This is a genomic window from Metamycoplasma neophronis, assembly GCF_006491995.1.
Lineage (GTDB): Bacteria > Bacillota_I > Bacilli_A > Mycoplasmatales > Metamycoplasmataceae > Metamycoplasma > Metamycoplasma neophronis.
In genome coordinates this window covers 1-57,671 of sequence record NZ_VHHP01000001.1, presented here as the reverse complement: position 1 = coordinate 57,671, position 57,671 = coordinate 1, and the positions used below count along the sequence as shown (strand labels likewise).

The 57,671-nt window shown below is 29.3% G+C and carries 42 protein-coding genes and 2 tRNA genes (1 of these 44 running past the window's edge); 30 read left to right on the top strand and 14 right to left on the bottom strand.

Features of this window, described 5'->3' with window-relative positions:
- The 10 genes from FJR74_RS00220 to FJR74_RS07005 form a co-directional block, all read left to right on the top strand.
- On the top strand, positions 1-1,028 hold the 3' portion of the coding sequence (locus tag FJR74_RS00220) for a phosphoglucose isomerase-related protein (protein ID WP_140914538.1). The gene continues 298 nt to the left of window position 1, outside the view; 1,028 of the gene's 1,326 nt are visible here — the last part of the coding sequence; the start codon falls outside the window, past its left edge; the stop codon is at positions 1,026-1,028.
- The gene (locus tag FJR74_RS07030) at positions 1,021-1,986 is read left to right on the top strand and encodes a lactate/malate family dehydrogenase (RefSeq protein WP_140914537.1); all 966 of its coding nucleotides are present in this window, start codon (positions 1,021-1,023) and stop codon (positions 1,984-1,986) included. Before FJR74_RS00220 ends, FJR74_RS07030 begins: the two co-directional genes overlap by 8 nt.
- A gap of 121 nt (positions 1,987-2,107) precedes the next feature.
- Entirely contained in the window at positions 2,108-2,854 is a 747-nt protein-coding gene (locus FJR74_RS07025) for a phosphonate ABC transporter ATP-binding protein (RefSeq protein ID WP_140914536.1), read from the top strand.
- Positions 2,855-3,060: 206 nt separating this feature from the next.
- Positions 3,061-3,873, top strand: coding sequence for a hypothetical protein (locus tag FJR74_RS07020; RefSeq protein WP_170178321.1), 813 nt, complete (start codon positions 3,061-3,063; stop codon positions 3,871-3,873).
- A gap of 264 nt (positions 3,874-4,137) precedes the next feature.
- Positions 4,138-6,957 carry a magnesium-translocating P-type ATPase gene (gene mgtA, locus FJR74_RS07015; RefSeq protein ID WP_140914534.1) on the top strand — a complete coding sequence of 940 codons (2,820 nt, stop codon included), beginning with the start codon at positions 4,138-4,140 and terminating at the stop codon, positions 6,955-6,957.
- Between the two features lie 195 nt (positions 6,958-7,152).
- Positions 7,153-8,121, top strand: coding sequence for a ribose-phosphate pyrophosphokinase (locus FJR74_RS00195; protein WP_140914533.1), 969 nt, complete (start codon positions 7,153-7,155; stop codon positions 8,119-8,121).
- Positions 8,096-8,809 carry a 16S rRNA (guanine(527)-N(7))-methyltransferase RsmG gene (gene rsmG, locus FJR74_RS00190; protein WP_306766855.1) on the top strand — a complete coding sequence of 238 codons (714 nt, stop codon included), beginning with the start codon at positions 8,096-8,098 and terminating at the stop codon, positions 8,807-8,809. Before FJR74_RS00195 ends, rsmG begins: the two co-directional genes overlap by 26 nt.
- 211 nt (positions 8,810-9,020) lie before the next feature.
- Positions 9,021-17,408: an ABC transporter permease gene (locus FJR74_RS07010; protein WP_140914532.1), complete on the top strand. Its 8,388-nt coding sequence runs from the start codon at positions 9,021-9,023 to the stop codon at positions 17,406-17,408.
- Entirely contained in the window at positions 17,408-18,355 is a 948-nt protein-coding gene (locus tag FJR74_RS00180) for an ABC transporter ATP-binding protein (protein WP_140914531.1), read from the top strand. Before FJR74_RS07010 ends, FJR74_RS00180 begins: the two co-directional genes overlap by 1 nt.
- Before the next feature lie 228 nt (positions 18,356-18,583).
- Positions 18,584-18,847 (top strand): hypothetical protein, encoded by a 264-nt coding sequence (locus FJR74_RS07005; protein WP_140914530.1) that lies wholly within the window; start codon positions 18,584-18,586, stop codon positions 18,845-18,847.
- A 47-nt stretch (positions 18,848-18,894) separates the two neighbouring features.
- On the opposite strand, the gene FJR74_RS07000 is transcribed toward FJR74_RS07005, so the two are convergent.
- Positions 18,895-19,677 carry a hypothetical protein gene (locus tag FJR74_RS07000; RefSeq protein ID WP_140914529.1) on the bottom strand — a complete coding sequence of 261 codons (783 nt, stop codon included), beginning with the start codon at positions 19,675-19,677 and terminating at the stop codon, positions 18,895-18,897.
- Between the two features lie 93 nt (positions 19,678-19,770).
- Between FJR74_RS07000 and FJR74_RS06995 the strand changes: the two genes are divergently transcribed.
- The 6 genes from FJR74_RS06995 to FJR74_RS00140 all read left to right on the top strand — a co-directional run bounded on the left by FJR74_RS06995 (position 19,771) and on the right by FJR74_RS00140 (position 25,879).
- On the top strand, positions 19,771-21,918 hold the full coding sequence (locus tag FJR74_RS06995) for a HinT-interacting membrane complex protein P80 (RefSeq protein ID WP_140914528.1): 2,148 nt from the start codon (positions 19,771-19,773) through the stop codon (positions 21,916-21,918).
- Between the two features lie 11 nt (positions 21,919-21,929).
- Positions 21,930-23,678, top strand: coding sequence for a HinT-interacting membrane complex lipoprotein P60 (locus FJR74_RS06990; protein WP_140914527.1), 1,749 nt, complete (start codon positions 21,930-21,932; stop codon positions 23,676-23,678).
- 2 nt (positions 23,679-23,680) lie between these two features.
- Entirely contained in the window at positions 23,681-24,007 is a 327-nt protein-coding gene (hinT, locus tag FJR74_RS00155) for a histidine triad protein HinT (RefSeq protein ID WP_140914526.1), read from the top strand.
- 78 nt (positions 24,008-24,085) lie between these two features.
- Positions 24,086-24,745 (top strand): DNA repair protein RecO, encoded by a 660-nt coding sequence (gene recO / locus FJR74_RS06985; RefSeq protein ID WP_140914525.1) that lies wholly within the window; start codon positions 24,086-24,088, stop codon positions 24,743-24,745.
- A gap of 11 nt (positions 24,746-24,756) precedes the next feature.
- Complete coding sequence (locus tag FJR74_RS00145; protein ID WP_140914524.1) at positions 24,757-25,170, top strand: hypothetical protein; 414 nt, start codon at positions 24,757-24,759, stop codon at positions 25,168-25,170.
- Positions 25,157-25,879 carry a hypothetical protein gene (locus tag FJR74_RS00140; RefSeq protein ID WP_140914523.1) on the top strand — a complete coding sequence of 241 codons (723 nt, stop codon included), beginning with the start codon at positions 25,157-25,159 and terminating at the stop codon, positions 25,877-25,879. Before FJR74_RS00145 ends, FJR74_RS00140 begins: the two co-directional genes overlap by 14 nt.
- A gap of 45 nt (positions 25,880-25,924) precedes the next feature.
- Here FJR74_RS00140 and FJR74_RS06980 read toward each other — a convergent pair whose 3' ends face one another.
- Together FJR74_RS06980 and FJR74_RS06975 are read right to left on the bottom strand one after the other, a co-directional pair.
- Positions 25,925-27,043 carry an HAD family acid phosphatase gene (locus tag FJR74_RS06980; protein ID WP_140914522.1) on the bottom strand — a complete coding sequence of 373 codons (1,119 nt, stop codon included), beginning with the start codon at positions 27,041-27,043 and terminating at the stop codon, positions 25,925-25,927.
- A gap of 72 nt (positions 27,044-27,115) precedes the next feature.
- Positions 27,116-29,044 (bottom strand): ribonuclease J, encoded by a 1,929-nt coding sequence (locus FJR74_RS06975; protein WP_140914521.1) that lies wholly within the window; start codon positions 29,042-29,044, stop codon positions 27,116-27,118.
- 285 nt (positions 29,045-29,329) lie between these two features.
- On the opposite strand from FJR74_RS06975, the gene FJR74_RS06970 reads away from it, so the two are divergent.
- The 3 genes from FJR74_RS06970 (at position 29,330) to arcC (ending at position 32,092) form a co-directional block, all read left to right on the top strand.
- Entirely contained in the window at positions 29,330-29,842 is a 513-nt protein-coding gene (locus FJR74_RS06970; protein WP_140914520.1) for a large conductance mechanosensitive channel protein MscL, read from the top strand.
- Between the two features lie 268 nt (positions 29,843-30,110).
- The gene (gene argF, locus FJR74_RS06965) at positions 30,111-31,154 is read left to right on the top strand and encodes an ornithine carbamoyltransferase (RefSeq protein WP_140914519.1); all 1,044 of its coding nucleotides are present in this window, start codon (positions 30,111-30,113) and stop codon (positions 31,152-31,154) included.
- 2 nt (positions 31,155-31,156) lie between these two features.
- Positions 31,157-32,092 (top strand): carbamate kinase, encoded by a 936-nt coding sequence (arcC, locus tag FJR74_RS00115; RefSeq protein WP_140914518.1) that lies wholly within the window; start codon positions 31,157-31,159, stop codon positions 32,090-32,092.
- A gap of 142 nt (positions 32,093-32,234) precedes the next feature.
- Here arcC and rlmB read toward each other — a convergent pair whose 3' ends face one another.
- Complete coding sequence (gene rlmB / locus FJR74_RS00110) at positions 32,235-32,921, bottom strand: 23S rRNA (guanosine(2251)-2'-O)-methyltransferase RlmB (RefSeq protein WP_140914517.1); 687 nt, start codon at positions 32,919-32,921, stop codon at positions 32,235-32,237.
- Positions 32,918-34,123, bottom strand: a complete 1,206-nt coding sequence (gene cysS, locus FJR74_RS00105) for a cysteine--tRNA ligase (RefSeq protein ID WP_140914516.1) — start codon at positions 34,121-34,123, stop codon at positions 32,918-32,920. Before cysS ends, rlmB begins: the two co-directional genes overlap by 4 nt.
- Before the next feature lie 86 nt (positions 34,124-34,209).
- Between cysS and argS the strand changes: the two genes are divergently transcribed.
- Positions 34,210-35,832, top strand: a complete 1,623-nt coding sequence (gene argS, locus FJR74_RS06960; protein ID WP_140914515.1) for an arginine--tRNA ligase — start codon at positions 34,210-34,212, stop codon at positions 35,830-35,832.
- A gap of 41 nt (positions 35,833-35,873) precedes the next feature.
- On the opposite strand, the gene FJR74_RS06955 is transcribed toward argS, so the two are convergent.
- The 5 genes from FJR74_RS06955 to rpoE all read right to left on the bottom strand — a co-directional run bounded on the left by FJR74_RS06955 (position 35,874) and on the right by rpoE (position 43,841).
- Positions 35,874-41,270, bottom strand: a complete 5,397-nt coding sequence (locus FJR74_RS06955; protein WP_170178320.1) for a leucine-rich repeat protein — start codon at positions 41,268-41,270, stop codon at positions 35,874-35,876.
- 256 nt (positions 41,271-41,526) lie between these two features.
- Positions 41,527-41,619, bottom strand: a tRNA-Ser gene (locus tag FJR74_RS00090).
- Positions 41,620-41,685: 66 nt separating this feature from the next.
- Entirely contained in the window at positions 41,686-42,669 is a 984-nt protein-coding gene (locus tag FJR74_RS00085; RefSeq protein ID WP_140914513.1) for a thermonuclease family protein, read from the bottom strand.
- 1 nt (position 42,670) lies between these two features.
- The gene (locus FJR74_RS00080; RefSeq protein WP_140914512.1) at positions 42,671-43,525 is read right to left on the bottom strand and encodes a class II fructose-bisphosphate aldolase; all 855 of its coding nucleotides are present in this window, start codon (positions 43,523-43,525) and stop codon (positions 42,671-42,673) included.
- A 58-nt stretch (positions 43,526-43,583) separates the two neighbouring features.
- The gene (gene rpoE, locus FJR74_RS06950) at positions 43,584-43,841 is read right to left on the bottom strand and encodes a DNA-directed RNA polymerase subunit delta (RefSeq protein ID WP_140914511.1); all 258 of its coding nucleotides are present in this window, start codon (positions 43,839-43,841) and stop codon (positions 43,584-43,586) included.
- A 269-nt stretch (positions 43,842-44,110) separates the two neighbouring features.
- Here rpoE and arcA point away from each other — a divergent pair, with 269 nt between their 5' ends.
- Positions 44,111-45,346: an arginine deiminase gene (arcA, locus tag FJR74_RS06945; protein ID WP_140914510.1), complete on the top strand. Its 1,236-nt coding sequence runs from the start codon at positions 44,111-44,113 to the stop codon at positions 45,344-45,346.
- 79 nt (positions 45,347-45,425) lie between these two features.
- Here arcA and FJR74_RS06940 read toward each other — a convergent pair whose 3' ends face one another.
- The 3 genes from FJR74_RS06940 to FJR74_RS00055 all read right to left on the bottom strand — a co-directional run bounded on the left by FJR74_RS06940 (position 45,426) and on the right by FJR74_RS00055 (position 47,366).
- The gene (locus tag FJR74_RS06940) at positions 45,426-46,094 is read right to left on the bottom strand and encodes a chromate transporter (RefSeq protein ID WP_211333925.1); all 669 of its coding nucleotides are present in this window, start codon (positions 46,092-46,094) and stop codon (positions 45,426-45,428) included.
- 2 nt (positions 46,095-46,096) lie between these two features.
- Positions 46,097-46,807: a chromate transporter gene (locus tag FJR74_RS06935; protein ID WP_140914508.1), complete on the bottom strand. Its 711-nt coding sequence runs from the start codon at positions 46,805-46,807 to the stop codon at positions 46,097-46,099.
- A gap of 76 nt (positions 46,808-46,883) precedes the next feature.
- Positions 46,884-47,366: a dUTP diphosphatase gene (locus FJR74_RS00055; RefSeq protein WP_140914507.1), complete on the bottom strand. Its 483-nt coding sequence runs from the start codon at positions 47,364-47,366 to the stop codon at positions 46,884-46,886.
- Between the two features lie 73 nt (positions 47,367-47,439).
- Here FJR74_RS00055 and FJR74_RS00050 point away from each other — a divergent pair.
- Positions 47,440-47,523 (top strand) — tRNA-Leu (locus FJR74_RS00050).
- A gap of 202 nt (positions 47,524-47,725) precedes the next feature.
- Positions 47,726-48,532 carry a hypothetical protein gene (locus FJR74_RS00045; protein ID WP_140914506.1) on the top strand — a complete coding sequence of 269 codons (807 nt, stop codon included), beginning with the start codon at positions 47,726-47,728 and terminating at the stop codon, positions 48,530-48,532.
- 47 nt (positions 48,533-48,579) lie between these two features.
- Here the strand turns inward: FJR74_RS00045 and rnhB are convergent, their stop codons facing one another.
- Positions 48,580-49,176 (bottom strand): ribonuclease HII, encoded by a 597-nt coding sequence (rnhB, locus tag FJR74_RS00040; RefSeq protein ID WP_140914505.1) that lies wholly within the window; start codon positions 49,174-49,176, stop codon positions 48,580-48,582.
- A 287-nt stretch (positions 49,177-49,463) separates the two neighbouring features.
- Here rnhB and FJR74_RS06930 point away from each other — a divergent pair, with 287 nt between their 5' ends.
- The 7 genes from FJR74_RS06930 to FJR74_RS00005 form a co-directional block, all read left to right on the top strand.
- Positions 49,464-51,620, top strand: coding sequence for a P68 family surface lipoprotein (locus tag FJR74_RS06930; protein WP_140914504.1), 2,157 nt, complete (start codon positions 49,464-49,466; stop codon positions 51,618-51,620).
- A 24-nt stretch (positions 51,621-51,644) separates the two neighbouring features.
- Positions 51,645-52,691: a thermonuclease family protein gene (locus FJR74_RS06925; RefSeq protein WP_140914503.1), complete on the top strand. Its 1,047-nt coding sequence runs from the start codon at positions 51,645-51,647 to the stop codon at positions 52,689-52,691.
- A gap of 34 nt (positions 52,692-52,725) precedes the next feature.
- A complete protein-coding gene (locus FJR74_RS06920; protein WP_140914502.1) occupies positions 52,726-54,696 on the top strand; it encodes an ATP-binding cassette domain-containing protein in 1,971 nt (656 codons plus the stop codon).
- Positions 54,697-54,698: 2 nt separating this feature from the next.
- Positions 54,699-55,736 carry a carbohydrate ABC transporter permease gene (locus FJR74_RS06915; protein ID WP_140914501.1) on the top strand — a complete coding sequence of 346 codons (1,038 nt, stop codon included), beginning with the start codon at positions 54,699-54,701 and terminating at the stop codon, positions 55,734-55,736.
- Positions 55,678-56,649, top strand: a complete 972-nt coding sequence (locus tag FJR74_RS06910; RefSeq protein WP_140914500.1) for a carbohydrate ABC transporter permease — start codon at positions 55,678-55,680, stop codon at positions 56,647-56,649. The genes FJR74_RS06915 and FJR74_RS06910 overlap by 59 nt, the downstream gene beginning before the upstream one ends.
- 3 nt (positions 56,650-56,652) lie before the next feature.
- The gene (locus FJR74_RS00010; protein ID WP_140914499.1) at positions 56,653-56,832 is read left to right on the top strand and encodes a hypothetical protein; all 180 of its coding nucleotides are present in this window, start codon (positions 56,653-56,655) and stop codon (positions 56,830-56,832) included.
- Between the two features lie 105 nt (positions 56,833-56,937).
- Positions 56,938-57,671, top strand: a 734-nt coding sequence (locus FJR74_RS00005) for a hypothetical protein (protein WP_140914498.1), incomplete at its 3' end; no start/stop codon positions are given.

Below are 57,671 nucleotides of genomic sequence, written 5' to 3'. Positions count from 1 at the left end.
ATCCAGAAAATAATAACAAGAATTTAAACGTTATATTCGTTGATGAAACTATTAACGGACGTGACATTGCTCAATTAATTAGATATTTAGAATCAAAAAATTTTGCGATTAATGTAATAAGTCAAACTGGTGAAACTATTGAAACTTTATTAATTTTTAGAGAGTTAAAATTACTCTTACAAAAAGCGGTCGGAATTGTTAATGCTTCTAATTATATTTACGTAACCACTAACAATAATTATGGCAAGTTATTTAAAGAAGTTCAATTAAACAAATATAAGCACTTTGTTTTATTAGATAACTCTACAGAAAAATTTTTTAGTTTTTCACCAGCAATTTTAGTTCCTTTGGCATGTGCTGGTATAGATATTGAAGCTTATGTTAATGGAGCAGCAGAAGCCAATGAATATTATAAAAACGCGCCGCTAAAAGATAATTCGGCTTATATATATGCATTGTCAAGATTTATATTAGAAAAAAATAATTTTAAAATCGAAAATATTAATTATTATTCAAATGCAGAAAACAAATTAGCATCATTATTCAGAATGTATTTAACTGAAGCTTGTTTAAGAAAAACACACGGTATTTTAGTTTCGACGAATCGCCAAAGTGCCGACTTATGCACTTATTCTGAAAGTTTAATTAACGCACCTTTCAAATGTTTTGAAACTTCAATAATTTGTGATAATCCAAAATTTGATTATTCCATATCTTTATCGCAAGATAATGACGATGATTATTATAACTATTTATCAAAATTGACTTATAATACAATAGGAAAAACTATTAATCGCACAATAACAGAAAATCACGTAATAAACTATAAGATTCCTAATCTGAAAATAATTATTGAAAACTATGAAGAAACCACATTGGGTTGAATTGTTGTTTTCATTCAGCGTGCCGCTGTAATGTGCGCATATTTACAAAATATTAATCCATTTGATAATGTGGGTACTCGCTCATACTCTATTGAATTGATGAAAAATATAACCGAATTAACCGGAGGATCAAAAAATGACTAAAATCGGAATTATCGGAGTTGGTGCTGTAGGTAGTGCATATCTATACGCATCATTAAATAAACATATAGAAGCAGATTATATTTTAGTTGACGCTTTTGTTGATTATGCAAAAGCCCAAGCTAAAGATTTAAACGACGCATCATGTTCGATGAACGGATGCGGATCAACATTCATAACAGGTGATTACAAAGATTTATCAGACGCTGATATCATTGTTATCACTGCATCAACCAAACCTAAAGAAGGTGTTTTAAAAGACCGTTTAGAATTATTAACTGACAATGCTAAGCTAATTGCTGAAATTGGAAAAAAAGTTAAAGAATCGGGTTTTAAAGGCTTAACAATCATTGCGTCAAACCCAGTAGACATTATGGCTTCAATTTATCAACAAGTAACACAATTTGAAGCATGCAAAGTTATTTCTTCAGGAACAATTCTAGAAACAGCTAGAATGAAAAAATTTATTTCTGAAAAAATTAATATTAAAGCTTACTCAATCACCGGCTTTGTTATTGGTGAACATGGAGCACGTTGTTTAATTCCATTCTCAAAAATTAGAATTGGTCTAGGTTCATTAAAAGACTGATTAGCAAACGGAACTATTGACCAAGAATGACTTGAGAATTTGAATGAAAAAGTTAAAAATGAAGCTTTTGAAATTATTTCAGGTAAAGGTATTACTAACTTTGGTATTGGTGAAAATTTAGCTGAAATTACTCAAGCTATTATTGGCGATAGACAAGCAATTTATTCTCTAGGTGTTCAATTACCAAAAGAATATAAAAATTACGGAGTTTACTTCGGATTACCAGTAATTTTGGGACGTAATGGATATCGTCATTTACCTAAAGTTAGACTAGACGAAAAAGAACAAGAATTGTTTGATAATTACTCAGGCGAAATGAAACAAACTGTTATCGATGTTTTAGCCAATATGGGTATCGAAGCAAAATTTTAGTTATGAAAACAAATTAACGCAGATGCTTTTCTGCGTTTTTGTTTTTAAATTACTAAAAAAATGTCACAAAGACCATAAAAGATTGGCTTAGTTTTTAATTAATTTCTCTTATAATTTTTATATGACAAAAATTGAGTTTAAAAATTACACAGCTTCTTATAAGAAAAACAATGACATCGTTTTGGATAATTTGAATTTGACTATCGCAAAAGGAGAAATGGTGGCAATTATCGGTAAATCAGGGGCTGGAAAATCAACAATATTCAATGCATTATTAAATCAATTAAATATTGTAGCTGGAGAGTTAATTTTTAATGATAAATCTGTATTATCAATGAAAAAAAATGAATGAAAAAAACAGCTAAGAAAAATTGGCTTTTTAAGTCAAATGCCCAATTTAATTGATGATTTAAACGTGTATGATAACATCTTACATTTTTATACAAAATATAAAAATTTTTTATATAGCTGATTACACATTTTAACAAAAAAACAAAAAGAAGAAATTTATAAAACATTAGAACGTTTAGGTATATTTGATAAATCTTTTACCTTGGTTTCAGAATTAAGCGGGGGTCAAAAACAAAGAATTGAAATTGCAAAATTACTGTTGCAAAATGTGTCACTTATTTTAGCAGATGAACCAACATCTAATTTAGATATTGTAAATTCTGAAGAAGTTATGAGTATCTTAAAAAATATCAATGAAAATATGCATGTAACAGTTTTAGTGAATATTCATGATTTAACTTTAGTTAAGAAATTTTTCAAAAAATTTGTATACATAAAAAACGGAAAAATAGAAAAATCAGGATCAACATCCAATTTAACTGAATACGAACTAAAACAAATCTATCAAAATGATTAATCAACATGTGCTGCGGCGCATGTTTTTTATATAAAACGCAAAAAAATAACCTAAAATGGAAAAAAAATAACAAATTGAACGTTTAAAGGTATATAGAGCAAATTTTTATTTTTTTTAGGTATAGAATATAGAAAAAAATATTAAAAAAAGGAATAAGGGTTATGAATAAAAAACGTTTAATTTTAGGTTTGTCACTAGGCCTATCTTTGGCTGCAGTTGTGACAATAGGAACTGTTTGCGGTGTATTGTTAAACCGAGATGATGGGTTTGTTGGTTATGATGTATCAGCATGAAAAAGAGAAGACAAGCTATATAATGAACCAACTTTGTATAAAAAGCTTGAGTATGAACATCAAAATAATACAGGTAAATGAGTAACTGAATCTTTAGGAAAAAATCCAATGACTCAGCTGGTTTTTGATTCAACTGATAACAGATTAGAACAACTAAAAAAATTTGTGCTAAGCAATCAAAGAGAAAATTATACAATGTGTGCGTTGAATCTTTCTATTGTGTCAGATAGTAGTGAAAATGAGCAAAACATTAACTTATTAGAAAAAGATTTATACGATCCTTTAGTTAATAAAGTAATATTTTTCTATTTGCCAAATGATATGTTGGATAAGATGACTAAAAAAATGAATAAAACTGTTGACGAATTTTTTTACCAACCATTTAAGGATAAAAAAACAAAATTCGTTGTTTTGCGTACAGATACAAAAATACCTCATCCTAATTGAGAATTCAGCAAACCAAGCCCTTATTATCCAAAAGAAAATAATCGAGATCTAGATTATAGGTTCAGAAGCATGAGGAAAATTTCATGATATGGTGAACAAAATTACCCTGTCAATATTAATGGGGAAACAAAATTATATGCTTACCGATTTAATTTTGAATGACTAATAATTGCTCGCACCAGAGAAAGAGATAGCGAACATCGCTTATGTTTTTCAATAAAAAAACTTATCCTTCTAAAGAAGAACGCGAAACTTATTTCGAATCAATTTTTTCACTAAATTTGAATTTGGAAAAATAAATGAGTGTAAATTATTTCATAAAAAAAACAAATTCTAAAAAAGGTACAAATTAAGTATCTTTTTTAATTTTTCTATTAGAAAAAACACAATATTAGTATAAAATTAATCTAGAAACTAAAGGAAAGGATAGGTTCTATGGATATACCTAGCAGTGAGCGATATAACTTTTTTAAAAATAAGTTGCCTAGAACTTATTTATTTTAGTTATTTCTGCTCTCCTTAATATCAAAAGAAGGAGGAAATATGAAAAAAGCAATTAATAATACAGATAACAATGCTGTTAAAAATAATGTGGCGACCAAAAAAACAGCTAAGGCTCTAAAGCTCGAAAGAGAACACAAGCTAATTCGCGAGCGTTTAGTTGATGCTTCGGAATCAACCGGGGAACAATTATTTGCTAAATACAATACTTCAGTTAACGGCATTTTAGATGAAGATATTATTCACGAAAACCGTAGCGAATATGGTGTGAACAAAATCACCAAAAAAGGTGCTGATAACGTTTGAAAAAGATTATTCAGATCATTTTTCAATTTGTTTAATATCATATTATTTGTTTTAGCAATGGTTTCATTAGTAGTCGACGTTATTATTCCTATTGTTGAAAAAGACCCGAATAACAAGCCTAATTACATTACAATGATAATCATTTTGGTTATGGTTTTTGCAAGCAGCATAGTTCACTTTATACAGGAGCAAAAAAGTGCTTCATCAGCCAATAAATTAATTGAAATTATCGAAACTACTTGTTTAGTTGAACGGAATGGAATACTAAAAGAAATTCCAATGGATGAAATTGTCGTAGGTGATATTGTTCACTTTGCGGCAGGAGATATTATTCCCGGTGATGTTAGAATATTACAAGCAAAAGACTTGTTCGTTTCTCAGTCATCATTAACTGGCGAAAGTGAACCAATCGAAAAATATGCTGTTATAGATGAAAATAAAAAATATGACAATATTACTGACCGCCCTAACTTAGCTTTTATGGGCTCAAATATCATTTCAGGTTCAGCTCGTGCTATTGTGATTGTAACAGGCAACGATACTTATATTGGACAAGTTGCTTCTAAAGTTGGTGAAAAACAAGTTCAAACCAGCTTTGAAAAAGGCATTAAAAAGATTTCAGTAATGTTAACTATTATTATGGCAGTTATCATTCCAATCGTTTTCTTAATTATTGGTTTAACTAAGACAGATGAAACTGTGAGTCGTCGTTGAATTAATGCTTTATTATTCGGTATTTCTATTGCCGTTGGATTGACTCCAGAAATGCTTCCTATGATTGTTACTGCCTGTTTATCAAAAGGTGCAATCGCGATGGGTAAAGCAAAAACCATTGTTAAAAGTTTGAACTCTATTCAAAACTTCGGGGCTATGGATATTTTATGTACCGATAAAACTGGGACATTAACCCAAGATGAAGTTATTTTAGAACGTCACTTAGACGTAAATGGAAAAGAAGATGCTCATGTTCTAAAATATGCGTTCTTGAATTCATATTACCAAACTGGTCTTAAAAATTTACTTGATAAATCAATCATTAAAAAAACCCTAGATTTAGCCGATGAAGAAAAATCATTAGACAATCTTGAACTATACTATGAAAAAATTGATGAAGTGCCATTCGATTTCCAAAGAAAGAGAATGTCAGTACTTGTTAAATCACTTAAAAACGAAAAGGTTACTTTGATTACCAAGGGAGCCGTTGAAGAAATTATTAACGTTTGTTCAAAAATCTATTTAGATGGCAAAGTTGTACCACTAGATAAAAAAATTATTCGTAAAGTATTAAACCGTGTTGAAGAATTCGGAGAAGAAGGAATGCGGGTAATCGCTATCGCTTCTAAGAAATCTGACATCGATGCTGTTGGAAAAATTTCAGTAGCGGATGAAAGTAACATGACATTAATTGGTTATTTAACTTTCTTAGACCCTCCAAAAGATTCAGCGGAAGATGCAATTAGAAAACTTCATAATTTAGGTGTTGAAGTAAAAATCTTAACCGGAGATAATCCTTTAGTTACTAAAGCTGTTTGCGCCAAAGTGGGAATTCCATATGACAGAATTCTAATTGGTAAAGACATTATGGAAATGACTGACCAAGAATTAGAAATTGAGGTTGAAAAAACTCAAATATTTGCAAAACTAAGTCCTGATCAAAAGGCCCGTATTATTAGCGCCTTACGTAAAAATGGTCACGTAGTTGGATACATGGGGGATGGAATTAATGATGCCCCTGCAATGAAAGTTGCTGACGTTTCAATTTCAGTCGACACCGCAGTTGATATTGCAAAAGAATCTGCTAATATTATTTTATTAGAAAAAGATTTAAATGTTTTGGCTACTGGTATTGTTGAAGGTAGAAAGACACATGCTAACATTAATAAATACGTTAAAATGACTGTATCATCGAACTTTGGTAACGTATTAAGCGTTCTGATGGCTTCATTTATCTTGCCATTTATTCCAATGGCCCCTGTACAAATTATTTTCTTAAACTTAATTTATGATTTCTCGTGTGGAACATTACCTTGAGATAATGTTGATAAAGAGTTTATTCAAAAGCCGCGAAAATGAGAACATAAATCAATTTGGAAGTTCATGTTGTGATTTGGACCTACAAGTTCGATTGTTGACATTATGACATTTTTAGTACTATATTATGTATGTATTCCAAAAATGAATTTTACTGATGGAAGTGTGATGGGAACATTCAATACAATCACTGACCCAGTAAAACAAGCAATGTTCAAAAAAATGTTCTGAACTGGTTGACTAGTAACATCAATGTGAACACAAACATTTGTTATCCACTTCTTGAGAACAAATAAAATTCCATTTATTAAATCTAATGCTTCGACACCAGTGTTTATCATGACCTTATTAGGTGTCGGTATTGTGACAGCTATTCCATATATCAAACCAATTAATACTTGGTTGCAATTAGAACCATTGCCTGCAATATTCTATGCTTGATTGGCGCTATTTATGGGATCATACATCACTCTAGTTGAAATCACAAAGGCAATATACAGACGCTTACATCGCGAAATACTTTAATACAAAAAAGAGGCTGCGGCCTCTTTTATCTTGCCTTTTTTAAAATAAAAAGCCAATTACAATGTTTTTTATCGATATTGTTACCATAAAGCAAATAAAAAGTGCAAAAAAATAATATACTTTTATTTATAAGTTAAAAAAAGCAAATCGTGTGAACACGAAAATTTATATATGAAAAAACATGAAAGGAAAAAAATGAATAAAAAAGACGACAATGTAGTTATTTTTGGAATGGAAAATTCTAAAAAATTAGCTAATGAAATCGGTGAATACTTAGGTCGCGAAGTATTGCCAGTGCAAAAAATCACCTTTGCCGATGGAGAACAACTTTTATATTCAGATACAACTGTTAGAAACAAAACTGTTTTTATCATTTGCAATACCTCAAAACCTGTTAATGACAATTTAATGGGCCTATTAATTTTTATCGATTCTCTAAAGCGTGCTAGCGCCAAAAGAATCATTTGTGTAATGACATATTACGGATATGCACGTCAAGATAGAAAAGCAAGCGGACGTCAACCTATTACAGCTAAATTAGTAGCAGACTTATTAGAAGCATCAGGTGCTAACAAAGTCATCACTATTGATTTACACAACCCATCAATTCAAGGGTTCTTTGAAATCCCAGTTGATGATTTAAGAGGGCAATTTATTTTTTCAAGCGAATTAAGAAATCGTAAAGAAAATTTTGTTATAGTTTCACCAGACCACGGTGGAGCTGTTAGGGCAAGACAACTTTCAGAATTATTAAATACTGGCGAACAAATTGCTATTATTGACAAACGTAGAACTGCACCTAATGTTTCAGAAATCATGGGCGTTTTAGGAAATGTAAAAGGTAAAAATGTTGTTATATATGATGACATCATTGATACCGGTGGAACAATTATCCATGCGGCGGAAGCTTTAAAAGCTCAAGGAGCAATCAAAGTTATTATTGCTGCTACTCACGGGCTATTTTCAAAAGGTTTTGACATGTTTGAAAATAACCCAATCATTGACGAAGTTATTATTACCAATTCAATTGATCACAGTGAATTATCACATTATTCAAAATTAAAAGAATTATCAATGGCCCAATTTTTAGGAATGGTAATTCAAGCTAATATTAAAAACACTTCGATTACCGAAATTTATGATGCTTACAGCCAAGGAAACTAAAAACTTATTCAGTGAGTATTTGGGTGATGCATCAGAAGAAACACTGCAAAAACTTTATGAATATTATGCATTAATTGAGCAAGAAAATCAGAAATATAATCTAACTGGTTTTTATAATGAAAAACTAATTAAAGAAGGCTTGATTGAATCTATTTTAATTTTTAAGGCTATTGAAAAAGAAGTTTTGAATTTAGAAAATAAACAAGTATTGGACATAGGTAGCGGAGCCGGATTTCCAATTCTACCATTTTTCATTTACAACCCAAGTTTCACTTTAACCATTTATGAACCGCAACAAAAAAGAGTGACATTTTTGAATCTAGTTATTGAAAAATTAGGTTTAAAAAATATCGCTGTTAAAAAAATTAGAGCCGAGGAATCAAATGAAATTCAATACTTTGATTTTATCAGCGCCAGGGCGGTTAGCGAGCTAAAAAACTTAGCTGAAATTACTCATAAATTAGCTAAAATAAATGGTACTTTTTGCTTTTTAAAATCACATAATTATGAGGCTGAAATAGCAAATGCTTCATGAATAAAAAACAAATTAAATCTTAAATTTAAGACATTGAAATTAGGTTCATTTTTTTCAATAGAAAACGTTTTAGTTTACTATCAAAAGATTCAAAAAACACCGGAAGATATTCCCAGAAAATGAGCTCAAATTATTAAAAATAACCTGAAATAGCGAGGCTAAATGCCTTGCTTTTTTCAATTTAATAAGCAATTTAAGAATAAAATCATGTAAAAAAAATGAAAAAAATGATTAAAATGACACTTAAAGTCGGTTTTTTTGAATATTAAATTCTAAAAGTATATAATTTACCTTATTTATATGCAAAGTGTTATTTATTTATAAATAAAACAGAAAATTTTTATTTTTTTAAAAAGGAGTAACAATGCGAAGACTGTTTAAAGAGGTTTTTAAATCACTCTCTAAGAATAAAGTTACTTTAATTTGTTTGACTATTTTAATATTCTTAACAACATTTTTATTTACATTATTAAATGACGTTCAAACTAGCTATTCGACTACGATTAATGCATATGATAAAGTTTCTCGTTTGCATGATCTAACTGTCGACCTTGATGTTAACCCATCTGGAGTTGCCCCAAACTCTGGTTTTAGTCAAATTGGCTCAGACAATGTTAGTTTAGTAAAAGAACCGGTTAAATTTGAATCATCTAAGAATGGTACTGACATCTCTTATTCAATAAACTTAGCCGGGGATGAGCAAAACTATATTAAGTTAAAAAATACATTTGGAAACTGAGATATTGATAATGATTCATACTACATTAGCACCGAGGACTTCATGAGATTTTATTATGAAGGCAGCCACGGGATTTCTAGTGTAGATTTTGAAATTGCTAAACCAAATCCAGATGTAAATAAAATTCGTAACTTTACTTTTAGCGGCAAAAACCGCGAATTTAAACTTTATGTAAAACAAGGCAGCGATTTTATTCCTTTGACTAAATTAGTTTCAATTAATAAAAATCAAACTATTACATTTAATAAAGAAATTTCAATTTCAGATATAGCAAGTATTTCATTTGCACCACGTGGTTTTAATGGTGCTCAAACTGAAGTCGATTATTTATATAACCCATCACCATTATTTATTAATATAAAAACTTTAGAGGCTTCATTTTCAACATTAGATTTCGATAAATGAAATGCTGAAAATAATTTAGTTATTATTCAAGGGCCTGAGGTTCTAAAATTAATGGGATTCAAAACAAAAGAGAATAATCCTAACCAATATGTTTTAGATACCAATGCAATTAATTCATCTGATATTAAAATAGCACCAGGATATCAAAGTAATGATAAAACGATTACTCCAACTGATAAATTCCAATTAAGCTTTAATTTAAATTCTTATTTAGAAAATCATAAATTAGAAAAAGAAATTAATCAATATCAAATTTTGGAAGCTAATAAAACTTATTTAATTCCTGAAAACTGAGTAAGAAGCACCCAAACTTTAACAACCTATAATTGATACCGTTACATTTTAAATTGAAATGAAAAAACTGAAGAAGAAAATTCAAACTGAAAAGGTTCATATTTAAAATTCATTGAACAATTTAAATTGAACGATCCAGAAAACTATAAAAAGATTTCATATTTCTCATATTGAAATAAAACTTTAAGCACAACTTATAAAATTGGTAAAACAGCAAAACAAACCGTAAACCAAACATTGCCAATCGAAAAAGATGATGCGCTTGTGATTTTTAAAAACCCATGAACAGGTGGTAATCCTTCAAATAAGGTTCCCGAAGCAGCAAGTAATTTAGACCGCCGCTCGCTAAATAACATTAAACAAGTTGAATTTAATAGTTTTGGAGATGCTCCAATTACTGATGACGAATTCAAAAATATATCAAATTTAAATCAGTTAAAAGAACATCAAAACTTTATTCGTTCAAGGTCGGAAGAATTCGCTAAAACATCAATCATTAATGACATTCGTTCAGAAGTCGGCGAAGAGAATTTAGGAATTAGACAAAGTCTTACTGTTGAAACGGTTAACGAAGACACCGCTAAGAAAAATGTTTTCCATTTTGTTAATATGGGTGACAAAGAGCATAAACTACTTGGTATTACCCAAAATGTTGACAAACTATATAATGATACTTTAAATCCTTCAATATTAAATGGTTCAATTAGCAACACTAATGTTGAAAAATTTATTCTAAAACCTAAACCAAATTCTAATATTATTGAAAAAATTCCTGCTATATATTCATTGCCAATTATTAGCGCAATTTTTAAACAATATACTCCTGACATGAATTATTTCAACCCTGATATTAGATTTACAGAGTACTATGACTTTTTCCCTAAAACTCAAGTTCCATATTCAACTAATGGAAAAATTCTAGTAATTACTACTGGGGTGAATGAACCTGCTAATATCAAAGGTTCAACAGTTATTGGCGCAATAGCAATGCCAAAACCTGACAAATATATTGTTTTAAAATACTCACCTATTCCTAATTACACAACTAAAAAAGTTTGAAATAAAGTTGTGGTTGATGGAAAAGATTATTTAAGCTTAAATGAACTATATAAATTCATGGTTCAACAAGATTATACTGTTAGAGGCGAAATTGGTCCAAATGGTTGAGCTGCAATTAACCCGGTTTTCCAAAACTCAATTAGTTTACCAATTTCATTTGGAGCAATTTCTAATGAATTAACAAGTGAAATTGTGCAAAAGAAAACCATTAAAGGTTTAATGGAGAGAGCAAGAACTATTATTTTAGATTCCGATCTTTCAAAACTGTTTAAAAGAGATGATATCTATCGTGTATTTAATGCTATTGGAAAAAGTGTCGAAGCAAATGATTTCCATACTCTATTAGCAGTTGGTAAAACAAACAAATTCATTTTAGAAAAAGTTATTCTAGATGTTATTAAATATTTAAACGAACCAATAAATCACAGTAAAAATCAAAACCTAGAATTTGCAAATATGAATGCGAATACATTCATCAAAAACTTACTAGGCGGAGCGATTGATTATTTACAAGTACAATATGAAAAATCTGGCTCAACACAACAGGAACGTGACGAATATTTAGTTAAACAAATTACTAATTTAAGTTCATTAATTAATTTAAACGGAATTTATGTTATTCCACAACTTAGATTGTCTATTTATGATTTAATTGAATTAATTAAAGACAAATCAGTCGTATTTTCTTCTTTAAAACAAATTATTAACTCAATTGACTTTGTTAAGTTTTCAGCAATTATTCAAGACTGATATGATAAACATCCATACAAACCTTTTACTTCGCAAAAAGATACTTATTGAACTCTTTCTGAAGCAAGATTAATCATTAGTTTATTAAAATCAGTTGACGAATATCAAGTGAAAAAAGCATTGCAAAACTTGATTGCACAAGTTGATTTACAATCATTCTTAGACCCTGAATCACCATCTAGCTACTACCAAAGATGAATAATGGCTTATGATTTAGCCGGACAAAGCTTAAGCAATGAAAATAAAGAAAAAGTAAAGCAGTTATTTACTAAATTAAATGGGGCAAAAGAAAATGAGGCACCTTATTCAAATATTAATAACGGATTATTTGAGTTAATTAGTAATATTAATTTAAGTCGTTTTACTCAATCACTTGACAAACTAATTCAACACGTCAAATATCCAGTTACGGCAAACAACAAAATTTATAATGATTACAACACTGAATCTTTAACTAGCTCAGATTATTTAACTGCATTTCTAACCTCAGTTAACTCTTCATATGATGACGAAGTTAACGTGGGAAAAATTGCGCAGATTCAAGACGCTATTATTAAGATATTCAATCTATCAGGTAAAACTGATAAAGTAGTTAAAGAGTTAAATATTGCTATTCCTGCAAGTGATGATAAAAAGATTTCAATGCTTGATTTACAAACATTAATGTTATTAGGTTTCCCTACTTCTGTGGCAAATGTAGAAGCGCCTAACGCAACTAATTTACCAGTTGACCAATATAACCTAGATGATATTAATAAAATTATCATTAAAATTAATAAATCGTTAGAAAGCGGTAGCGCATTAAAATTAACTGAAAACGAATTTAAATTCTTGAAGAATTCTGTTTTAGCAACAAACTTCGATATTTCAGATTTACAAAAATTAAAAGATATAACTATTAAATATCGTGATTTAATTTCGAAATTATTTATTAAAAACTACATGCCAGAAAACGGCGTATACGATTTTTCAAATCAAAATCTATTAAATAAAGAAGTTGCAACATACGGTGATTTGGCATATCGTTCTGCATTAATTAATCCAAATGATCCATTGCACGAAAATGATAAAGAAATTTTACAAACACTACACAGCGTGCTTGCTAAAAACTTTGTTGGTGGAATGTTGGGTCAAGGACAAAAAGGCATTATTCAAAATCAATTGATTATGTATAGCTTGTGAATTAAGTTAGCATATCAATTGAATAGTTTAGCCATTGCCCATGAAAAGACATTTACCGACCCTAATACAGGTGATAAATACATTGATTATAATTATGAAAAATTCTTATCATACGATCAAATCAGAGCAATTTTATTAGAACTATTTAAAGCAGCAAATACTCCTGAAATTAAAAACATGATGGCAAACTATGATGCTGTTATTAATCCAATTCCAAGCATGGGAATTTTAGGAAGCGATGATAATTATCGTGCCACATTATTAAAAGTTGCCTATGCTAATGCCCGTACAACAGATGCTAACAGTGAATTAATTAAAGCAATTAATGAAAGCAAAACATTTAAAGCATTGTTTGAAAATTTAAAGAAATTAAACATCCCGGATAATGTTATTAGTCAAATTAAAGATGTGTTCTTAAAAAATTCAAATGAAATTTCATATAACTTTGGATACATTGCTTCAGCTGACCAAATGCCGACATTCTATTTACAATCATTAGAAGCATTTATCAGTTCATTTATGTTAACTGAACAAACAAGTCAATTACAACCTTTGATTACTTCTGATTATGAATTTAGAATTATTTATAAACAAGCACTAGAAGCCGCAAATTTACCTGAACTTTTATCATTAATAAATGTTCCTAGAAACTTATTAAACCCATTTACTTTTATGAGTTTCCCACAAATTCTTCTATATTATTTATTGTCGCCTAATCCAAATGAAGGTAATTTATCATATGTAGTGAAAAAGATTTTCAGTAATTTACAAGGCGCAAATATTGGAGAATTAAAAAATAAAATTATTGCTATTACTCAATCATTTAACTCATCGGTTAAACTAATTGAATCAAGAAACGATTCGGCGATTAACCTTGATGTTGCATACTTTAACTATTTATACAACCAAAAACTTAAAGCGCCAGATGGTACTGATTTAGTATTGTTCAATATGAATATTACAAAAACTATTAAAGAAGCGCTAACTTCAATTATTCAACCAATAGTTATTTATAATATGATTTCATATACTGATGCTGGTTCATATTTAGCAAAAGTAAATTATGGTTATTTAAATTCAAATAGTAAAGAAGTTTATAAAGGGGATATCTCAAAATATTTAAGTAATCCATATGAAATGCAATTATTCATAAGTTCATTAGATGATAAATACAAAGTGAAAGTTAATACTCAAGAATATTTAATTATTGGTGTTGATAGTACGTCTGACTATCTATATCCTGTTGTCAATGAAGAAAATATTCAAGTAGATACCAATAGTCAAGCTATCTTATTTGTTAACTCAAAAGGATTTGACAGAATTTACTCAGCTTATCCAACATTCGCAATTAAAACTTATGTGTTGGTCAAAGCTCCAACAAATGAAAAAGGCAAATTCTTGCCCGACAAAAGCCCTGAAGAGTTAAAAGCTAAATTTAATGTAATTGTTAATGAGATGGCTCCTGGTTCAACTAGAAAAGTTTATCTAAAAGATGAGCAAGATAGTATTAACCCTGAAAGATACATTCGGATCATTACTGTTAGATCAATTGTTTCTTCAATTAAAAATGCAACAATTTATTTAATTAGCATATTAACAGTCTTAGTAAGTTTTATTGTTTACTTCATTATTAAACGTTATATCGAAGCAAGAAACAAAGTTGTTGGTATTTTAAGAGCGCAAGGATACAAAACTTCTGAGATTGCCTTAGCATTCTGTGCCTTTGGATGAATTCCTGCGGCCGTGGGTGGAATTATGGGTTACATTTTAGGATTTGCCCTACAAAAACCTACAATGCGCGTCCTATCTTCATACTGAACGCTTGAAAATAATATTATTCCATTCAATGCACTCGCAATGTTGGCAACGATATTTGTTCCGTTAATATTTGTATCGATTTTAATTTACATCATCACACAACTTTCAGTAAGAAGAAAACCAACTGAATTGATGAGCGGGTTAACTGAGGTTTCGGTCGGAAATGTTGGTCAAAAAGTATCAGCTCTATTTAGAAGACTGCCAGTTAAAATGAGATTCATTGCCTCAATGGCATTGAATAACTTCTGAAAGATGTTTTCATTATTCTTAGCATTCTCAACCACTTCTTTAATTTCGATGTTCTTCTTATCATCTAATAACGTATTCAATAAAGCTATTTCTAAAACCTATAGCGATAGATTATATAGTTTTAAATTAGATTTAGAAAGTCCAAGTACAGAAGGTGGACCATTTGTAACTTATAATAAAAATAATATTAATGAGTTGCTATATGTTCCAAATGATCTAGCGGGCAATTCATCATCAAACGGAAGCCAGTTAGATTATGATAACCCTAACTTCTTAAGACCGGGTGGATCGTTCAATACTGATATTGTTAACCATCCATATAATCCAACGGTTATTACTAAGTCATCACTTGACATTTTAATGGATTTATCAGTTGAATTAAGTCCATGAGATATTACTTACGCGAACATGCCTGAAACCCAAAGAGCAAGGGTTGCCCAAATTTTCAGACGTGTATCATTGCAAATGCAAAATACTCAATATCTAATAGATAGAGAAAAATTAAAAGAACACAAAGATTTTAGAAACATTACAAGCACATCATTCAATAATTATATGGACATTTTTGCGGTTCGCGATATTAAGAAATTCTTGGCCGATTATGAAGCTAATAAGCCTGAAGATATGTCAAACCGTACAAGTTACTTCTTATTTACTAAACCAAACTATAATGAAGAACAAGTCGGCGATGGTAAAATTACTGAACAATTCAGATTTGTTGAATGAGACCCAGTAAATGAAGTATATCTAAGACCTAAAAAAGTAACTACTTCAAGTTATCGTCAAGAATATCGTAACTTTTTGGTTAATGCTTATCGTCAAATTAATGGTATTGATTTCTTTGTATCATTTGGCGGGGTATACTGAAATGACACTACAAACGAAAAATACACTTATGCTAAAACATTAATCAACGGCAAAGAAAATAAAATCTATGGTTACTATGACAACAGTAGATTCATTAGATTGCAAAATAGAAAAGGCGTTGATTTAACTAAAAAATTGCGTGAATATAATTATGAATTTGATTCGGATCAAGCTATTCCGGTTGTTATTAACCAAGTTGCTTCAAGAAAATACAAACTTGACGTTGGTTCAGAATTTGATGGAACTCTATTAAACCATGTTGATAGATTCAGCTATCAAGCCTTAATGCAACAAGCTCCGAAGACAAATTACAAGTTTGTTGTAATTGGTATATCCGAAACATTCATTAACGTTGAAATATCAACAAGAAAAGACATCTTAGATCACATCTTAGGATATGATACTTTATCAATGAGGTTGAAAAAAGCTCGTGAATGAGAATTAAACAATGCATTATATTTAAATCCAGATAAAGCAGAATTCTATAGAAAAGAATTTGACCGCAAATATGATGCATTCAATGGTATTTTATCTAACGACGTTACCCCAGTTCAAACAATTGATACCTTGACAACTTATTCGTCAACTGGATTCTGAGGTGCGGCTAGTTCATATGATGTTGCTGCCGCTAATGACCAAAGCGTATGAACATTCTTTAAACGCATCTTTATTTCTAACCCTGATTTAAATTATGTCTCCGTATACGAACACAACGTTAAAGCTTATAATGAAGCTCACCCTGAGGCTAATTTAGAATATAAAACTCAATTATTCAAACTGCTAAACATTAATGAAGATCAATTTAATGAAATTGTAAAATTAAATGATACTAATGAAAAATACAAAACTTTAGCACGTAATGTCTTAACCAAATTCTACGGAACTCAACCGGGATCAATTTATGGTAAAAATATTATGTATGGTGCTTCGTTTGATGTTAATAGTAAAGACATTGAGGCCGGATTTATTTCGGGTATCTCTGGAACTATTAACACCATATTAGTTGCTTTCATTATTATTTCATTAGTTATTTCAATCGTTATTTTGATTGTTATTACTAACATCATGATCGCTTCTAACCAAAGAGCAATTGCAACCTTCTCAGTTTTAGGTTATACTAATAATGAAAAGATCTTCTTATTCTTCTTTAATTTCGTACCCGCAATCATTCTTGCATGTATTTTAATGATTCCAGTTACTTTATCATTCATTGCACTATTTAATGCATTTATGATGGTAACGAGTCAGATTGTATTGCCACTGGTATTGCATATATCAACGATTATTTTAAGTACAGTAATTTGTTTATCTGTATTCATTGCAACTTCGGTTGCTACTTGAAAGAGTCTAAATAAAGTTAAGGCAGTTGATGCCTTGAAAGGAAAATAATGGCTAAAGATAAAAATAAATCAACTAAGAATAATAAAAAAACAGTTGATGAACAAACCTTACAAGATATTAATATTATTAACATCAATAAACACAAAGCTCCTTTTGAAGTAAAAGACGAAGGGATGACAATTAAGGTACTTGACAATGCTACTTTGAAGAAATTCAAAAAAGCCAATGACAAGCCAAGAAAAAAAGACAAAAATTTCAATCTGAAAAATACAGATGACAATGTCGTTGAAGTTATTGATGTTAAAAAGACCTATTTATCAGGTAACGTTGCAACCGATGTTTTAAAAGGTGTTACTTTTCAAATTAAACGTGGCGAAATTGCTATTTTATACGGTAAATCAGGTTCTGGTAAATCAACACTTTTAAATATTATTAGTGCATTAGACCGACCAACCTCAGGTGAAATTATCGTTAATAACGTTAATTTGCCTTACTTAAGTGACAGCAAACAGACTTTATTTAGACGTGATAATATATCATTCATTTTTCAAAACTATAACTTATTACAAAACTTAAACAGTTATGATAATGTTGAAACCGGAGCGTTTTTACAAAAGGATAAATCAAAACATTTGAATATCAAACAACTATTTAAAGACTTTGATTTAGAAGAGTGTATGTATAAATATCCATCACAAATGTCGGGTGGACAACAACAACGGGTGTCAATTTTACGGGCAATTGCTAAAAACTCTGAAATTTTAGTAGCTGATGAACCTACCGGTGCTTTGGATGAAAAAACTGGTTTAACAGTTTTGAAAATTCTTCAACAAATCAACCGTGATTATGGCACTACAATCATTGTTGTATCACACGACCCTGACGTTGCTAAAATGGCTGACAAAGTTATTTATTTAGAACTTGGTCACATCAAGGAAATTAAAAACCAAGAACGTGAATGATTGATTGAAAAATCTAAAAATCAGGAAGTTTAATTTTAAAAAAAATAATATAAAAGCTAACTCCTCCGGGGGTTAGCTTTTAATATTTTTTACTATGACAAAGATCCTCATTTTCGTATTATAATTCTTTTATTCTTAATAAAAATTTTAAAAATTTATATGAAGGAGTTTAAATTGTTTATAAGTATATTTTTCATATTATTCGGTTTTTTAGGTTTAGGTTATAACTGAATAATCACTGCGTTTTTATTTAAAAAACCCATGAACAAATGATATATTTTATTTGTATTAATAATTTTCGGTTTTCTATTTGGAGCAGTTGTTTATATAATTTATAAATTAAGTGTAATGCAACCATGAAGCGGCACTGATTCAGCTAAAAAAGTTAGAGAAATTGTATATTATATTTTTGGAATTTTATTATTAGTTGGAGCATTTTCAAATGCAGTAGTCTTTGCTGTAATTTACTCATTAAGAGTAAGGGGTTATACACTTAAGAAAGTTAAAAAAGAAACAAAAAAATAAAAAAAATAAAATTAAAAAGTACCTAAAATTAAGGTACTTTTTAATTATTATTGTTCGCTTGCTTCAAACTCTTCAATTACATCCATAGCAACAAATTTTTGCAAATCCACTGGATTAGTATGCATAGATCCATCACTTAATGTTTTAATATTTTTATAATCTTTTCCGTATATATTATTCAAATAATTGTCATATTCGTTGATTGAAGCAACCTCGATATCATTAATTTTTTCTTTATGAGTTCTGAAGCTTAAATTTGATATTCATTTGTTCAATGAACTCTTTTTAATTAAAGCTTCTGTAACAATAAAACCCTCATAAGCATCATCATATAAAACATTAACAATATCTTTATAAGTAATTAATTTTGTGACTGGTTTTAATAGCTTGGCAATATTGATTTTATTTTGAATTTTTGATATATTACTATGATTAAATGTTGAATAAAAATTTACAAAGCTTAAGTAACGATTTTTGATTTTAATGTAATTTTTAACCCTTTTAGTTTTAGTCGGCATAATTAAATTAATATTGATAAAAGGCTGTTCTTTATATATGTCCTCGTAGTCAATAACGAACTTATTTTGTAGCATAAAATATTCTGAATGTTTGCATGAATCAAGCACACGTGTCGGATATTTATTTTTTAATTTTTCATAAGCTTCAACAGTCATCATAACATCAAAATGATCCAATTCTTCAATTATATTTTCTTCGCTATATAAAGCTAAAAGACTGTGATTATCCATACTATATCAAAGCTCATTTTCATGACAAATTTCAGTAAATTCTTTTAAAATATTTAATTTTTCTTCAATAACTTTATTCATATCAAATAATTATAAATTATTACAATCAAAGTGAGTGTAATAAAATGCCGAAAAAATGGTAAAATTAATTTTAGTATATTTAGAAAGGGAAATATGTCAAGCGAAAACAAAAAAACACAAACTACTGAACAAAAAGCCAAAAGAAAAAAAATTCTTTGAGGCATTTTTTGAGGTACCGCAGTTTCTGCAGTTGTTGCTGCCGGAATTGGTATTCCTTTAGTACAAGCTAAAAAATCTTTACCTAAACCAACCCCATTGTTGAATAATGATTCAGTTATTATGACATTAACCGGCCCAAATGGTAAAGAAGTTAAAGTTACATGAGGCAACATTAACCAAGTTCATGAATTAGTAAATGCAAACAAAAACATTGCAACTGGTGTTGAACAACATTTAACCAAATATCTATACGAACAAGAATATAAAGGTTCTTTATGATACGAAGCTGTTTATAATGCGGACAAAGCTAAAAGTGATGAAAAATCTTTTGCATTGCCAACTATTGAAAAAGTACGTCAAGATGTTACTAAAGAGCTAGATGATGTTGAGAAAAAATACCAAGAACAATATGGTGTTGAGAAAAAATGAGAAGAAAAATTTTTAGAATATTTAGCCTCGCCACTATACGGTAATGCAAAATCAAAAACTGAAGCTATTGAATATAAAGTTACAGAAAAACTAAATAAAGATGCTTATCGTAGATATCAAACTCAAGTTAATACAGACTTCACTTATTCAGAATTAAAAAACGGAATCGTTGCTAATAAAGATGTTTTTTACACATATAAAGGCGAAAAAATTGAAATAGCTAAAAAAGGCGAAACAATTCGTCTAAGCTTTGCTAAAGAAAATCAAAACTATGTACTTCCAGCTGAAGACACTATCGAATTAAAAACAGATAGTAAAGATGAAGTTAAAGTTCCAATCTTTACAACCAAATCTTATGTAGAGGCATATATAAATGCTGATAGATTTATTGCGCCATGAATCGCTCGTAAACAATCAGTTGTATCGGGCATGACGTTGAGTGCACACCCTAACATGACCGATAGTTCTGCAGCATGAACCGTAACAAAAGCGGAAATGATTAAGCTATTAACTTTCAGTACTTATTTAGTAGATGACAATCAAGTTCAAGTTGCATTAGGAATTGACAAATTAGCAGATTTCACCGGTGTCAGCCCACTTTTAGAAAGTGCTAACATAACTTCGGCCGAAGAAATTGCTGCAAAAAATACTGAGAAAATTATTCAATATGTAGCTTCAAATAATAAAGATGCTGCTAAGTATGGCTCAGAAGGTTATAAAAATATTGTTGATCAAATTAACACTAATGACCCAGCGAAGTACATTCCTCTAATGTCAGTATTATTAGGTGATGCTACTGCTGATAGTGGTATTTATAAATATTCTGAAAAATCGACATTATTTTCAGATTTAAAAAATTCATTAGTGGCTATTTTTGGTGAAGATAAATTCAGTTATGATTCAAAAACTCAAAAAACATTTAAAGAAGTATTAAGCCAAGCAGCAGTTACTAAAAACAAAACTGATAACTATGTTGAAGAGTATGCTAAATACAATGAAGCCGTGTCTAAATACATTAACCAAATGAATGATAAAGATTTCCAAAACAAATTTGGCATGGCGTTCAGAGATGCATTTGGCGATGCTAATAACAGCTATAAAATTGGTTCATTAATTAAAGTTGGAAGTAATTTCTTGACTGTAAGTGATGCCGGAATTGCAATTAAAAACATTTATGTATTAAGCACTCCAGAAATTGTTCAAAGATTGATTGCTCACGATTTGGCTATTCAATCAAAAGCAAACTATACAAGCACGTTAACAACTCAATTGTTCAACCTAGACACGATTTTTAATGGTATTTTAACTAAAGACTTTATGGTAAATGACTTACTTTCGCAAGATGAATTTAAAACATATATCAAACAACAAGAATACACAAATTTAGACAATAAAACAGTTAAATTTACAGACGACGATATTGCAAAAGCATTAAAATACGAAAAATTACTTGATGAAACTCAAAAATACCAATTAATTCAAAATAAAGCTAATGAAATAAAAACATTTATTAAAGCTAAATTTGATAATGGTGTTTATGCTGACTTTAAATACAATCAAGCATCAAATCAATTTTACTTAGATCCACACGACACCCAAGATGTATTGCCATATTTATTCAATACCATTGTTAACTTTATCAAAGGAATTTAAAAAGGAGAAGTATGAAAAAAATTAAATTATTTGCGCCATTATTAGCTCCTTTAGCAATAATCCCAACTGTTGCTGTGGCAATTTCTTGTCAAAAAAATACCGACACTAATGGCAATGCTGGCAATCAAGAAAATGTATTAAAAGACACTTTAACCAAAAACCAAATTTTAACTACCATTACTAATACATATCTTTCAAGTTTTTATCAATCTGAATTCCAATTATTAGATGAAAATAGCAAAAAAAGTGACCCTATTCTAGCTTTATTAAATTTAAATAACTCAGAGTTATATAAAACTGCATGAAACATTTTTCAATTTTATGCTGCTAATAAATTACAAGAAAACTCACAATTTTTCTGAAATCTAAAATCAGCATATATTAATGCAAACATTGACACTTCAACATTTAATCCAGCGCCATTTACCATTCCATCTGAAAGTGATTTTAGATTTATGTTGCAAAACTCAAATCTAATTAGCAATAACATTCGTTTAGATATTCAAAAATTATTATTAGCCCAAATTTATTTACTAAAAAATCGTGACGACTATCGTGCTTTAGCCAACAATGACAAAGGTCAAGATAAATATCAATTATCATTGGCATCAAAAATGAATGATAAAGATACTCCATATTTACAAAAAGATATTTATGCATCACTTGATTTGGCTGACAATTCACTATATCTAATTAAATACTTAATTGATAACCCATTATTAGAATCATGATCATTTACTGATAATCGTGAAATGAATTTACGTTGAGGTAAAGCAAATATTTCGACATTCGAACAATTTAATTCATTGGCTTCATATAACCCTTCAGGTCGTCCACAATATGAATTAAACCCTAAGGCAACTTATCCAGAACAACTAATCGCAACCGGTGCTTCAGAAGGCGAACATGTACTTGAGAATTTATTGGCTTACAAAGGCTTAATTAAAAACTCGTATACAAGTGGTCTTCTATCGGGTTCATTATACGGAATCCAAGCCAACTTAGCTAGTGTATTTGGTTTTGTAGACCCTTCAAACAACCGAGTATATTCACAAGATAGTTTTAAATTTGCTGCAATTTTAGCTGCTGCTCAAAACCAACCTAAAGCATCTGCTTCTGCTTCATTAATTACTAAGGCTACCGAAAGCAAATTAGCTTCATTCTCGGCAAGTGATATTGACTTTGATGGCTTAACTCGTGATGCACAAAATGCTTCATTATTTACTAAACAATTAGAAGTTAATGGCCATTCATATGATTTACAATTCGAACAAAAAGGCATTATTAGTTTTGATGGGCAAATCTTAACAATTCCGATGCGTTTATCAGTAAAACAATTATCAGCTAATAATTACTATGACTTTAATGCAAAATTAAATTATGATAATAAAACTAAAACATTTAGCACCCCAAGCGAAGATATCGCATATAATTTAGATAAGTATGCAAAAGATGTTGATATGATTAAAGATAACCAAATCAATGCTCAATACGTAGTGAAAATTGCACCTCTATATCAAAACAAAAAAGTTTTAGATGCAACAGGTAATGAAGTAACTAAAAAAGTTTTAGCATTCGATAACACCCCTTGAGAATCATACGAACAAAAACAAATTATAGCTAATAACATTATTGTTCAAAATGCCGATGCTATTTTCAGAGAAGCAGTATCATATTTCAAAGAATTAGGTTTTGAATTTGATACAACCAAAATGAATAAATCAGTGTTAGATATGCTTAAACTAGAAGGATTAATTTAAACATGGAAAGAGATATATTTCAAAGAATTATAGACAGAGATATTCCAGCAACAATTATTTATGAAGACGCACGTGTAATTGCGTTTCTTGACATTGACCCAGAGAGCAAAGGACACTTTTTAGTAGTGCCTAAAAAATACTCAGAAAATTTATTTGACATTACTGATGAAGATTTGAGCAACTTAATTTTAACGGCTCGTAAACTAGCATTAGAACAAGTCGAAAAATTAAACGCCACCGGATTCAAATTGCAAATTAATAATAACGAATCTGCTGGGCAATCAGTGATGAGAACACATGTTCATATCATCCCATATTATGAAGATTAGTCTTTAAAAGTTAACCTTGATATAAAAAGGTTGACTTTTTTATTTTTAGATGCTAAAGCTAATTAGTATAATTATTTTATGGAATATGAAATTAGAGGCATTGTCTTGCATAAGCAAGATATAAACGAATTTGATGAGATTATCACCATAATTTCGGACAATGGCAAGGTTACTTTTTTTGCACCCGGCGTTAAAAAAGTAACATCAAAAAATAGGTCTGCTTTATTGCCACTTTGTTTGAGCAATTTTGAAATTATTGATAATGAAAAAAATGATCTATTGCCTAGACTAAAACGGGCAACTCTAATTAAAAGCATTCCTTGAAATACCCAACTACAACAAGAATATAAAGACCTAGTATTCTTTTTTAAAAAAATCGAAAAAGCTGATTGCATCACACTGCTAAATGATTATCAAGAAGTTATTGATGATCTAAGCAATAACAAAAATAAAGTTATTGACTATATTCTAAATTCATTATTAGGTATCTTAGGTATAAAACCAAGATATGACCGCTGTGTTGAATGTAACAATACGCAAAACATTGTGAATTTTGAATTTCACAAAGGCGGTTATTTATGTGCATTACATAGTCCTAATAATAATTTAGAAAGGCATATTTTAAATGCCTTGTATTGAATGAATAAAAATTATTGAGCGTTTGTTGAAGAATGTAGCTCAAATGATGCATTTTATATTCGTAAAATGATTATTCAATATTTATTAGAAACAACATAGAAAGGAATCGAATGAGTCAAAAGACAATAATTAAAAACTTAAAAAAACTAATGGTGATTTATATTGTTTCGCTATTTATAGGGCTTGCCTTATTTATATCCGGTATTGCAATAATTGCCTTGGGACAAAAAGCAATTGAAAATAATGTTAATCGATTGATTATTGTAGTGATTTTTGAATTTGTCGGAATTCCATTATTTTTCATTTTTATGCGCTTTTTCTTATTAATATTTAGATTAATAAAAGCAATTGAAGGGTTGCGTTATGAAGTTGATCAACAAAGGGCAATAAATCTACGTGAAGATATTGTTTTATCATCTAAAAAAGTGATAAAAAGTTTGGTTACCCAATTATCTCAAATCAGTCTTTATTTCAGAAAATACTTAGCAAATAAAGTTGAGGAGTGAACAAATGAACAATATTAAAGATTTATTAAATGAACGTTATGAAAACGTAGTGAAAAGACTGAATAAAAGTAATAAAAAATACATTACTTTTACAATCATATCAACTCTATTTTTTGCTTTAGATTTTGCTTCAATCATTTATTTATTTACGATGTCATGAGTTAATAAAATTTTTTCTTATGTCATGATGGGAATCATTTCAGCTTTTGTAATTGCAACTTTAATTTTTCTAATTTTAGAAACAAACAATAAATTGCAAATGAAATTGAAGGGTATTGATTATTTAGTTTACTTTAATCATCAATTTTTGACTAAAGAAACATTATTATATGAACTTGCTAAAAATCACGAATTAAACTTAAAAAGTACTGAACCGCTTGAAATGCTGCCAAGCAATGCAGAAGAATTGGATACATATAAATACATTTTTGAATATCTAAAAAATTCAATTGGTAAGAATATCTATATTAAATTCGAAAATGTAACTAGTGATAGCAAATTAAAAGAATTTATTAGAAAGCATCCTAAATCTTGCTTAGGATTTGAAAGTTTTGAAAATACAATAAGAATACAAGTTAATAAAACATATATTCCAATTATTGAAATCATTGACAGTGTTGCTAATGACAATTTAGTAGTGATGACAAATTCAGAAGTTCTTAATATAATAATTAATTATCATTTTAAATTAAATCAATCTAATGCACATTCGGTGTATGAAACGTAAAAATTTAATATTTATAATAAAAGTCGCCAAAGTGGCGACTTATTTTTATCTTTTTGAATCAGGATTTCAAATATAGCTATTTATTAATGTTTTTGCTTCTTCATAGTTTATGTTTTTATCACCATTTACTAATTCAATTCAAGAACCATAAACTTGATTACCGGGAACAAAAACATAGCTTGCGCTTCAGTCTTGCTTATTTCATGTCTTGGTTTTTGAATCGTAAGTAACTGATTTATTAGCAATGTCACTATTTCCGAACAATTGACCGTATCCGGTATTTGGATCATTAATTGCTCTAATAACATCTTTTGCGGATACATCATTAGCTTTTGTGAAGCTGTCATTAAAATCAGAAATATCATCCCCAATTTTCATAATTACTCTGAATCTAATGCCTTCAACGCCATTGATGCTAAAAGTTGTATTACTTACTGTGTTCATTCTGGTTTCTTTATTGTAGTTACCATTTGTGGTAGTTCATGGTTGAGGGTTTTTAACATCAACACCCTTCATTCATCAGATTCAATCAGGCATGTATTTTTCTTCTAATCCAAGCTCTTTTAAGTTCTTAAATGAACCGGCTTTATGTTCGCTCATTTTTCTATTTGAGTTAAACATAACAACGCCACCTTTTGATCATACATATTTAATAAAATCAATTGACCCTGGAACTTCTGATGAGATGCCCGCCTTAACAAAGTTGCTTCAACTTGTGTAATCATAGTTAATATTTTTAGAAGCAAAATAGTTTTGTAATTTGAAGTTATCTAAAACAGTTTCATCTAAGTCCATAAATACAACAGGAATGTATTTGCTGGCTTCGGGAGCAGTTATACTAACCGCATCATTAGTTACGGTTACGTGAGAGATTGAGATTGAATCTTGACTGACCATTTTGTCGAATAATAATTTTGCGTGACGATATGTTTGCAAACTTTGAGCTACCTTGTCGGCGCTAAATGAGTTTCAAACATTTGATTTTAGGCCAATAGCAGTATTAAGTTCGTCAGTTATTTTTTGAGATGAAGTATTATTTTCCACACTGTTTTGTACAGGAGGCGTTTCTTTTTTTGTTGATGAACAAGAAGCTGCTACTAAAGGCATGGCAACCACGCCCAAAGAAGCTGCTGGAATTAAAAATTTTAAGATATTTTTTTTCATTAAATTTTTTGTACCTTTCAATTTATTTACATTTTAATTATAAATTATAATAAGGTAAAAATAAAATATCTCCTATGAGATATTTGACGTTTTATTTTTTTCGTAATTATTTTTTTGTGTATTTTCAGATAATTTTTTATTTTTATCAGCAGTAATTTTTTTATTATCTTTGTTTAAAAGCTTTTTATTATTTTGCTCTTTTTTAAGTTTTGATTGGTTGATTTTTTTATTTGAAGATGGTTTTTTGTCTTTGTTTTTAGATAATTTTTTGTGTTTTAATTCATTTTCGGTGAATTCATCTAAATCAGGATTTTCTTCAATTTTGGCTTTAATATGATCAGTAAATAATATAGTTGGAATGATAACTACATTTCTGCGTTTATTTTTATAGAAAAATGGAGCTAATCTATCAATCATCAATTGTTTTAATTGCGGAACTGTTCAATCATTTGAATTTTTAATCGTGTATAAAACAGCCCCATGAACAATTCTTTTGGCTTCTTCAATTAGGTGAAGCGAGTTTTTAACTAAAAATGCTCCGCGAGAAACGATTCGTGGTTTACCTAAAATCAAATTCTTTTCTTTATTGATTGCAATAATAACATGTAAAAAGCCGTTTTGACCAAGTTCCATTCTTTCTTTCATAATTTGCGAATTTGTTTTTGAAAGAATATTACCATCAATGAAAACAGGTCCAAAATATACTTTTTCTTCTGATAGTCTTAATTGATGATTTTCTAAATAATAAACATCACCCAAACGAGCAATAACAACATTTTCAGGGTCAACACCAGATTCGGTTGCTGTATATCCATGCACAACACTCATTCTGTATTCGCCGTGATATGGCATGAAGTATTTTGGTTTAGTTAGTTCGAAAATTTTTCTATGTTCATCTTTATAAGCGTGTCCAGAAGTATGTAAATAACCATCCACACCATTTTCACGAATAATCGCTCCTAATTTGTATAGTCTATTAACTAACAATTCAATTTTAGAACGATTGCCAGGAATTGGACTCGATGAAAAAATAATAGTATCTTTTGGCTTGATAGTTACATTAGGGTGTTTACCAAAACTCATTTTTGCAAGCCCGGCCAATTCTTCACCTTGTGATCCAGTGGTTAAAATTAATAATTCGTTATCATCAAATTTAGACATATTTTTCTTATCGATGAAAATTTCATCTGGCGCATTAATGTAATTCAAACGACGACCAATTTCAATATTATCAACCATTGAACGGCCAAAAGCTATCACTTTTTTACCCATTTCGGCAGCTAATTCGATAATTGCTTTGATTCTTGTTAAGTTTGATGCAAAAGCAGTAACGATAATTTTTTTCTCAGCTTCTTGCATGTATTTTTTAATGTCTCTTAAAATATCACTTTCAGATGGTGAGTGATTTGGCCGCATTGCATTAGTTGAATCAGAAAAAAGAACATCTAAGCCTTCATCGCCAATTTGTTTTAATTTACTAAAATCAGTCATGTTACCAATTGGAGTATAGTCGAATCTAAAGTCACCAGTCATCATTAATGAACCGTTAGGAGTTTTTACTCTAATTCCGAATGCATCGGGAATTGAGTGTTGCGCAGTTCAATAATCAACTTGACAATCTCCAAAATCTCAGGTTGCGTCTTTGGTGGTTTCGAAAAACTCAATTTGACGCTTAATTTTCATATCTTCAAATTTTAGTTTTAGATATTGAATTGCAATCTTTGGAGCATAAATTCGTTTGATATTAACTTGTTGTACTAGATATGGCACACCACCGATATGATCTTCGTGTCCGTGTGTAATGAATAGACCTTCGATTTTATCTTGATTTTCAGTTAAATAAGTAAAATCAGGAATTGAACCATTAACTCCGGTTACAAATGAGTCACAAAATTTAATACCTGTATCAATGATAAAAATATGTTTATCATATTCAATGACAAGCGTACTTTTGCCAATTTCTTGCATTCCTCCTAAACCAAAAATTTTAGTTGGTTTCATATTACCTCCTATGGATTATTATTTTATGAAATAAAGTCAGAAATTTAACTTTATTATTTTAACAAATAAAATTATTTATTAGATATTATCTATAAATTAATTAATTATTTTATTTTTATTAAGCATAGCTGATTTTTATTGTTATAACATTTATGTTTTTATTTTATACTTAAATTCGACTAGAAATCAATAAATTAGCTAAAAAAAATGTATTTAAGGTTAAAAAAGCCGATTTTTTTAATAAATCGCCCTTAAAATTAGAAAAAAAGTATTACAATAGTACACATGACAAAAAACGAACTAGAAGAAAAAAGACATTACTTAAAAAAATCTTACAACGATGCTAAAAAAGTAGTTGTACGTGGAAACATGTTTATGCTAGCTATTGGTCTATTGCTAGGTGCATCATTTGGTGCTCTAGTGTCATCATTAGCAAACGACATTATCATGTCAGCTATTACTCGTGCTATTAAATTAAACGTAAGTGATTGAGTTTTATGACCTTTAAAAGAAGGGGACAAAGTAACTGGTGGTATTTACATCGGTAAATTCCTAGCTGCTTTATTACAATTTGTTATCGTATCAACATTTATCTTCATAGGATTGCTAACATTCTATCTAATTAAAAATGCTATCGATTACAAAAAAGCTCAAAAACAACCAATCGAAGAAGAAGCTCCAGCACCTGCTCCAGCTCCTACAACAGACGAGTTAATTTTAGCCGAATTACGTAAAATGAATGAAAGAATGACTGTTGCTAAAAAAACAACATCAACAGCCAAAAAATCAACTAAATAAAATTTATTTTAGATTAAAGAGAGGGAAGCAAGTTTAATGACTTGCTTTTTTAATTTATTTTATAAAAACATATTAATATAAAAAAATAATGCTAAAAAAAATCATAAAATATGGTTTCAGCTGCTTATTTTTATAAGTTATTTTATATTTATTATTAATATAAGTTTTTTTGTTCGTTTGTTTTATTTATAGTATAATTTTTAACGTGTTAATACACGTAATAAATGTCTAAAAACACAAATTGTAAAAATAAAAAAAGGAGATCATTATGCCAATGAATTTAAAAGGTCGTAGTTTAGACTCAGCTCTAAACTTCACCACAGATGAAATTAACTACATTTTAGAACTTTCACAAGAATTAAAAAGATCAAAAATGCAAGGACTACACACAAACAACCGTCCACTAGTTGGAAAAAACATCGTTATCATGTTCCAAAAAGACTCAACTAGAACTCGTTGTTCATTCGAAGTTGCGGCAGCTGACTTAGGTGCAAGCTGTACATACATCGGACCTACAGGTTCAAACTTCGGTAAAAAAGAATCAGTTGAAGATACAGCTATGGTTCTAGGACAAATCTATGACGGTATTGAATTCCGTGGATTCAAACAATCAGACGTTGACGCTTTAGTTAAATACTCAGGTGTTCCAGTTTGAAACGGTTTAACCGATGCTGAACACCCAACCCAAATGTTCGCTGACTATCTAACAATGAAAGAATTTGTTGGAGACTTAAAAGGTAAAAAATTAGTATTTGCTGGGGACATCAAAAACAACGTTGCTCGTTCATTAATGATCGGTGCTGCATTCTTCGGAGTAAACATCGTTCTATGTGGACCTAAAGCACAATGAGACATCGTTAAAAATGGACCAGACCACAAAGCAGTTTACGAAGCTTGTCAAAAATTATTTGAACGTAACGGCGGATCTGTTGAATTCTCAGACAACAAATTAGAAGCTGCTAAAAACGCAGATGCTATCTACACCGACGTTTGAGTATCATTAGGAGAAGACTTCTCACTATTTGAACCACGTATTCAAGAATTAGGCGCATTCCAAGTAGACATGGCCATGATCAAAGCTGCTAAAGAAGATGTTATCTTCCTACACTGCTTACCAGCATTCCACGACGACCAAACTTTATTCTCAGCTGAAATTAAAGAAAAATTTGGTGCTAAATACCCAGTTGTAGCAACCGGTGCTATGGAAGTTACTGACGAAGTATTCAAATCAAAACACAACAAATCAATTCAACAAGCTGGAAACCGTATGCACACCATTAAAGCTGTTATTCTAGCTACATTAGGATACTAATTATGAGTAGAATTGTTATTGCATTAGGTGGAAACGCTTTAGGAAACAACCCTGAAGAACAAAAAGAACTAGTTAAAGTTCCTGCTAAAAAAATTGCTGAATTAGTTAAAGCAGGACACGAAGTTATCGTTGGTCACGGTAACGGTCCACAAGTTGGTATGATTTTTAACGCATTCGTATCAGCTAACTCAGTTAACGCTAAATCACCATTAGTTCCTTTACCAGAAGCTGGCGCAATGAGCCAAGGTTACATTGGATACCACATGGTTAACGCTATTACAAATGCATTCCATGAAGAAGGATTAGACGACAAAGAAGTTATGTACATCTTAACTCAAACTTTAGTTGATGCTAATGACCCTGCTTTCAAAAACCCAACCAAACCAATTGGCCCATTCTTTGCAACTCGTGAAGCTGCTGAAGCTGCTAACCCAAACAGCGTAATCGTTGAAGATGCTGGACGTGGTTACAGAAAAGTTGTTGCTTCTCCAAAACCATTAAACTTCGTTGGAATTAACCAAATCGAAAAATCAATCAACGCTGGCGCAACAGTTATCGTTGGTGGTGGAGGAGGAATTCCTACTGTTAAAGATGAAAATGGATTCATCAACGGTGTTGATGGTGTTATTGACAAAGACTTTGCTTTGGCAAAAATGGCAGTTTTAGCAAAAGCTGACTTCTTCATCGTTTTAACAGCAGTTGACTATGTAAAAGTTAACTACGGAAAACCAGACCAAAAAGACTTGAAAGAAGTTAATAAAGCTGAATTACTACAATACATTTCAGAAAACCAATTCGCACCAGGAAGTATGCTACCAAAAGTACAAGCTGCTATTAAATTCGTAGAAGAAGGTGGAAAAGCTGCTTTCATCGGTGATTTAAAAGACTTAGAAGACATTATTGCTGGAAAAATCGGAACTAAAGTTACTCTAAACTAATTAGAACAATTTATATATAAAAAACAACCAGATTTGCTGGTTGTTTTTATTACGCTTTTTAATAGAATTACGGTTTAAATTTTTTTTAAAAAAATTCAATAAAAAAACTCTTGGATTAATCCAAGATTTTTTATTTATATCATTATTGTTTTGTTGCTTCATATAAAATAATTGAAGTTGCAGAAGCTACGTTTAGCGATTGAATTGCGTCTTCTTTTTGTTCAATATAAATAACTTCATCGGCATGCTTAATTAGTGTTCCCGAAACGCCTTTTTCTTCATTGCCGACCACTAAACAGGTAGGCTTGGCAAATTTAACTTGATGAAGTTTGTTTGCTTGAGGGTTTAATGCTGAAACATATACTCAGAAACCATTTCTTTTAAGTTCTTCGCAAGCTTCGTATACTGAAGACACTTTGATAATCTTCACATTTCTAAAACCACCTGATGAAACTTTCATTACGGTCGATGTTACATCGCAAGCTCTGTCTTTTGGTATGATAATATGCTTAATCCCAAAAACATTAGCTGAACGAATAATAGCTCCAAAATTTTGAGGGTCTTGAATGTGATCTAACACTAAAACATTTTCTGGTTTATCTTTAAATATCGTACCTAAGTCATAGTATTGATAATCTTCGACTTCAGCTATGTAACCTTGGTGATTATCACGAGTCATTTTATCCATTTGGTGACCATCCAAAAATACAATATTTTTGAATTTAATTGCACGATTTACCAATCCCTTACGTAAGTATAGAGTTTTGATTGGGTAGTTTTTTTGAAGTGCTTCCAAAACTGAGTTTTTACCACAAATTAGTTTCATTAAATTAATTCTCTTTTCTTTAATTCATCTCTTAATGAATCGGCTTTTTCATAATTTTTATTTGCGACTTCTTGTTTTCATAGTTTGTAAAGATCTTTATCTTCCTGTGAAATTTCGCGTTTCATAAAAGTAAAACCTAAGATTTCCATTATTTTTAAAAATGTATTGAAGTCTTCGGCTTTTTTCGTTAATTTAATAATTTCAGCATGAGCTTTAGCAAATTCTAAATCAGCTACTGCTTGAATAACTTCTTTGACTTTGCTCTCATTAACAGATGAGTCGATGTTTTCTAATTTTACTTTGTTATAAATTTGCTTAAATTTATTTACTTGTGCAAAGTTAACTTCGAATAATTCATCAGTTAAATTAATTGGTTTTGTATAACTGGTTGTTAACATTAATAATTTGTATGTATCTGCGTTATATTTCTCTAAAAAATCGTGTGGATAAATAATATTTCCAATCGATTTAGACATTTTTTGGTTTTTATAGTTTAATGTCCCGAAGTGCATTCAACTTTTGGCAATATCTTCATTGTGAAGGGCATAATGTTGAATGTTTTCGTTTTCATGGTGAGGGAAAATTAAATCAATTCCTCCCCCGTGAACATCTAATTGTTTTCCTTCAAAATACTTATTTATGAAGCAACTACATTCTGTGTGTCATCCTGGTCTGCCTAAACCAAAAGGACTTTCAAATTTAATGCCATCAGTGGTATCTTTTCATAGAGTAAAATCATATGGATGATGTTTCCCTAAAATACCATCTTCATCAGCCAATAAGTTTTCTAATTTTTGGTGACTTACTGAACCATAGTGGTATTTAAATTTATCAATATTGAAAAATACATTGCCGCCAACTTGATAAGCTGCGTTTTTATTAATTAATGCTTGAATATATTCATACATATCTTGTAATGAATCGGTAACCCTAACAACTTTGGTAGGCATTTCAATATTGAATTTTTTGAATAAATCAAAATAATAGTTTTCATAGAAACTACTGATTTCTTTTTCGCTTTTTCCTTCGGCTTTTGCTTTAACGATAATTTTGTCATCAATATCTGTGATATTGTGTAAATAAAATACTTCCTCTCCTAAGTATCTTTGTGCTCTGATCATAAGATCGAATGTAATTGTAGGTCTTAAATTGCCAATGTGCGGGTAATTATACACAGTTGGGCCACATAAATAATATCTTTTCATAGTTATTATTATATATAAACTCAATTAAAAGAAAGTAAGTTATTTTATAAAATAAAAAAACTAATTAATTTTATATAATTTTAATTATGAACGCAACAAAAGATATTATCATCGCTTCTATTGAAGAAGCGCTTAAGAAATTAAATATTTCTAAGCCAGTAATTTTAACCGAAGCTAAAAATTATGGTGACTATTCAACTAATATTGCCCTAACTTTACAAAAAGAATTAGGCAAAAAAGCAACTGAAATAGCTCACGAAATCGTTAAAAGCATTGACTTAGCAAAATACCCAGAAATTAACGAAATCAAAGTTGCAGAACCTGGTTTTATTAACTTTTGGGTTTCTAATTCGGTTTTAGCTGATACTGTAAATACTATCAACAAATTGGGTGAACACTACGGTGATATCACCAATAGTAAAGGAGCATATAACGTTGAGTTTGTATCAGCCAACCCTACCGGATATTTACATATAGGACATGCAAGAAATGCAGCTATCGGAGCCACCTTATGTAATGTTTTAGAAAAAGCAGGACATAGAGTTATCCGTGAGTATTTAGTAAATGACTACGGTAACCAAATGAATAACCTAGCAGCTTCAATTTTCGCTAGATATCAACAAATTTTCAACCCTGACTTCCCAATGCCAGAAGATTCATATCGGGGCGGAGATATTGTTGAATTTGCGCAAGCATTCTACGAAAAATATGGTGATAAATATAAAGGTGTAGAATACACTGATGAAATGCGTAAATTCTTCCGTGAATTTGGTCGTCAATTTGCCTTAGAAAACATTGAAAAGGACTTAAAACGTTTTGCTGTTTGGTTTGACTTATATACTTCTGAAAGTGAACAATACGCAAAAGACCGTGTTTGACCAGTGATTAGAAGATTAAAAACCACTTATCAAAAAGAAGGTGCTACTTGATTAGAAACAACCAAAGGTGGTAAAGATGATAAGGACCGGGTAATTATTAAATCTAATGGTGATTCAACATATTTATGCGCTGACATTGCATACCACGAACAAAAATTTGTTGAATTAAATGATCCTGAAGACGGTGTAATTATTGACGTTTGAGGAGCTGATCACTCTGGTTATGTAGAACGTGTTAAATTTGCTTTCGAAGATTTAGGCTGAAGACGTGACCAATTAGAAGTATTGTTATTCCAATTAATAAGAGTTATGAAAGACGGTAAAGAAGTTAAAATGTCTAAACGTTTAGGTACTTCTTTAACATTAAGAGAATTGTTAGACCTTGTCGGAAAAGATGCAATCAGATTTTTCTTAATTGAAAGATCTTATAATTCAAAAATTGATTTTGATATTAATAAAGTAAATAGTGCTGACGAATCAAACCCAATGTACATTATCAAATATGCTCACGCTCGTTGTGTGCAACTACTTGAAAAAGCAAATATTGCTAACCCTGTTGCTAAAGAAATTGAAGATGAGTACGCTCAAAAATTAGTTGCAGAATTAAAAGAATATCCAGATTTAATTGCAACTATGGCAAAAACCTATAAAGTTAATTTATTACCTCCATATTTATTAAAATTAGCTGGAGCATTTAACTCATTTTACTCAAATACCAAAATTTTAGGTAGCAAAAATGAGCAAGATTATATTGCTTTAGTAAAAGCTACAAAAACAGTTTTAGCAAACGGAATGAAGTTAATGGACTTAGATATTCCTGACAGAATGTAATAACAAAAAGCACGCGGAAACAACCGCGGCTTTTTTAATATTTATTTTATTATGTGTGATTCTCAATCTGTTTCAATTAAAGGAGCTTTAACTTCGATTTGGTTAAAATCTTGCTTTTTAATTAAAACAAAATTATCATCAACAAAATTTAGTTTAGGCATAGAAATAACTATTTTATCATTCCTGTTTGAATTAGAATCAAAAACTATAATTGCTGAATTTGGAGTACTTTGGTTATTTATTAGTCTTTCTGTATTAGTAAATTCAACATATTTTAACTTATTTGTATTGTTCTTCACTAATTTTAAATTGTTGTCTCATATTTCAATATTTCCAATTAAGATTTTTTCTAATTCCCTTGTATCACCATCGATTAATACAGAGTTACGAGAAAAACTTTTTAGTGATGGTAGATTTAATTCTTTTATAAATCTTCCTAAAGTTAATGCATCTTCAAGAGCTTTTAATTTAGGCATTTCTAATGTTCTCAATTTTGTTTGTACAAATTTTCCGGATGATAGTAGACTTGGCAATTTAAGAACTTCTATGTCTTCTGGCAATGCTCTTTCTTTCATTTCTTTTAAATTTGTAAATTCCGCATTTTTTCCTAAAAGACCATTTGTGTTTAATGCATATGAGCCTAAAAATTCAATTTTAGGTATATTTACAACAATTTGATCATTTTTAATTAAATCTATACCTAAATTATTAAACTTGTATTTTCCTATATATTTTATATTTGGCAAATCAATTTTTGTTAAGTTAGTCATGTTTGATTTATCAAAAATATTTGTACGACTAGAATCATAATCTGCTAAGGATTCAATTGAGTCAAGTTTAAATGTTTTAAGTTTATCTGAAATGTTTCAAAAAGTCTTTAGTTCTATATTTACTAAACTTGGCAAATTAATTTCTTCAATTTGCGTTCCGGATATAAAATTATTTTTTGCTGTTTTTAACTTAGGCGCAATTAATTTTGACAATTTTGAAGCGTTATAAAATGCCATATTTTCTATAGTTTCTACCATAGGCATATTTGCTTCTAATAAACCTGTATTTGAAAAGGCTTGTTCTTTAATAGTTTTAACTTCTGGCAATTTAATATTTGTTATAGCTGTATTTACGAATGCTCTTAGACCAATTGTTTTAGCCCTTGGTATAGAAACATCAACTAAATTTAAACAACCTCTGAACATTAAATCACTAATGGTATTAATACTATTTAATTCTACATGTGTTAATTTTTTATTGTTTTCAAAAATACCTATATATGTAGTATAGTCATAGTAATAATGACTATAATTATTATCTTTTTCTATCAAAACATTTTCTCTTGTATTTTCTTCTATGTCAACTAAATTAGGAAGAATTACTTTTTGTATATCAGTATTATAAAATGCTTGTTTTCCTAAATAAGTTAAATTCTTTAAATTTATTTCTGTTATTTTGGAATTAGCAAATGCCCCTCTTCCAATTTTTTTAATTGAATCTGAATTCAAAGACTGTTTTATATTTGTCTTTTCAAAAGCAAGTTCACCTATTTCAGTAACCGCCGAAAAATCAAAATTTTCAATTTTTGTTCTTCTTAAAGCATAATCATGAACTTTGGTAATTTTATTAGCAAGAGTTAAATTTACTAAATTTTTACATTTATTAAATAGATAAGGACTTAGCTCAGTTATATGTCCTAAGTTAGCTTCTTTTAGTGAATATAAATTATTAAATAATTCGCTTTTTTCTATAATATATAAGTTTTCAAAAGAAATAGAAGTAATTGTTTCATTTCACGATATTTCATATCCACTCTGATCTTGAAAATAAAGACTACCGCCTTGTCTTGGTGAAATTTTATAAACTTGAGGTAAGTTAATTATTGATGGCATTTTCGCGCCATTCTTACGTTTTATATTATTTAATACACCATTTAAAATAGTGAATTCAACACCTTTAATCTCAACAACTTCTTCACCCTTTTTGTAAGGCAATATTTTTTCTATTGCTAAATTAATATTTTCTAGATATTCTTTGGTTTCATCGATTGTTTTAGTTTGCTTTTGATTTATTTCTTCTGTGTATGAACTAATCAATTCAGGACGGGCTAATTTTAAATATTCATGAGATTCAATATCTTGAATAAATCTCCATTTTAGATTATCTGATACTCTTTTTCTTTCTAGGTTTTTTGATTCAGAAATTTTATTAATTTTATTTATGTTTAAGCTTACTTTTTCAGTATCAAATCTTTCGCGGGCAGCTTTTTCTATTTCATTAATATCTTCATCTAATAAAAATGTATAAGTTTTTTTAACATTTGACACGTAAGCTTCAATAGCGCTATCTTTTATTTTTGAGGCCTGTTCAATAAAGAATAAATTGATTTCATCGAAGCTAGTGGTGCTATATTGATTTAAACTTTGTTTCAGACTTTCTCTTTTTTCTTCGGGGATTATTGTTAAAACATCAATTGCCGCAATAAGTTTATTTTTAGTTAGTTCCAATACCTTGGTTACGTATTTAGCAAACACATCCTTAAATTCTAAATTTTCTTCTTGACTAATAATGTCGGCATCGTAAATATCTTGTGCGAAACTCTTTAAAGTTTCTTTGTCAAAACTATTAAATTTAGGATTTTTAGAATTTATAGATTCCATAATTTTATTTGCTGCTTTTAATACAGAAATATACTTATTGAATTCATCATAATTGTAAGATTTAGAATTCTTAATTTTATTTAGTTCGCCAATATAAATATTTTTGTATGCATCAGAAGAAATGGCTGTAGAATTTTCATTTATTAAGGCTAAATATTTGTCATAACCATTTTGATTATTTTCTTCTTTTAATTCTTCAAATAAAGCAAGCAATTCGGGTTCATTTGTTTTTTCATTAATGTTTAATATCACTTCTTGTTTTTTATCATCATTAAAATATTTGAATGATTTAATTTCAGTAACTAATTTATTTTTAATAAGTGCAATTGCCTCTCTATCGATATCTTGTATACTTCAACCTTCATTTTTAAATAGTAGTTTTTGCAGTTGTTCTTTGTCTTCTGAAGTAATTGAAACTAATTTTAAGTCATTAATGTAGGTATAAACTTCATTGACATTCGTTGCTGTGTTATAAATATCTAAAAAGTTTTTAATTAAATCAAAGTCTAACTTGTTTAATTCTAATTTTTCTAGGTAAGCATTTTTAACTGATTCATTTTCAAAAGTCGAAATTTTTTCTTTGTATTTTGCATATAGATCGTTCAATAAATATGTTTTAACTTTATTTTCTAGAACATCTTTGGTTTCGGTTTTTACGTTGCTAAAATCAATTGCATTTAAATATTTGATGCTTTGCGATTCTTCAATGTTCTTAATTTGATTAATAATGTCTTTAACAAATTCTTTAGCATTTATTAAGTTGTTTTCAATGACTTCATTATCGATGTTATTTATTGCAATATTGTTAAGGTTTTCTTGGTTTAGTTTTTCAATATAACCCATAATTTCCTGTGTGCTTAAATAAGGATATGAGTTTAATAAATCTTTTACTCTTTTAACATTGTTGCGAGTATCTTTGTCAACTAATTCTTCTTTAGTTATATCTTCTTTGTTTTCATTAATAAAATCTTTAATAATTTCTTGTTTTTCATTGTTAGAAATGTATTGATATTCATCTGATTTAAGTTTAGTCAAAAGATCATCATATTTGGAAACAAATTCGACTCTTTTTGCTAAAGCATTCAAATCTTCGAAAGTAAATAAAGGTTGCGTTGTTTTGCTTTCGATATAATTTTTAATTTCAACGGTTTGTAATTTTTTAGCTTCTTCTAATAATTTTTTAATTAAGTTCTGTTTAACTAAATTAAATACGTTATCTTCAATCAAGTTATATGCCATAACTTTATAATTAGCATCGGCTATCGCCTTATCGATTTTGGCCATATCTTCTTCATTTATAAATGAAAGCATTTTTTCAGGAATTTGACGATATACTAAAATACTCAAAGCCTCTTTGTTTATATTGTCAAGTTCTTTAGTTAAATTAATAATTTCATCCTGATTTGTTGAATATTCAATGGTGGTTTTTTTGGCAGAAATTTTTTCCTGTAAAGTTTGCACTTTTTCATCTTGGGAAATCAAGTTTTTTAATGCTGATATATTAGGTAAAACTTTTTCTTTTTCTATATATTGTTTTCTTAGCCGACTAATATTTTTATTTAAAATAGCAGCAGTAATATCTTCTTTACTGAAATCTAAATATTGATTATCAATAATATTTTTAAATTCATTGATTGCGCTTTGGTTTTGGAAATTGAGCATAAGAGCAATCAAGCTATCTTTATTTTGACTAATCCCTTTTAATTCATTATTTTTAAGGAATGTTATATTAGCATCAACTACTAATGCCTCGTCAATAATTTCTCTAAACGCAAAAATATTTTCAATGTTATTTTTAATATTTTGATAATAAGATAACATTTTTTCTTTAAGTTCTGCATTTTTGATTTGTTCAATTAGTTGTTCTGTAAATGATTGATATGATTTCAATAATTCTTCACGAGATTTATTTAATAGTTTATAAAGTTCTTCTTTATTAACTTTATTGGCTTTTAAAGTCTCTGAAATTTGTTCCTTTTGTTCTTTGTTAAATTCTTTATTGTTGATAATGCTATCAATTAATTCACTTACGTTGTTTAAATTTTGCCTTTGAGCATTTTCTCATTTAGTATTAAGTTCATTAATTGCTTTTTCATATAATCTAGTATTTTCAAAGTTAAAATCTATAGGACGTTGTATCACATCAATAAAATTTTCAATTGCATCGTTACTTAAGTATTCTAGTTTTCTAATTGCTAAAATTTTATTTTGTTGTTCCGTTTGATATTTGGCTTTTAATGTTTGCATTAATTCACTGACATATTTTTTAACATTGCCATCTAATTCGGCTAATGTTTTTGAGTTTTCAATGTCTTTTAAGAATTTATCTTTATTTGTAATTGCAAGGTTTAGATTAATTCTTTCTTTGTAAAAAGATTTTAAAATACCTAGAACTTTATTTTTAAAAGGTTCAATTTTTTCAAGTGAATTTACTTCTTTTTGTTCGTTTACTGCATTACTTACTTGACCATTAATTAGATCCTTATCTAACTTAATTTCGCGTAATGGTTTCAAATCTTCATCTAAAAAAGATTTTACGTGGTTATTTTTAACTTCGGCTTGTTTTAGAAGTTCGTTAATTGTTTCTATACTTGAAGCTTTGTTAACTTGTTCTTTAAAGTCTTTTTTATCAACTTCGTTTACAAAATTTAGATTTTGAATTTTGGCATTTGTTTTAAGTTTTAAATCTGAATTTTCGTCTTTATTGTTGCAAGCTACTGTAATTGCTGAAAGACTAGCAAAAGACAGCGCTCCCAATAAAGTTAACACTTTTTTGTTTATTTTCATTTTTCCCTTTCATTTTTTGTAAATTTTAAATTTAATTTTATTATAAGGCATCCATATATATATATATATATATCGCTGCAAAAATATATCAAAATACAAAAAAAATTGTATTATTGTTCTTTTGCATAATTTAAAAATAAAAAAACACCCTTGATTTAAGGTGTCTTTATGTAACTTAAATAAATTATTTCACTGTTTATCCAATAAAAAAAATTGAAAGTTTTTGTTAAATTATTAAAAAATGATATAAAAAAAATGGCGGGTAAGAGAGGATTTGAACCTCCGCGGGTACGTTAATACCCCTACAGTCTTAGCAGGACCGCCTCTTCGACCACTTGAGTACTTACCCATTTTACGCCATTAGCATAAAGTATTATATATTAAAAAAAGCGAGAATTTTTAAATTCTCTTGCTTTTACGATCTTGGTGGATAAATTTCATTATAATCAACATCATCTGAATATATACCAAGTTTATTAAATTGAGCAAAATCACTAGCTTTAGCAAGTTCATGATAATAATCTTTATTAGATGTAAAGAAATTGCTTTTTTTATTTAAACTTATATACCCCATTCTAGCTTTGCCAAAATAAACAATTTGTTCGTTTAAACAGTAAACTTTATTATTGTTTTTATTTCTATAATAAATTATGGCAACTATTCTCTTATAACGATCTCAGTATTGATGAGTTTCATCATTCGATGGCGATATTGTTTTTTGTGGCATTACATAAACTTCTTTTGCATTTTGCAAAATATCGGTTGTAAATTTCTCAGCTAATTTTCCATATTTATATTGCGATCCAGTTGTATCAATCCATTCGCCATTTGGTTCTTTTTTATGTGTTTCGGGTGTGTCAATGCCACTGAAACGATATGTTTTTCCATTATCAGCCGAAAATGTATCACCATCACGAATTTTTAGTATATTAACTTTAGTTAATTTTCCGATTTCATCCTCTGAGCTTTGTTGATATTTTTCAAAATCTATTGGTTTTATTCCGTATGAAGAATCAAGCGTTTTATTTATTTTATTTAATTGGTTTTGAAGTAATTCATCTTCAGCATTTTGTTCATAAATCGTAATTGAGTTATTTAAAAGATTTTCTAAATTTTTCTCAATAGAGGGAGCATATATTATATTGCTATATGAATAATATAACGTCGTAATGCCGTTATATAGTTCTTTTAATATTTTGCTAGAAGATTCATCGGGTTGGGTTATTTTATGACCATTTATTACTAAATTAGAAGCGTCATTAGATTGATTATGCGATTCATCATATTCCTTGCGATTTGGTTCGTTTTTTGATTTATTCAAACATGCGACTGATACAATAGGCAAAGATGTTATTGATAGCGCTGAAGCAAGGGCTAAAAATATTTTTTTATGTTTCATATTAATCCTGTCCATTTAGTAACTTAATTACATATTCTTGCATTGCTTCATTAGCTTTTTTATATAGTTTACGCGGATTGAAATTCTTATTTTCCATAATGTTGTGACTATCTAAATAATCTTTTAAATTTATTGCATTAATAATTTGCAATTCAGTGTTTATATTGATTTTTGTAATACCTAAAGATATTGATTTTCTTATTTGAACATCGGAAATGCCGCTTCCGCCGTGTAATACTAATGGCATTTTTAGTGTTTCATTAAGTTCGGCTAATAAATCAAAATTAAGTCCGCCTCAGTTTTGAGGATATTGACCATGTACATTGCCTATTCCTACTGCCAGCATATCGATGCCGGCATTTTTCATTTCTAGTGCTTCATTAAGTTTAGTTGCCTCGCCGAAATTATATTCCCCTTTTGAATTAGAGCCAATGCGTCCCACTTCGGCTTCAACACAACAATCATTTAATTTGGCTAATTCACAAATTCTTTTAGTATTTGCCAAATTAGTTTTGAAATCTTCTAAACTTCCATCATACATTACAGATTTAAAACCAACTTTAATGGCTTGGATACAATCTTCATAGCTACCGTGGTCTAAATGTAATATAACTAAATTAGCAGCATCGAGATCTTCGATTAGGCCGCAATAAAGATTAAAAACCGTTTTAAAACCGCCGCAATATTTGATTGCCGCAGGCGATGCGCCCAAAATGACTGGTTTATTAGTAACCTTGGCCGCCATAATGATTGCCTTGGCTCATTCTAAATTGTTTAAGTTAACATGATAGATAACTTTTTTATTTTTATAAGCTTGTTTAATTAAGCTTTTTCCATTTATTAATTTTATTTCCATATTTCTTCATTTAAATTTTACTATTTTTAAATAAAAAAACTAATCAGATTGAAACTGATTAGTTGTGAAAGTCAGGACGAATGGTAGTTCAGGTGCCATCTTCATTGTGGAAAAATCTTCCGTCGATTGTTAGTAAACGATATAGTTCACCACGTTTGTTTTCTAAAAGTTTTTCATCACTAATTTCTGGTGAGGTTTCAGCTCTTCATCTTGGGAATAGTTCTGCTTCAACGCCTTCAAATAATGATTTAAAATCTAATTTTGTGTGGTTTTCTAGAACCTCTTTAGCTACATCAACAAGTGTTTTATATTGCATATCAAACTCCTTTATTTAATTATTACATAATTAGCAAAAAATAATTTTATATGTAATAACAATTACATTTTTTGGGTTTATTTTTAATTAAATACTAATCACTGCCCAAAAAAAATAAAAGATAGTATAATTTTAATTGTATAAATACCTAAGAATATTGTGGTTAGAGTAAAAAAATACTATTTTTAAAGATATTATATCACAAAAACTAATTAGTAATTTTTAGGGTTATACATTAATAATAACATCTATGTTTGAAAGGAATAAAAATGTCTGTATTTGACAGTAAATTTAACGGAATTCACGTTTACTCAGAAATCGGTGAATTAGAAACAGTTTTAGTTCACGAACCTGGACGTGAAATTGATTACATTACACCAGCCCGGCTAGACGAATTATTATTCTCAGCTATCCTAGAAAGCCATGACGCTAGAAAAGAACACAAAGAATTCGTTGCTGAATTAAAGAAAAACAACGTTAACGTTGTTGAATTAACTGATTTAGTTACCGAAACATACGAATTAGCTTCAGAAGAAGCAAAAGCTAAATTAATCGAAGACTTTTTAGCAGATTCAGATCCTGTTTTATCAACAGAAGAAGCTGAAGCAGTAAGAAAATTCTTAACTTCAAGAAAATCAACAAGAGAAATGGTTGAATTCATGATGTCAGGTATCACTAAATATGATTTAAACCTAATGTCAGCAGAACGTGAATTAATCGTTGACCCAATGCCTAACCTATACTTCACACGTGACCCATTTGCATCAGTTGGTAATGGTGTTACAATCCACTACATGAAATATAAAGTTAGACAACGTGAAACATTATTTGCAAAATTCATCTTCTCAAATCACCCTAAATTAGTTAACACTCCAAGATACTACGACCCATCAATGAAATTACCAATCGAAGGTGGAGACGTATTCATCTACAACAATGACACTCTAGTTGTTGGATGTTCAGAAAGAACAGAATTAGAAACTATTACTTTATTAGCTAAAAACATTAAAGCAAACAAAGAATGTGAATTTAAACGTATCGTTGCAATTAACGTTCCAAAATGAACAAACTTAATGCACTTAGATACATGACTAACAATGTTAGACAAAGATAAATTCTTATATTCACCAATTGCTAACGATGTATTCAAATTCTGAGACTATGATTTAGTAAATGGCGGAGAAAACCCACAACCTGTTGAAAACGGTTTACCATTAGAAGACTTATTAGCTTCAATTATTAACAAAAAACCTACTTTAATTCCTATTGCAGGCGAAGGTGCAACTCACATCGATGTTGAAAGAGAAACTCACTTCGATGGTACAAACTACCTAGCTCTAAGACCAGCTTTAGTAATCGGTTACTCACGTAACGAAAAAACAAACGCTGCTTTAGAAAAAGCTGGAATTACCGTATTACCATTCCACGGTAACCAACTATCATTAGGTATGGGAAATGCACGTTGCATGTCAATGCCTCTATCACGTAAAGATGTTAAGTGATAATTAATTCGACAAATTATTAAATCTATATATAAATTAAAAACCCCGCGGGCATCAAAGCTCGTGGAGTTTTTAATTTATTTTAAGTAAATCAAGGTTCAAAGATTATGAAAGTTAGTATTAGATTGATTAATATTATCGCTCAAAGTGGAACTTTTTTACGAGCAGCTATGTAACTAAAAGTTATTCCGATCGGTACTCAGGCATACAAGACATATTGTCTTCATCCGCTGAAAAATTTTACTTTTTCATTACCATCTGCCGCAATAATGCCTGCATATTGTTTTGAACCATTGTTAAAAATAATATATGGGAACATTGTCGCTAATAGTAGTTGAATTCCTAAGGCTATAACAATGCCAGCTACGACAGGATTCATAATTAATAATAATTTTTTTATAACATTATTTTCGCCAAACTTATTGACTTTTTTCATAGCAAAGTACATCATAAGCATAGCTGGCGTTACGAAAATTAAATAAGTCAATAACATTGCTAAATAGCCTCATCATTGACCATTTGAAACTAAAAATCCGGTGATTAAGCCAAACTTAGTTGAAACAACACCAGGCGTTGCATTAGCAATAGCAAATACTTGGTTAATAGTATCATCTGAAATTGTGAAGTGAAAAATTTTTGCTAATAATTGTCACATTCATTGGAACACTGGCATGAATACTTGCCCGCCCCCAAAGATTGCTAACGAAACAAATATTAGTAGTGGAATTGATAAAAGTAAGGCAATGAACATAATTAATTACCTCCTTTTAAGTTATCATCATTATTTTGTGCACTGTTCAATGAAATATCAATACTTTTGACATCTTTTTCATATTTTTTATTTTTGTTCGGAATAAGTTTTTTAGCATTACGCTTTTGAATCTTAACAATAATGAAAAATATTACCATTACTAAGACCATGACAAATACAGGCATATTATAAGGCACGGGGACAAATAAACTAAATGCGAGGGTGATTAAAAATAAAAATATTCATAACCCAACATTCATTTTTTTATAACTTTTTTTCATGTAATTAATTCCAAAGTTGATTAAAAAACCAATAATGGAAATTAATACACCCAATGAAACAACATATAAATATTGTTTAGGAACATAAGTCATTGCTAAGAATAAGCCAAAAAATAAAAAACAGTGTGGCAAAATCCCGATTATTGTAATAATGAAACCTTTTCAAAATCCCAAGCATTTAATCGAAATATAACTAATTGCTTCAATAACGCTTGCTCCGGGCAACATATTTGTTACTACAACTACCCGGTCAAATTCTTCTTCCGTTAATCAATGATATTTATCAACTGCATCACGTTTAATAACCGGCATCAATGCATTGCCGCCACCAAAACCTACGAAACTGATAAACAAAATAAATCCCAAAACTCTTCAAAAGCTTGGGCGTTTTACTCCGGTGTCTAAGGTTTCTGATAATTTAGTTTTTTTCATTACGGATTTAATTATAAAAATATTTATATAAAATAAATAAAATTTATAAAAAAACGCAAAAATGCGTCTTTATTATTTAATAATTGTCTTTAATTCTTTGATAATTTTTATGATTTTTTTCGATATAAGATTTTTCAATATCATCATATTGAATATTCATAATTTGACCTAAACCTAAATATGCTCCGTAAGCCTTTTTAATATTTCTTTTACTTTTATTTTGAAAAAGCTTAGTGAAAATTTTATAAGTATAAGCTAATTGCAAGCTAAAATCATCGTATTTTTTAATTACTTTGATTTGTGGTTCTATGTGATGTTTATAAGCGATACTTGTTAAAAAATGGATTCCGTCAGCAAATTCTTCTAACATTGCTTGACGGTCAATTGTTTTGTCTTTCTTTCAATATTTAAAAGCTTTAACTTCATTTGCAAATTCACCTAATTCAACTAATAAAGCTATCACGATTTTTGTATTAAAGTGTTGCTCGTTTTTATCACGACTTTCTCTAAATGCTTTGTCAAGATCTATTTGTGCATTGAAAATAAATTCTAAATTCATAAATATGATTATAGAACTAAATAATTAAAATAATCAATTTTACTAAAAAAACTTATATAATATTATTGCAATTGCTCCAGTGGCGAAATGGTAGACGCAGTTGACTCAAAATCAACCGACGCAGGTCATGCTGGTTCAAGTCCAGTCTGGAGTACCATATATTTTTTACCACAAGACGGCACTTATTGGCCGTCTTTTGTTATTGTAATTTAATAAATTTAGAATAAAAAAATACTTAAAACAAGATATTTTTCTATCTTATTTTAAGCAAAAAAATATAAACTTTAAGCACTAAAAAGCTTGATTTTTACTATAAACAAAATTTATTATATATAATATAATCGTAAATAAGGAGACACATGGATAATAGAAAAAATGAATTAAAAAAATTAAAAAACTATGAAATCCATTCAATATGATATTGAATATTAATTTTATTAGTTATATTTGCAGCATGGTCACTTATTATTTATATTAGTGTTGTTTTTAAGAACCGTTATGAAGATACTTTACAGGTTTCAAATGATATTATCGTAAGCATAATTGTCGGGCTAATTTCGGGTTTATTATTAGTTTTGGCTTCTTTTATATTTTTAGATTTATTCAAACGTTATACTATTAAAGACTTTTTTGAATATTATGCTTATTTGAATTCGCTTCATGATAAGTCAAAATTCAGTTTTTTTAAAGACCCACGGGTAATCGAATTTTATAGCATAAAAAAGCCAATCACTAAAAGTAAATTTATTGATGTTATTGCCGGCATTTTAAATTATTCAAAAATGTCAATTGAATATGGTAATTTGATCAATGAAGTTAACTCAGATTTTGCTAAACATGGATTTTTAGATCCTAACTATAAAAAACAAAAACAAGTTGGTATAACTAGAACGATTGTTTTAAATTTAGTAATTCCAATAATTATAATTGCAATATTAGTCGCTTTTGCAATTAAATATTTCGATTTAAATGAATCATTAAGAGAAATCACTCGTTTATTAATTATCTTAGCGGCAACCATTTTTAGTTTGAGCATTTCAATATTTATTTATGAAATTCATATTTTGAGCAAAGTAAAAAATATTGAAACATTTAATAACTTCAATTTGTTATCGTTTAATATTTATGCTTTTAGATATTTGAATTCATCTTCTGTAAAAAGATAAAAGCCTATTACTGGTGGATAAAAAAATTAACATTTGTTGTTAATTTTTTATTTAATAAAAGGTTTTATATTTTTATAACTTTTACGATGTTCTAGGCAAATCCCATGCTGAGCAATGGCTTCAGCATGTTTTTTTGTAAAATAACCTTTATTATTTTCGAAATCATATTGAGGATATTGTTTTGCTAACTCAATCATGTATCTATCACGTGATACTTTGGCCAATATTGAAGCGGCGGCGACATTAAGGCTCTTTTCATCGCCTTTAATCAAATTTATTTGAGTTATATTGATATCAATCTTTTCAAAATCCGTTATAACTAAATCTGGCTTTATGCTCAATGCTTCAATTGCCATTTTCATGCCTAATCTTGATGCTTGTTTCGGATTAAGCGCATCGACTTCATTAGCGGATATTTTTATAATTGAATATGATATTGCGTTGTTAATAATTTCATCAAATAGTTTTTCTCTTGTTTTTTCACTTAATTTTTTAGAATCATTAATTTTTTCATTTTGATAGTCTATAGGCATTATACAAGCCGCAATATATAGTGGACCGGCAGATGGTCCGCGGCCAGCTTCATCACAACCTGCGATAAGCAGATTTTTATAATTTTGTATATTTTTTTCATAATCTAACATGTATAAATTATATTCATTATGTTATTTAAATAAAAAAATAAATAATGTATATATTAAGTAATTAGATGTATAATATTGTGTTATTTATTTAATTTATTAAATATATTTTTTTAAGGTTTAGTTTTTTTTATAAATATTTGCTTAAATATATTAAAATATGTATTGTGAAAACACAGAATATTTTAAAAGAATTTCACAATAGACGCAATGCCAAACGCCCATAGGCGCGTTTTGGTGTTGCGTTTTTCTAAATTATTTTTAATTATTAGAAAGGAATAAATTAATTTATGAAAAAAATTAACAAAGTTCTTCTAGGACTTGCACCTATTGCTTCCGCAATTGCGATCGCACCTATTGCGGCTTCATGTGGTGGTGGAGGAACTGCAAGATTTGACCAAGATTTAGACAATAAAATTGTATTAGCAACAGGTTTTGCTAAAGATGGCCAACAAGCAGTAGCTTTACAAAGCATCGTTGATTACTATAATGAACATGTCAATAAAGACGCTGGTTGAAAAGTTACAGTTAATTATCTTGCAAACGGTTATAACACCGACTCTTTATCTGCAAAATTAAATGCTAAAGATAATCAAACATTTTGAAATGTTTTAATTAACTATCCAGCTGCAGCTTCAATAATTGCTTCATATGATATGAATTTAGCTATTCCAAACGATATGTATGAATCATTTGGATTTGCACCTGCATTCAAAAATGTTAACTCAACTATCGCTGGTGCAAAAAATGGCGAAAAATTAGTTGCTCCTATGTCACGTTCAACAGAAATGATTACTGTTTCAAAAATTTTATTAGGTAAATTATTAGATGAACTACACACATTAGCAGAAGTTCCATTTGGTTCAAATGTTACTTTAATTAATAAATATATTGACTATTCTAAGTCACAAGTAGAAGAAAGAGCTTTCGTGGATTCTGTTTGAACAGAACAATCTAGAGCAGAAATTAATGAAGAATTAAAAGCTAAAATAAAAGAATTGGTTCCTGCTATTGATGACAGCATTTTCAATTCATACGAATCATTAATTAAGATGGCGATAGCAATTAAGAAAATTTACGCTAATAACCCTAATTTATATGTTTTAGGTATGGACTCAGTTCCAAACGCAATTAACACAATGGTCGGCGCCGCAGATGCTGGAAACGCTTCTAAGGGATATGTTACACCTGATGCTGAAAATGCTGCTGATGGTGGATGAGACTACACTACATTTATTGAAAATCCAAAAAGTACTCAACGTGCTGTATTTAAAGCAGCAGCAGATATTATTATCGAAGGTATTAAGAATAAAGCACTATGAATTGGTGGTAATGGTTCTTATGGTTCAGGAAATTTAATTAGCTATAAATTAGCTATGTCGATGGGATCGACTGCGGGATGAGACAAAACTTTCGTTTCTTCTTCAAAAGCAATTAACAATTACTATATCAAAGGAACTTCGGATTCAGTAGATATTGCTGACACAGTTCTTACAACTGACCCAGTTGCAAAAAGTGTTAAAGAAAACGATAAAGCATATGTTGCATTCCAAGTTAAATCGGGTAAATATGTTAACCAAGTTTATAAATCAACTGTTCCTGACTTTAGCAAAGTATCATCTGCAAAACACCAATATAAATTATCTGCCGCTCTTACTTCAGAAGATATGTCTGCATATGCAGGATGATATTTCGTTCCAGCAAAAAGCATTTTTACAGTAAAAAATGGAAAATTGGAAGTTTCTTACAAAAATAACACAAACGCAGACCAAACTCTTGAAATTCCAGCAGGTAAGTTTGTTGAATTACCTAATGTAACCAAGGGAACAACACAAGCTGAAAATTACTTCCTAATTAGCCCTGAATTTGTTGAAGTTAAGCAACAAACTCAAACATCTGTTGTTAATGAAGCTGATGCTGACTGAATTGGTTCGCCATTTAGTAAAGAACAAAACAGCCCACATAAAGCAGTTTTCGTACAAGGTCCATCAATGATTGGTATTCACTCAAATAAACAAGAGGATGAAAAAACATTGAGTTTTATGGATTGATTCTTTAAAGGCACCATTCCAACATTAACAATTACATATAGACCTAAGGGACAACCAGAAAAAGTCTTTACAAAAGAAAATGTTAAACCTATTGATATGTTTAACTATGTTGGAGGTTATGTATCACCAACTAACTCATTCTTCCAAAGCAACCCTGAACAATTTGGTTTAAATACAGCAAATACTTTGGCATTTAATCAATTTAATTTAATTAATAGTCAAAACCACGATGGAGTTTATGTTCCAGCCGAAGACGTTGCTTCTGTTAAATCAAATCCATTGAGAGATTCAATTACTTCTGCAGCACTAGGTCTATTCAGTAAAGCAGCATCAAGCCCAGGCGAAGTTACTTTCGAATCATTTATCACCAATATTTCAAACGGATTTAATATTTAGTATTTTTTAATAAATAATAGATTAATGAAAATTAATAAATTATTCTTAACAATTGGTATTGCAGCAACAACAATTTCGCCCATTGTTGTTGCTTCATCTTGTAATCTTACAATAAAGCGTGAAAAGGCAATAGTAAGGATACAAAACAATAAATATATTAGTTCAAAATATAAAGAAGAACTAATTAAAAAAACAGATTTAGCAAAATCTTATCCAGAAATCAAAAAAAATATTAATGTCTTAAATTCGATCGTACCTTTTAATTATCCAAATTGACCAAAAAGTTATGAATTAGACAAGGTCGGAACTATATTCGATAACATAATTCAAATTTCGGATTCTGACGAAAAAAAATATAATGTTACTTTATGGGAATACTTCCATGCTGTTGAAGCTGAAGTTACTCATTTAGCCGACGGTGATACAATTACAGTACGAGTAATAAAACAACCCGTTAAATTACCTACTGAAGCCCAAGCAGTTGTAGTACCGGAAACAATGTCAATTAGAATTGCAAATATTGACACATTAGAAGAAAACACTAATAATGTAAGTGAAAGGGAAAGCTCATTGGCTAAAATGGATCATGCTTTCGCTGACTCATTAGTGTTGGGACAAAGAGTTAAACTTATATCTTCTAATTGAACGACAAAAAGTTACAATAGATTTGTTGCTAATGTATTTTTTGGCGAAAATTACTCTAAAAATTTTGGTATTGAAATGCTTGCTAATGGTTACACTTTGGCAAGATTAAATACCATAGACTTTAATTCGTTTAAGTATGGCTATCAAAATAAAACTTTATTAGAAAATCCAAACATTTCATCATTTTTAATGCCTTATTTAGCTTATGCAATTAATTCTGCAGCATATGAGAAAAAAGGTTTTTATGGAGCGAACGTCGGTATTAATTCGCCTGCTCAGTTCAGTTTGGAATATGAAGAACACGACAAAAATATGATAGACCACTCAAGTATGATTTTACGCCCAGAATTTTTAATAAAACCAGGATTGGCCACTTATAAAAATAACATTTATAAATTTTTTGAAAAACTAGAAAAAAATAATTAATTACCTTTATTAATCTAAAAAATAAGGAATAACTATGAAAAAAAACAAAACCCAAAAGCAATTAACACAAGAAGATATTCATAGTTTCTCTAAACAACGCTACGAGATGAAAAAAACAATTCCTGCGATTGAAATTAGAAATCTAGTCATAGATTTCGGTGAATCGCTAGCAGTTGACAATGCCTCGTTCGTTATTGAAAAAGGAGAGTTAGTTACACTATTGGGACCATCTGGTTCAGGTAAAACAACAACCCTTAACGCTATTTCAGGATTATTACGTCCTACAAGCGGTAAAATCTTTTTTTCCGGAATAGACGTTACAAAATTTTCTCCGCAACAAAGAGAACTTGGACTTGTTTTCCAAAACTATGCATTGTATCCACATATGACAGTTTATGAAAACATTGCTTTTCCTTTATCAAACGATAAACATTGAAAAGCTGAAACTATTGAAAAAACAAGATCAGCTCAACATGAAATTTTTAAATTAGTTCTAAAACATTTTAATATTACAAAAGATGAATTAAAAAACTTAGAACTTAAATATTACTATTCAATTGATAATCCAAAAGAAACAGATAAATATTTATCTGAATTAAAATCTGAATACAATGATATTATCGATGATGAAGTAAATAGATTAAACTTTTTAGAAACTAAAAAAGTTGCTGAAGCAACTAATTTAACTAAAAAAGTTTTAAAACAATTAAAAGAATTAAAAATTCAATATCAAGCCGATTTATTAGAAGCAAAACAATTTGCTAAAAAATCAATTACTGATGTTCAAGAAAAATATGAAAAATTAAGTCTAAATAGTTCTTTAACTGGTGAACAAAGTGCAAATATGTCTTCTGAAATTAATGCTATTAATGCACAGTTAAAAAATAAAAAGAATGAACTTACAACATCATATAAAAATAAAACATCTGAATTGAAAAAAGAATATGAAAAAATTTATGCTTCAACTAAGGCAAGAAATAAAGAAGACATTAAACAAGCTAAGAAAGCATTAGCAGAAAAAAGAGCTATTCAAGCTCATTCTGAATTAAAATTAAAAATTAAAGAAGTTCAAAAAAGATACAAATTAGTAAGCAAAGAAACTTCAGAAGATTATGCTTCTGCAGTTCAATCTGCTTTTAAAAATATTTTTGAATCGCATAATTTAAAAGATCATAATTTTAATAAAAACTTGAATCTTTTGATTAAGATGTTGCCAAATGATTTACAAGATCAAATCGAAGTATTATCAAAAGATGTTTTAACAATTGACGAGGCTACAGTTAAAGATGTTTTGGAAGTTTCACAAAGAGTTGAAATTACTAAAAACTTAGCTAAAAGACCTACACAATTATCAGGTGGACAACAACAACGGGTAGCAATTGCTCGTGCTATTGTTAAGAAACCAAAAATCTTATTATTAGATGAACCTTTATCTAACCTTGATGCTAAATTACGTATTTCAACTAGAAAGTGAATACGTTCAATTCAACAAGAGTTAGGTATTACTACAGTTTTTGTTACTCACGATCAAGAAGAAGCTATGTCAATTAGCGATAAAATTGTTTGTATGTCAACCGCGCGTGTTCAACAAATCGGTAGTCCTATGGAATTGTATTTAAGACCAAAAAATGAATTTGTTGCAAAGTTTCTTGGTATGCCAGAAATGACTATCTTTGAAACTGACACCAAAGATGGGTATGTAATGTATAATGGCAAAAAAGTTATTAAATTGCCTGAATCATACAATAAACCAAAAGTCGATTTAGGATTTAGAGGGGAATCACTAATCGAAAGTGAAGACGGCATTTTTGCTGGTTCTATTAAAGTTGTTGAATATTTAGGAAAAGAAATTCAAGCACAAATATTCATTCCCGAAATCAATAAAATAGCAAACGTATTTTTAAGTAAAAAGTATCATTACGAAATTGGCGAAATTGTTAAATTAAACATTAAAAATGATGAATTATATCATTTATTTGATGTTGAAACAAAAGAACGTATTTAATTATGAAAACTTATTTTTGAAAAAAATATAGAATTAAAAATCCTGGATTAGCATTAAGTGTTTTAAATAATAAAACTAAGTTTTATAAACCACTTTTAATGATGCTACCATCTATAATTACAATTCTATTGTTTACACTAATTCCATTTTTATTAGTTTTAATTAAATCATTCCAAATGAAGATGGGATTTGCCCAAGGTGTTTATACCGTTGGTTTTGGTAACTATACTAGAATTTTTACTTCATCAGTATTTGGAGTAGCTTTAAGAAACTCATTAGTTTATGCTATTTTATCTATTCCAATTAGTTTAGGAATATCATTGTTAATTTCTTCAGCAATAGTGCAGTTAGTTAAAAAATGATCAAGAGGATTTTGACAAACAGTTTTCTTCTTACCTTATGTAACATCTGCTATTGCTGTATCTATGGCGTTTAGTGTTATGTTCGATCAAACAGACGGTTTGATCAATAAATTCCTTTTGAATTGAAAAATAATTGATACACCAATTCAATTCTTGAGTAATACAACACCAGGAAACTGAAACGCTTTTTGAATTATTTTAATTAGAGGTGTTTGAGGAAGTTTAGCCTTTCAAATCTTAATTTTAACCACCGCAATGCTATCGGTTAATCAAGATTTATATAAAGCAGCTTCTATTGACGGTGCGTCAACAAACAAACAATTCTATAGAATAACACTACCATCAATAACTAAGACAATTTCGTTCTTATTTACCATGGGATTAATTGGTGGTATTAAAACATTCCCATTAGCATTGTTTAATAATAGTGCTTCATCTGCAATGCAAAATCAAGGTGCTACCCTTATTCTATATATCTTTAACTATACTAGTCAAGGAAGATTTGATATTGCTGCTGCAGCGTCAGTCATCTTATTTGTAATCGGTCTAATCTTCTCTAAATCAGTAAGAAAGATCGCGTCATTAATATATATTGCTAGTGTTAAAACAGGAGAAAAAAATGTTATTAACAAAATTGAAAACAAGACATTGAAGAGAAAACCGGTATTTAAAATCTAAACAAGAATTAATGTCTAAACCATACAGCACCACAAGCGCTTGAGCAGCCGTTGGTAGCTGGGCCTTTAAAATAATTATTTTAGGATTCTTTGGTTTATTAATTTTATTCCCATTTTACTTCATGATTACACAATCATTAACTAGCATTCAATGACAAATAAAAAATGAGGTTTTACTATTTCCTAAATCATTCGAAGGGGGAAAAGTATTCAACTGACACAACTTTACTGAGGCTTTTGATGAAGGATATGCCCAAGCTATAATTTATACTGTTTCGCTTACAGTAGTATCTATTTTAGTTAGAATGTTCTTCTCAATCACCCTTGGATATGCTTTCGCATTAAATAACTGGAAAGGTAAAAGCGCATTTTTTGGATTTTTCATTTCGCTAATGATTATTCCAGAAATTGGACTTTTAACCGGACAATATACAATTGTAACCGCTCTAGGATGACAAACCCAAAACTGATTATTCATTACGATGGTTGTGCCATTTGCTGCTTCAATCTTCTTCGCATGAATGTATAGAAATGCTTTCGAAGCAATTCCAAACTCAGTTAAGGAATCTTCTATGTTAGACGGGGCAAACGGATTTGTATATTTCTTTAAGGTTGCAATGCCAATGGTTAAATCAACTACATGAACTGTAGCCGTTCTTACCGCATTTGCATCTTGAAACTCATATGTATGACCTTCTTTACTATTTAATGGAGTTAATACATTATGAAAACCTATTAACCTATGAGTATTCGAAACCGGTAAATCAAAAAATGCCGAGCTTCAAATGGTTTATAGATCAATTCGTATGGCCGGAACTATTCTAGCCATCTTACCTATGCTAATTATTTACTTCATACTAAGAAAAAGAATTATGAATGCCATTGCAAGAAATGGTAACGCAACCAAAGGATAGGATATGAATAACGATAATAAATTATTTATTCAATTGACTAAGTCAAAGAGAAAAAGTAAAGTTAAAAGAATTTTCTCTATTATTGGTATTATTCTTAGTACAGTAGTTGCATTAGCGATTGTTGCTGTAGCAATTTATGGTTTAATAGAAGGACCAATTGCTTTAGCTTCTAAAGGTATATAAAATTAATATTCTGTGTTTATTTATTTAATCAAATAAATTTAGGGTCCAAGTTATATGCTTGGGCCTTTTTGTTATTCTTTTAAAAGTAAATTGTATAATAATTTTATGTTAAGAAAATTATTTTCGTCATTGGCAGTTTTTGCATTTACAACCTTGCCAGTTGTAGCGATTTCTTGTCAAAGAAAAGTTTCGGCAGATGAGGTTATTTTTAAAATACGACAATTTCCAGACCGGGATATCAAGGTTTTTGAGACAATTGTTAAAAAATATAATGCGCAAAACCCGAATAAAAAAGTTAAATTAGTTTATGCAAAGAGCAGAGAAAATATTTTTCAAAATATTGCATTACAATTAGAGGCTAATGATGAAACAATTCCAAATTTAGTCTTATATTATCCAAGTTTAGCAAATCTTATCGCTAAATACGATCGCTCGCTTGATTTTTATGAAGAAACTAAAGAGGCTAATTTATATCCTAAAGTATTGCTTTCTAACAAACAACTTGGAATTCCAAAAACTAATAATTCTATTTATAATTTACCGATTGGCTTAAGTAACGATATTTTGATTATTAATAATTTATATTTAGGTTTTTATTTATTTAAATTAGAAGCCGCAATTAAAAAAAATAATTTACAAATAAATATTTTTGAAAATAAAGAAAAACACCAAATTTTTGATAATGCTATTAATGTTTATTTAAATCAACAAGAAGAAATTAAGCAAAAAATGGAATCAATGTGAAATGAAAAATACGAAATTAATATAGATTATGTCAAAACAAATAAGTTTATTTTTAAAGATAGCATTTTTAAATATAATGACGAACTATTAAATTT